The organism is Pseudomonas sp. 22526 (assembly GCF_052044735.1).
In the GTDB taxonomy this organism is placed as follows: domain Bacteria; phylum Pseudomonadota; class Gammaproteobacteria; order Pseudomonadales; family Pseudomonadaceae; genus Aquipseudomonas; species Aquipseudomonas piscium.
Window position 1 is genome coordinate 1 of sequence record NZ_JBQENK010000028.1, and the last position, 57671, is coordinate 57671.

General features: G+C 64.4%; 46 protein-coding genes (1 of these 46 running past the window's edge). 18 read left to right on the top strand and 28 right to left on the bottom strand.

Annotation, left to right across the window (positions count from 1 at the left end; genetic code table 11):
• Window positions 1-251 precede the first annotated feature (251 nt).
• Window positions 252-512 (top strand): hypothetical protein, encoded by a 261-nt coding sequence (locus ACTJKT_RS28930; protein ID WP_016703770.1) that lies wholly within the window; start codon window positions 252-254, stop codon window positions 510-512.
• Between the two features lie 82 nt (window positions 513-594).
• Here ACTJKT_RS28930 and ACTJKT_RS28935 read toward each other — a convergent pair whose 3' ends face one another.
• The 14 genes from ACTJKT_RS28935 to gcbA all read right to left on the bottom strand — a co-directional run bounded on the left by ACTJKT_RS28935 (window position 595) and on the right by gcbA (window position 19286).
• The gene (locus tag ACTJKT_RS28935) at window positions 595-1188 is read right to left on the bottom strand and encodes a MarC family protein (protein ID WP_025807977.1); all 594 of its coding nucleotides are present in this window, start codon (window positions 1186-1188) and stop codon (window positions 595-597) included.
• A 62-nt stretch (window positions 1189-1250) separates the two neighbouring features.
• Window positions 1251-4034 carry a response regulator gene (locus ACTJKT_RS28940; protein ID WP_440789822.1) on the bottom strand — a complete coding sequence of 928 codons (2784 nt, stop codon included), beginning with the start codon at window positions 4032-4034 and terminating at the stop codon, window positions 1251-1253.
• A gap of 99 nt (window positions 4035-4133) precedes the next feature.
• Window positions 4134-5429 (bottom strand): phosphoribosylamine--glycine ligase, encoded by a 1296-nt coding sequence (gene purD / locus ACTJKT_RS28945; RefSeq protein ID WP_440789824.1) that lies wholly within the window; start codon window positions 5427-5429, stop codon window positions 4134-4136.
• Between the two features lie 178 nt (window positions 5430-5607).
• Entirely contained in the window at window positions 5608-7215 is a 1608-nt protein-coding gene (gene purH, locus ACTJKT_RS28950) for a bifunctional phosphoribosylaminoimidazolecarboxamide formyltransferase/IMP cyclohydrolase (RefSeq protein ID WP_440789826.1), read from the bottom strand.
• Between the two features lie 81 nt (window positions 7216-7296).
• Window positions 7297-7617, bottom strand: a complete 321-nt coding sequence (gene fis / locus ACTJKT_RS28955; RefSeq protein WP_007921650.1) for a DNA-binding transcriptional regulator Fis — start codon at window positions 7615-7617, stop codon at window positions 7297-7299.
• Entirely contained in the window at window positions 7614-8627 is a 1014-nt protein-coding gene (gene dusB / locus ACTJKT_RS28960; RefSeq protein WP_097305756.1) for a tRNA dihydrouridine synthase DusB, read from the bottom strand. Before dusB ends, fis begins: the two co-directional genes overlap by 4 nt.
• Before the next feature lie 198 nt (window positions 8628-8825).
• The gene (locus ACTJKT_RS28965; RefSeq protein WP_440789829.1) at window positions 8826-10064 is read right to left on the bottom strand and encodes a DUF3426 domain-containing protein; all 1239 of its coding nucleotides are present in this window, start codon (window positions 10062-10064) and stop codon (window positions 8826-8828) included.
• A 30-nt stretch (window positions 10065-10094) separates the two neighbouring features.
• Window positions 10095-10973 carry a 50S ribosomal protein L11 methyltransferase gene (prmA, locus tag ACTJKT_RS28970; protein ID WP_440789831.1) on the bottom strand — a complete coding sequence of 293 codons (879 nt, stop codon included), beginning with the start codon at window positions 10971-10973 and terminating at the stop codon, window positions 10095-10097.
• 273 nt (window positions 10974-11246) lie between these two features.
• Window positions 11247-12602, bottom strand: a complete 1356-nt coding sequence (gene accC, locus ACTJKT_RS28975; RefSeq protein WP_025807967.1) for an acetyl-CoA carboxylase biotin carboxylase subunit — start codon at window positions 12600-12602, stop codon at window positions 11247-11249.
• 17 nt (window positions 12603-12619) lie between these two features.
• On the bottom strand, window positions 12620-13081 hold the full coding sequence (accB, locus tag ACTJKT_RS28980) for an acetyl-CoA carboxylase biotin carboxyl carrier protein (protein ID WP_440789833.1): 462 nt from the start codon (window positions 13079-13081) through the stop codon (window positions 12620-12622).
• 24 nt (window positions 13082-13105) lie between these two features.
• Entirely contained in the window at window positions 13106-13561 is a 456-nt protein-coding gene (gene aroQ / locus ACTJKT_RS28985) for a type II 3-dehydroquinate dehydratase (protein WP_007921644.1), read from the bottom strand.
• 134 nt (window positions 13562-13695) lie between these two features.
• Window positions 13696-15489, bottom strand: coding sequence for a protein-disulfide reductase DsbD (locus ACTJKT_RS28990; RefSeq protein ID WP_440789836.1), 1794 nt, complete (start codon window positions 15487-15489; stop codon window positions 13696-13698).
• Between the two features lie 115 nt (window positions 15490-15604).
• Window positions 15605-16153 (bottom strand): methyl-accepting chemotaxis protein, encoded by a 549-nt coding sequence (locus ACTJKT_RS28995; RefSeq protein WP_404940395.1) that lies wholly within the window; start codon window positions 16151-16153, stop codon window positions 15605-15607.
• A 1468-nt stretch (window positions 16154-17621) separates the two neighbouring features.
• Window positions 17622-19286, bottom strand: a complete 1665-nt coding sequence (gcbA, locus tag ACTJKT_RS29000; protein WP_440789838.1) for a diguanylate cyclase GcbA — start codon at window positions 19284-19286, stop codon at window positions 17622-17624.
• Window positions 19287-19579: 293 nt separating this feature from the next.
• On the opposite strand from gcbA, the gene ACTJKT_RS29005 reads away from it, so the two are divergent.
• From ACTJKT_RS29005 to speA, 4 genes are all read left to right on the top strand, one after another.
• Window positions 19580-20647: a DUF2333 family protein gene (locus ACTJKT_RS29005; RefSeq protein ID WP_025807961.1), complete on the top strand. Its 1068-nt coding sequence runs from the start codon at window positions 19580-19582 to the stop codon at window positions 20645-20647.
• A 3-nt stretch (window positions 20648-20650) separates the two neighbouring features.
• On the top strand, window positions 20651-21187 hold the full coding sequence (locus ACTJKT_RS29010; protein ID WP_097305750.1) for an NUDIX hydrolase: 537 nt from the start codon (window positions 20651-20653) through the stop codon (window positions 21185-21187).
• 299 nt (window positions 21188-21486) lie between these two features.
• Complete coding sequence (locus tag ACTJKT_RS29015) at window positions 21487-21858, top strand: translation initiation factor Sui1 (RefSeq protein ID WP_007921638.1); 372 nt, start codon at window positions 21487-21489, stop codon at window positions 21856-21858.
• A gap of 221 nt (window positions 21859-22079) precedes the next feature.
• The gene (speA, locus tag ACTJKT_RS29020; protein ID WP_440789841.1) at window positions 22080-23993 is read left to right on the top strand and encodes an arginine decarboxylase; all 1914 of its coding nucleotides are present in this window, start codon (window positions 22080-22082) and stop codon (window positions 23991-23993) included.
• Between the two features lie 61 nt (window positions 23994-24054).
• Here the strand turns inward: speA and ACTJKT_RS29025 are convergent, their stop codons facing one another.
• The gene (locus tag ACTJKT_RS29025; RefSeq protein ID WP_440789843.1) at window positions 24055-25401 is read right to left on the bottom strand and encodes an MATE family efflux transporter; all 1347 of its coding nucleotides are present in this window, start codon (window positions 25399-25401) and stop codon (window positions 24055-24057) included.
• A gap of 303 nt (window positions 25402-25704) precedes the next feature.
• On the opposite strand from ACTJKT_RS29025, the gene ACTJKT_RS29030 reads away from it, so the two are divergent.
• On the top strand, window positions 25705-30609 hold the full coding sequence (locus tag ACTJKT_RS29030; RefSeq protein WP_440789845.1) for an alpha-2-macroglobulin family protein: 4905 nt from the start codon (window positions 25705-25707) through the stop codon (window positions 30607-30609).
• Window positions 30610-30687: 78 nt separating this feature from the next.
• Here the strand turns inward: ACTJKT_RS29030 and ACTJKT_RS29035 are convergent, their stop codons facing one another.
• The gene (locus ACTJKT_RS29035; protein ID WP_053277279.1) at window positions 30688-30981 is read right to left on the bottom strand and encodes a hypothetical protein; all 294 of its coding nucleotides are present in this window, start codon (window positions 30979-30981) and stop codon (window positions 30688-30690) included.
• A 226-nt stretch (window positions 30982-31207) separates the two neighbouring features.
• Between ACTJKT_RS29035 and pbpC the strand changes: the two genes are divergently transcribed.
• The 6 genes from pbpC to ACTJKT_RS29065 all read left to right on the top strand — a co-directional run bounded on the left by pbpC (window position 31208) and on the right by ACTJKT_RS29065 (window position 38032).
• The gene (pbpC, locus tag ACTJKT_RS29040) at window positions 31208-33511 is read left to right on the top strand and encodes a peptidoglycan glycosyltransferase PbpC (protein WP_440789908.1); all 2304 of its coding nucleotides are present in this window, start codon (window positions 31208-31210) and stop codon (window positions 33509-33511) included.
• A 66-nt stretch (window positions 33512-33577) separates the two neighbouring features.
• Complete coding sequence (locus tag ACTJKT_RS29045) at window positions 33578-33880, top strand: MazG-like family protein (protein WP_009041990.1); 303 nt, start codon at window positions 33578-33580, stop codon at window positions 33878-33880.
• Window positions 33880-34629, top strand: a complete 750-nt coding sequence (locus tag ACTJKT_RS29050; protein ID WP_025807954.1) for a methyltransferase — start codon at window positions 33880-33882, stop codon at window positions 34627-34629. The genes ACTJKT_RS29045 and ACTJKT_RS29050 overlap by 1 nt, the downstream gene beginning before the upstream one ends.
• Window positions 34630-34641: 12 nt before the next feature.
• Window positions 34642-35253, top strand: a complete 612-nt coding sequence (locus tag ACTJKT_RS29055; RefSeq protein ID WP_210475553.1) for a DUF4136 domain-containing protein — start codon at window positions 34642-34644, stop codon at window positions 35251-35253.
• Window positions 35254-35377: 124 nt separating this feature from the next.
• Window positions 35378-35935: a DUF4136 domain-containing protein gene (locus ACTJKT_RS29060; RefSeq protein WP_025807952.1), complete on the top strand. Its 558-nt coding sequence runs from the start codon at window positions 35378-35380 to the stop codon at window positions 35933-35935.
• A gap of 168 nt (window positions 35936-36103) precedes the next feature.
• Window positions 36104-38032: a pilus assembly protein TadG-related protein gene (locus ACTJKT_RS29065; protein ID WP_440789849.1), complete on the top strand. Its 1929-nt coding sequence runs from the start codon at window positions 36104-36106 to the stop codon at window positions 38030-38032.
• Here ACTJKT_RS29065 and ACTJKT_RS29070 read toward each other — a convergent pair.
• Window positions 38017-40785, bottom strand: coding sequence for an ATP-binding protein (locus tag ACTJKT_RS29070; protein WP_440789851.1), 2769 nt, complete (start codon window positions 40783-40785; stop codon window positions 38017-38019). The two genes, ACTJKT_RS29065 and ACTJKT_RS29070, sit on opposite strands and share 16 nt — an antisense overlap.
• The gene (locus ACTJKT_RS29075) at window positions 40782-41228 is read right to left on the bottom strand and encodes a TadE/TadG family type IV pilus assembly protein (RefSeq protein ID WP_440789853.1); all 447 of its coding nucleotides are present in this window, start codon (window positions 41226-41228) and stop codon (window positions 40782-40784) included. Before ACTJKT_RS29075 ends, ACTJKT_RS29070 begins: the two co-directional genes overlap by 4 nt.
• A gap of 75 nt (window positions 41229-41303) precedes the next feature.
• Here ACTJKT_RS29075 and ACTJKT_RS29080 point away from each other — a divergent pair, with 75 nt between their 5' ends.
• Window positions 41304-41774 (top strand): prepilin peptidase, encoded by a 471-nt coding sequence (locus tag ACTJKT_RS29080; RefSeq protein WP_025807947.1) that lies wholly within the window; start codon window positions 41304-41306, stop codon window positions 41772-41774.
• 124 nt (window positions 41775-41898) lie between these two features.
• A complete protein-coding gene (locus ACTJKT_RS29085) occupies window positions 41899-42690 on the top strand; it encodes a response regulator transcription factor (protein WP_440789855.1) in 792 nt (263 codons plus the stop codon).
• Window positions 42691-42785: 95 nt separating this feature from the next.
• On the opposite strand, the gene ACTJKT_RS29090 is transcribed toward ACTJKT_RS29085, so the two are convergent.
• From ACTJKT_RS29090 to cpaB, 6 genes are read right to left on the bottom strand one after another with little or no spacing between them, the layout of a single operon-like run.
• Window positions 42786-43673 (bottom strand): type II secretion system F family protein, encoded by an 888-nt coding sequence (locus ACTJKT_RS29090; RefSeq protein ID WP_440789857.1) that lies wholly within the window; start codon window positions 43671-43673, stop codon window positions 42786-42788.
• A 1-nt stretch (window position 43674) separates the two neighbouring features.
• Window positions 43675-44559: a type II secretion system F family protein gene (locus ACTJKT_RS29095; RefSeq protein ID WP_440789859.1), complete on the bottom strand. Its 885-nt coding sequence runs from the start codon at window positions 44557-44559 to the stop codon at window positions 43675-43677.
• Between the two features lie 18 nt (window positions 44560-44577).
• The gene (locus tag ACTJKT_RS29100) at window positions 44578-45852 is read right to left on the bottom strand and encodes a CpaF family protein (RefSeq protein WP_440789861.1); all 1275 of its coding nucleotides are present in this window, start codon (window positions 45850-45852) and stop codon (window positions 44578-44580) included.
• Window positions 45849-47039 carry a pilus assembly protein gene (locus ACTJKT_RS29105; RefSeq protein WP_440789863.1) on the bottom strand — a complete coding sequence of 397 codons (1191 nt, stop codon included), beginning with the start codon at window positions 47037-47039 and terminating at the stop codon, window positions 45849-45851. The genes ACTJKT_RS29100 and ACTJKT_RS29105 overlap by 4 nt, the downstream gene beginning before the upstream one ends.
• Window positions 47036-47194 carry a hypothetical protein gene (locus ACTJKT_RS29110; RefSeq protein WP_440789865.1) on the bottom strand — a complete coding sequence of 53 codons (159 nt, stop codon included), beginning with the start codon at window positions 47192-47194 and terminating at the stop codon, window positions 47036-47038. The genes ACTJKT_RS29105 and ACTJKT_RS29110 overlap by 4 nt, the downstream gene beginning before the upstream one ends.
• 20 nt (window positions 47195-47214) lie before the next feature.
• Window positions 47215-48153, bottom strand: a complete 939-nt coding sequence (gene cpaB, locus ACTJKT_RS29115) for a Flp pilus assembly protein CpaB (protein WP_440789867.1) — start codon at window positions 48151-48153, stop codon at window positions 47215-47217.
• Between the two features lie 323 nt (window positions 48154-48476).
• Here cpaB and ACTJKT_RS29120 point away from each other — a divergent pair, with 323 nt between their 5' ends.
• The 3 genes from ACTJKT_RS29120 to ACTJKT_RS29130 all read left to right on the top strand — a co-directional run bounded on the left by ACTJKT_RS29120 (window position 48477) and on the right by ACTJKT_RS29130 (window position 51753).
• Window positions 48477-48710: a Flp family type IVb pilin gene (locus ACTJKT_RS29120; RefSeq protein ID WP_440789869.1), complete on the top strand. Its 234-nt coding sequence runs from the start codon at window positions 48477-48479 to the stop codon at window positions 48708-48710.
• 69 nt (window positions 48711-48779) lie between these two features.
• A complete protein-coding gene (locus ACTJKT_RS29125) occupies window positions 48780-49193 on the top strand; it encodes a response regulator (protein ID WP_440789871.1) in 414 nt (137 codons plus the stop codon).
• 190 nt (window positions 49194-49383) lie between these two features.
• A complete protein-coding gene (locus ACTJKT_RS29130; RefSeq protein ID WP_440789873.1) occupies window positions 49384-51753 on the top strand; it encodes an autotransporter outer membrane beta-barrel domain-containing protein in 2370 nt (789 codons plus the stop codon).
• Window positions 51754-51816: 63 nt separating this feature from the next.
• Here ACTJKT_RS29130 and ACTJKT_RS29135 read toward each other — a convergent pair whose 3' ends face one another.
• Entirely contained in the window at window positions 51817-53487 is a 1671-nt protein-coding gene (locus tag ACTJKT_RS29135) for a ShlB/FhaC/HecB family hemolysin secretion/activation protein (RefSeq protein ID WP_440789875.1), read from the bottom strand.
• A gap of 198 nt (window positions 53488-53685) precedes the next feature.
• The gene (locus ACTJKT_RS29140) at window positions 53686-55347 is read right to left on the bottom strand and encodes a collagen-like triple helix repeat-containing protein (protein WP_440789877.1); all 1662 of its coding nucleotides are present in this window, start codon (window positions 55345-55347) and stop codon (window positions 53686-53688) included.
• A 373-nt stretch (window positions 55348-55720) separates the two neighbouring features.
• Between ACTJKT_RS29140 and ACTJKT_RS29145 the strand changes: the two genes are divergently transcribed.
• Window positions 55721-56170 (top strand): DMT family transporter, encoded by a 450-nt coding sequence (locus ACTJKT_RS29145; protein WP_440789879.1) that lies wholly within the window; start codon window positions 55721-55723, stop codon window positions 56168-56170.
• 7 nt (window positions 56171-56177) lie between these two features.
• On the opposite strand, the gene ACTJKT_RS29150 is transcribed toward ACTJKT_RS29145, so the two are convergent.
• Together ACTJKT_RS29150 and ACTJKT_RS29155 are read right to left on the bottom strand one after the other, a co-directional pair.
• Window positions 56178-57032, bottom strand: a complete 855-nt coding sequence (locus ACTJKT_RS29150) for a MaoC family dehydratase (protein ID WP_440789881.1) — start codon at window positions 57030-57032, stop codon at window positions 56178-56180.
• Between the two features lie 2 nt (window positions 57033-57034).
• On the bottom strand, window positions 57035-57671 hold the final stretch of the coding sequence (locus tag ACTJKT_RS29155; RefSeq protein ID WP_440789883.1) for a 3-oxoacyl-ACP reductase. It continues 716 nt past the right edge of the window; only the last 637 of its 1353 coding nucleotides appear in the window; the start codon falls outside the window, past its right edge — the gene reads right to left on this strand; its stop codon occupies window positions 57035-57037.

Consider the following 57671-nt stretch of genomic DNA (forward strand, 5'->3'; position numbering starts at 1 on the left):
GGCGCAGGGATCTCGAAACCGCAGAAGGACCTTCGGTCCTATCGCAGCCTCGCGGGCTCGGCAGCGGCTACAGGCGTGGGGGTGTCTGGGAGGCAGGTCTGGTTTTGCAGAAGGTAATAGCAACACATTAAGGGTTGTCGCTGATTTCCTGTATCGCCATAGTTGTCCGGTCGCCGACGCATCGGCGGCCGATCTTAGCCGGTCGGAAAGCGAGCCTATGAGTGCAGAAATGCTAACCATGGAGCTTCCCAATGACCGACTTCATCCCCCTACAAAGCAATCTCACCCCCACCCCGGTGTTCCACCTCGATCGCAACGCGCCCGCAGCCGATCTGCATGGCGGCGCGGTGCAGCGCATCAAGGCCTCGCGGGATCTGATGCACAGCCTCAACTGCCTGAGCCTCAAAGGCGTGAGCGAGCGCGACCTGAGTCACTTCGTCAACGCTGCCCACCTGTTGCTGCAAGACGGCTGCGATGCCCTGGATGCCTTGCAGTGGCGCCTGGACGCTTAAAAACCCCTACCCCAGAAACAGCACAGGCTCACTGTCCCCAGTGAGCCTGCTTGTTCTTGCAGCTTGTAGCTTGCTGCTGCCTCTAACCCAGATACCCCTTGACCCCGGTAAAGATGATCTGCGCCGCCAGGGCGCAGACGAACAGCCCCATCAGTCGGCTGACGATCTGCAAGCCTTGGTCACCCAGGATTCGCTCGATGCGGTTGGACAGGTACAGCACCACGCCGACGGTGAAGCTGGCCAGGGCGATGCTGAGGATCGCGGTGAGTTTGTCGTCCCAGTGCGGCTGGCCGACGCCCATCACCAGCAGGGCGCCGATGGTGCCGGGGCCGACGGTCAGCGGGATGGTCAGCGGTACTATGGTCACGTCCTGCTGCACGTTGTCGGTCTGGATCGCCGACTTGCCCTGGGCCATGCCCAGCGCCGAGATGAACAGCACGCTGCCCGCGCCGATGCGGAAGGCGTCCACGGTGATGCCGAACACGCTGAAGATCACCCGTCCGAACAGATACAGCAGCACGCTGGAGGCCAGGGTCGCCAAGGCGACGTTCCATGCCAGGCGTCGACGCTCCTTGTTGGAGTAGCCGCGAGTCAGGCTGATGAAGCAGGACAGGACGAAGAAGGGGCTGTAGAGCACCAGCATCTTCAGGTACACGCTGAACAGCACATGGAGCATGGCGCAAACTCACAGCGAGGGAGGGCGAGCGGAGTTTAACAGGCGTTTGCCGTGCTGTCGGCTCAGGACGGTTGCGCCGTGGTGCGGTCCTGCAGGTCGCGCTGCGCCACCCAGTGTTCGATCAGCTCGCGCAGTTGCGACAGCTCCACCGGCTTGGCCATGTGCCCGTCCATGCCGGCCTGCCGCGCGCGTTCCTTGTGTTCGGTGAGGATGTGCGCGGTCAGCGCCACCACCGGCGTGCGCACGCGCTGGTTGCCGACTTCCCAGGCCCGCAGCTGCTGGGTGGCGGAGAAACCGTCGAGGATCGGCATCTCGCAGTCCATCAGCACCAGATCGTAGCGCTGGGCCTTCATCGCTTGCAGGGCTTCTTCGCCGTTGCTTGCGGTATCGGGCTGCAGGTTGAGCTTGCCGAGCATGCCGCGGATCACCTTGGTGGAAATGCTGTTGTCCTCGGCCACCAGGATGCGGAAGTCGCTCGGCACCTTGACCGGCACCGGAACCCCGCTCAGCGCATGGGGCTGATGCGGCACGAACTGGCCCTTGTTGCGCTGGGTCAGCTCGTCGGCCAGGGTGGTCTTGAGGGTATAGCCGGCCACCGGTTTGGCGAGGATGCGCTTGACCCCGGCATTGCGCGCGATGACCTTGCTCGGCGCGTTGCTGATGCCGGTGAGCATGATCAGCAGGATGTCGTGGTTCAGGCTCGGGTCTTCCTTGATCTTGGCCGCCAGTTGCATGCCGGTCATGCCGGGCATGTTCTGGTCGAGCAGCACCACGTCGAAGTAGTCGCGCAGGTGCGCCTTGGTGCGCAGCAGGGCCAGGGCTTCCTTGCCTGAAGGCACGGCGCTGACGTTCAGGCCCCAGGCGCTGCATTGCTGCACCAGAACCTTGCGGCAGGTGTCGTTGTCGTCCACTACCAACACCCGCGCCCCTTGCAGCGGGCCATCCAGGTCGGAGGTCGGGTGCTCCAGGCGCTCCGGGTCCAGCGGCAGGGTCAGCCACAGGGTGCTGCCCTGGTTGGCGCTGGTCTTGATCCCGAACTCGCCATGCATCAGCAGGATCAGCTGGCGGGCGATGACCAGGCCGAGATTGCCGCCCAGGCGCGTGCTGGCGAGGAAGTTCTTGCTGTGCAGTTCCGAGTGCAGCAGGGCATCGCGCTCTTCGGCTTCCATCGGCTGGCCGCTGTCCTGCACGGCGATGCGCAGGCGCGGTTTGCTGGTGCGCTCGTCCAGCGCGACTACCACCAGGACCTCGCCTTCGTCGGTCTTCTTCAGGGCGTTTTCCAGCAGGCTGAGCATGGCCTGGCGCAAGCGGGTCGGGTCGCCGCTGATCACGCGCGGCACCTGCGGCTGGATGAAGCTGATCAGCTCGACATTCTGCTGCTCGGCCTTGGCGCGGAAAATACTCAGGCAGTCTTCGATCAATGCATTGAGGTCGAACTGCACGTCGTCCAGCTCGATCTGCCCGGACTCGAGCTTGGAGATGTCGAGGATCTCGTTGATCAGGGTCAGCAGCTCGTTGCCGGCGCTGTGGATGGTCTGCACGTAGTCGCGCTGCTTGACCGACAGCGGCGTGCCCAGCAGCAGTTCGGTCATGCCCAGCACGCCGTTCATCGGTGTGCGGATCTCATGGCTGATCTTCGCCAGGAACTCGGCCTTGGCATTGACCTCGGCGTTGCTGGCGGCGAGGTCGCGGCTGACGCTGAACTCATCCTCGGTGATGCTGCGCTGGCGCTCGCCCAGGGCGATGCTCATCGCCAGCCCGCTCAGGCACATGGTCACCAGCAGGGTGATGATCAGCCCCTGGGGCGCGACCATGGTCAGCCCCAGCAGCGCCGGCAGCACGATCAGCGCGCCGATGTTGAAGATGCCCATGCCGGCCACGAAGTAGCGCGCCGGGCGGTAGCCTTTGTGCCAGTGATAACCGGCGATGAACAGCATGCTCAGGCCGACCAGGGCCACCAGGCCGTAGGTGATGAGATTCAGCGGCAGCGAGTCGACGAACATCAGCAACAGGCTGCACAGGCTGACCATCAGGATGTCCACCAGCAGCAGCTTGTTCAGCGGGTGCGGGCCCAGCGGGGCAAAAAAGCGATAGACGAACATCAGCCCGCACGGGGTGGTCAGCAACAGTGCCAGGTAGGCGCCGGGGGTCTGTATCGCGTGCCAGTCCGGCAGCCAGGGGCCGAACAGGTTGAGCATCAGCGCCAGGCTGAGCATGACCAAGGCTTCGCAGGAAGCCAGCCACAGGCTGCTGCGCGAGCGGGTGTAGGCGTAGCGCACCAGGTTGTGCAGCATCAGCATGCCCATGCAGCCGAACAGCAGGCCGTAGAGCACGCTCTGGCCCTGATTGGCCGCGGTCATGACCGCCGATTGCAGGGTGATATAAGGGCGCAGCTGATGGTCGGAGACCAGGCGCAGATAGACATCGAGGGTCTTCTGGTTCTGCGGCAGCGGCAGCATGAAGTCGCTGCTGGGCAGAGGCCGTTCGGCCTGGGGCTGCTGGGTGCCGGAGGTCAGTTGCTCGACCAGGTTGTCGCCGTCGAGCACATACATGTCCAGACGTGACAGGTCAGGCGCGAAGATCCGCAGCAGTTGTTCGTGTGTGCCCGGTTGCAGTTTGAAACGCAGCCATAACGCGCCTCCGGGTTCGGCGGCGGTGATGCGTTCCAGTTCGATCGGGCTGAATTGATTGGTGTAGCGCGGGGAGCGGATATCGCTCAGTTGCAGGTCGGCCTGTTCATCGAGCAAAACGGCCCAGTTACTGCCTTGTGCGGCCTGGGCCGGGATCAAGCAGAGCAGGGTCAGCAGAGTGACGGTGAAACCTATGGCAGTCCTGAGCCAGCGCACGGCGAAATCCCTTCGTAGGTTGATGCCAGATTATAACTATGCGCGGCGCTGGAGCCGTCCGGCAAGGGCCTGGGGCCCCTGCCGGACAGGAAGACAGGATTACTCCTGATTTTCGCCACGCTCGCGGGCAATGGCCCGGTAACCGATGTCTTTGCGGTAGAAGCAGCCTTGCCAATCGATCTTAGCTGCCAGTTGGTAAGCCTGCTGCTGGGCGGCACCCACGCTGTCGCCCAGGGCGGTGGCGCAGAGCACACGGCCGCCGGAGGTTACGACTTGACCGTCCTTGAGCGCGGTACCGGCGTGGAAGACTTTGCCTTCCAGTGTGGCGGCTGCGTCCAGGCCTTCGATCACCGCGCCTTTGGCGTAGTCACCAGGATAGCCGCCGGCGGCCAGGACGATGCCCAGGCTCGGACGTGGATCCCATTGTGCTTCGACCTTGTCCAGCGCCTGGGCCAGGGCGGCCTCGACCAGCAGCACCAGGCTCGACTGCAGGCGCAGCATCACCGGTTGGGTTTCCGGGTCGCCGAAGCGGCAGTTGAACTCGATGACCTTCGGGTTGCCGGCCTTGTCGATCATCAGACCGGCGTACAGGAAACCGGTGTAGACGTTGCCTTCGTCGGCCATGCCGCGCACGGTCGGCCAGATCACCTGGTCCATCACGCGCTGGTGCACATCGGCGGTGACCACCGGGGCCGGGGAGTAGGCACCCATGCCGCCGGTGTTCGGGCCGCTGTCGCCGTCGCCGACGCGTTTGTGGTCCTGGCTGGTAGCCATGGGCAGCACGTTCTTGCCGTCGACCATGACGATGAAGCTGGCTTCCTCGCCGTCGAGGAACTCTTCGATCACCACACGCGAACCCGCGTCGCCGAAGGCATTGCCGGCCAGCATGTCGCGCACGGCGTCTTCGGCCTCGGCCAGGGTCATGGCGACGATCACGCCCTTACCGGCGGCCAGGCCGTCGGCCTTGATCACGATCGGCGCGCCCTTTTCCCGCAGATAAGCCAGGGCCGGCTCGATCTCGGTGAAGTTCTGGTAGTCGGCGGTCGGGATCTTGTGGCGAGCCAGGAAATCCTTGGTGAAGGCTTTCGAACCTTCCAGCTGGGCGGCGCCAGCGGTCGGACCGAAGCAGTCCAGGCCGCGGGAGCGGAACAGGTCGACCACGCCGGCAACCAGCGGGACTTCCGGACCGACGATGGTCAGGGAAACGTTCTTCTCGGCGAAGTCGGCCAGCTGCTCGAGGGCCAATACGTCGATGGCCACGTTCTCGCACTTGGCTTCGATGGCGGTGCCGGCGTTGCCCGGGGCAACGAAGACTTTCTCGACCCGTGGGTCTTGAGCGACTTTCCAGGCCAGGGCGTGTTCACGACCGCCGCTACCAATGATCAGTACATTCATTTCAAAAACCTCGGATGACGCAAATTCGGGGAAGCGCGCAAGCCTGACCTTGTAGCCGCTGCCGCCAGGCTGCGATCAACCGCGAAGCGGTTGCAGGATTTCAGATCGCTGAAGACCCTTCGGGTCTTATCGCAGCCTTCGGCAGCGGCTACAGGGGAGGGTGGCGCCCCAGTAAGACTTAGTGGCGGAAGTGGCGCATGCCGGTGAACACCATGGCAATGCCGGCCTCGTCGGCGGCGGCGATCACTTCGTTGTCGCGCATCGAGCCGCCTGGCTGGATCACCGCGGTGATGCCGACCTTGGCCGCGTTGTCGATGCCGTCGCGGAACGGGAAGAACGCATCGGACGCCATGACCGCGCCCTGCACTTGCAGGCCGGCGTGTTCAGCCTTGATCGCGGCGATACGGGCGGAGTTCACGCGGCTCATCTGGCCGGCGCCGACGCCGATGGTCTGACGGTTCTTGGCGTAGACGATGGCGTTGGACTTGACGAACTTGGCCACTTTCCAGGCGAAGATCAGGTCGTGGATTTCCTGTTCGGTCGGGGCGCGCTGGGTCACCACTTTCAGGTCGTCGGCGCCGATCATGCCGATGTCGCGGCTCTGCACCAGCAGGCCACCGTTGACGCGCTTGTAGTCCCAGGCCGGAACACGGTCCGCCGACCATTGGCCGCAGGCCAGCAGGCGCACGTTGGCCTTGGCGGCAACGATTGCACGGGCTTCTTCGCTCACGGATGGGGCGATGATCACTTCGACGAACTGACGCTCGACGATGGCCTTGGCGGTCTCGGCGTCCAGTTCGCGGTTGAAGGCGATGATGCCGCCGAAGGCCGATTCGGTGTCGGTGGCGTAGGCCAGCTCGTACGCCTGGCGGATACCGCCTTCAGCGTCGGGGCTTACGGCCACGCCGCACGGGTTGGCGTGCTTGACGATGACGCAGGCCGGCTTGACGAAGCTCTTCACGCATTCCAGCGCTGCATCGGTGTCGGCCACGTTGTTGTACGACAGTTCCTTGCCTTGCAACTGAGTAGCGGTGGCGATGCCGACTTCAGCGGGCTTGGCTTCCACGTAGAACGCCGCGCTCTGGTGCGGGTTCTCGCCGTAGCGCATTTCCTGGGCCTTGATGAACTGGCTGTTGAAGGTGCGCGGGAATTCGCTGCGGCCTTCGGTGGTCAGGGTTTCGGCCGCCTGGTTCACGGTGCCCATGTAGTTGGCGATCATGCCGTCATAGGCCGCGGTGTGTTCGAAGGCCTTGAGCATCAGGTCGAAACGCTGGGCGTAGGTCAGGCCGCCGGCCTTCAGGCTTTCCAGCACCTGGCCGTAGTCGCTGGCGTTGACCACGATGGCCACATCTTTGTGGTTCTTGGCCGCCGAGCGGACCATGGTCGGGCCGCCGATGTCGATGTTCTCGATGGCGGTCGGCAGGTCGCAGCCTGGCTTGGAGATGGTGGCTTCGAACGGGTAGAGGTTGACCGCTACCAGGTCGATCGGCTTGATGCCGTGCTCGTTCATGATGGCGTCGTCGATACCGCGACGACCGAGGATACCGCCGTGGATTTTCGGGTGCAGGGTCTTCACCCGGCCGTCCATCATTTCCGCGAAACCGGTGTAATCCGCGACTTCCACTGCGGCCACGCCGTTGTCCTGCAGCAGTTTGAAGGTCCCGCCGGTGGAGAGGATCTCCACGCCCAGGGCTTCCAGCTCCTTGGCGAATTCGAGGATCCCGGTCTTGTCGGAAACACTGATCAAGGCGCGGCGGATCGGCAGGCGGGTAGTCTGGTCGGTCATCTCAATTTCCATCAAAAGCAAAGGAGTCAGCAAAAAAGGCGACCGGTTTTACGCGGGCGCCTTTCTGGTTTGATTGAATGCTTACAGCAAATCGTACTGCTTGAGTTTCTTGCGCAGGGTGCCGCGGTTCAGACCGAGCAGCTCGCTGGCTTTGGTCTGGTTGCCCTTGACGTAGTTCATCACGCTTTCGAGCAACGGAGCCTCGACTTCGGAGAGCACCAGGTTGTACACGTCCGTGACGGCCGCGCCCTCAAGGTGGGCGAAATAATTGTGCAGCGCCTTCTCGACACTCCCGCGAAGGGTCTGGCCTTCTTCGCTCGGTGTATTGAGGTGCTGTTTCAAATTCACGTTGTCGCTCACGGGTGCTGTTCCACTCACTAAAGTCTCGGTCATCATCGTCATGCGGCCACCCCCTCTCCGTCCCCTGTCACCAGGCTCTTGTAACGCTCGGCAAAGAACTCACGAACGTTGGCGCACTGTGCTTCCGTATCTTCCAAACGATTGAAGTGGGCGCGAAACTCCCTGGCGCCCGGCAGAGTTGCGAGATACCAGCCCACATGCTTGCGAGCAATGCGTACGCCCATGACATCGCCATAGAAGGCATGCAGCGCGGCCAGATGCTCAAGCAGAATACGTTCCACCTCGAACAGCTCAGGTGCCGGCAGGGTTTGACCGGTACGCAGAAAATGTTCGATCTCACGAAAAATCCATGGCCGTCCCTGAGCGGCCCGGCCAATCAACAGCCCGTCGGCACCGGTAGCGTCGAGGACGTGGCGGGCCTTCTCGGGCGAGTCGATATCGCCGTTGGCGAAGACCGGGATCGACACCGCCTGCTTGATCGCAGCGATGGTGTCGTACTCGGCCTCACCGGTGTACAGGTCGGCCCGGGTCCGGCCATGGACCGCCAATGCCGTGATACCTGCCTGTTCGGCGATCTTCGCCACCGTCAGGCCGTTCTTGTTCGCCCGGTCCCAGCCGGTACGGATCTTCAGGGTGACCGGCACATCGACTGCAGCCACCACGGCCTGCAGGATCTCGTTCACCAGATCTTCATCTTTCAGTAACGCGGAGCCGGCGGCCTTGTTGCAGACCTTCTTCGCCGGGCAACCCATGTTGATATCAATAATCTGTGCGCCCAACTCGACGTTGGCGCGGGCGGCATCCGCCAGCATCTGTGCATCGCCACCGGCGATCTGTACCGAGCGCGGCTCGGGATCGCCCTCGTGGATCATGCGCAGACGCGATTTGCGACTGTTCCACAAACTCATGTCGCTGGTGACCATTTCCGAGACTACAAGGCCTGCACCCAACCGCTTGCAAAGCTGACGAAAGGGCTGGTCGGTGACACCCGCCATGGGGGCGAGAATCAAGCCGTTGTGCAATGTATATGGGCCGATGCGTACCGCCGACATAGGACTTCCCTGTTGTGGGGCCGGATCATGAGAGTTCGAAAAAGGGTTGGCATGATACCCGCTCTCGATGACCGGATAAAGGCTGAATTGGATAAAATCTGAACAGTTATTCTGTTATTGCCAACGGTTTGGTCCGTTGGGGCAGCAGTCAGAAAACCGCCGCCAATTTCAGCGCGGCCTTTGGTCGCATGGCCCGTTTTACTCGGGCGAGTGGAAGCTTAGGCTGTAGTTGACGGCCTTGGGGCCTGGATCGAGGATGTCCAGCGCGATATGGATCGGCGTCTGCGGCGGCATTTCCGACACGCCTTCGAGTTCGCCCTTGACGTATTCGCCAGGCTTGAAGCGACGACTGGCGATCAGATGGCCGTTGAGGTCGGCGAAACGCAGTTCCAGCAGCGGGAAGGGCTGGGAGAACGGCGCGCGGTTGTAGATGATCGCATCCACTACCAGGGCGCCGCTGAAGTCCGGGTGGCTGCGCACCACCAGGTTGCTGCTCTTGATGCGGCCGATATCGACCTTCGAGGGCACGGTGCAACCCAGTTCCGGGCACAGTTGCTGGAACCAGGGGCGGTACTGGTCCTGGCGCGCCAGTTCGTCGAAGTGATAGGCGATGTACTGACCCGCCAGGCCGGCGGCGGCCAGCAGGATCAACAGGCCCCAGAGCAGGCGGCGGCCCCAGGGCGAGCGGCGCTTCTGCCAGTCCAGCTGGATCGGGTCGTCTTCCAGGTCCAGCAGCACGGCGTCCGGCGCCTCGGGCTCGGCGCGGCCACGCTTGTTGCGCGGCGCCGGGCTGGCAGGCGGCTCGATCTCGTCGGGCTCGTCGGCCTTCAGGGAGCCATGCGCCGGCATGGGCTCCAGGTCGTCGTCCGGGAGCAGGGAGGGCGCCTTGGGTTCGTCTTCCAGATCGTCCAGGTTGAAGGACAACGAGGGTTCGGTACGCCCGGAGCGGCCGGCATCGACGGCTGGCTGCTCGGGTTTTTCGTCGAGCTCGTCGCTGCTGCCTGGAGGCTGGCTGAACAGGCTGTCGGGCCAGTGTTCCTCTTCGGCATCCGGCTGGTCGCGGCGGGCACTGAGGGTGTCTTCCCTGGCGGCGCGTTCCTGGCCGAAGGCCTTGGTCGGCTGGATTTCCCGCTGTTCGAGCTTGGCCAGCTCCTCGTCCAGGTCGAGGCTGTCCAGGTCGAGCTCGGTGGCGCTCCACTGCTTCTGGCTGATGGCCCGCGGTGGCGGCGGGGTCAGCGGTTCGGCAGGGGGGGCCGGTGTGGAAGGTGCAGCGACAGCGTCCTTGCCAGCGCGTTGCTCAAGCAACTGCCGTGCGGCGTTGAACACCTGCAGGCACGAGCCGCAGCGCACCACGCCCCGGGCCACGCTCAACTGAGCGTGGCTGACGCGGAAGCTGGTCTGGCAATGCGGGCACTGGGTGACGAAACTGTCGGTCATGCGGCGATCCGGTTCATGCAGGCGGCCATTCTAGCGCCGACGGCCGGTGATGCGTACCCAGCCATCGAGGTTGGCGATTGGATCCAGGTCGAAGTCCTGGGCGTAGGCGGCCGCGACTTCTTCACCCTGTTCGGCGAGGATGCCCGACAGCGCCAGGCGTCCGCCGCTCTTGACCAGGCGGGACAGCTGCGGCGCCAGGGAAACCAGCGGGCCGGCGAGAATGTTGGCGACCAGCACGTCCGCCTGGACCTGCGGCAGGTCTTCCGGCAGATAGAGCGGGAACAGCTCTTCGGCGATGTTGTTGCGCCCGGCGTTGTCGCGGGAGGCCTCCAGGGCCTGCACGTCGATGTCGGTGCCCACCGCCTGTTTGGCGCCCAGCAGCAGGGCGGCGATCGCCAGGATCCCGGAGCCGCAACCGAAGTCCAGCACGTTGCAGCCTTTCAGGTCCTGGCCGTCGAGCCATTCCAGGCACAGCGCGGTGGTCGGGTGCGTGCCGGTGCCGAAGGCCAGGCCCGGATCGAGCAGCAGGTTGACCGCGTCCGGCTCGGGAGCGGCGTGCCAGCTCGGGACGATCCACAGGCGCCGGCCGAAACGCATCGGCTGGAAGTTGTCCATCCAACTGCGTTCCCAGTCCTGGTCTTCGATCACTTCGCTGTGGTGTTCGGGCAGCGGGCTGCCGGTCAGCAGCTCGAGGTGGGCCAGCACGCTGGCAGCCTCGGTGCCGCCTTCGAACAGGGCCAGCAGGTGAGTGTGATTCCACAGCGGGGTGGTGTTGAGTTCCGGCTCGAAGATCGGCTGATCCTCGGCGTCCATGAAGGTCACCGAAACGGCGCCGACTTCGAGAAAAGCGTCTTCGTAGGTTTCGGCTTGTTCTGGGCTGATGGCGAGACGGACTTGCAGCCAAGGCATGGCGGGCACCTTTGAAATATGTAATGTGCAGCCTAGCGGGCTGCGAGAAGCGCGCAAGTTTACGCGAGCGAGGCGCAGAAAACGACACGCCAGGCGCCATTTCCATGGGCAAGCCTGCCCATTGTAGGAGCGAGCTTGCTCGCGATAGCGGTTGATCGGGCCGCGCAGGTAATGGCCGTTGCGCGGATCGCGAGCAAGCTCGCTCCTGCAGGGTTCGCGGCAGAAACGACAAGGCCGCTCGAAAGCGGCCTTGTCGGTCTGGTGCGGTGTCGATCAGTGTTGACCGGCCAGCTTGTGCTCCAGGTAGTGAATGTTCACGCCACCTTTGCAGAAGCCTTCGTCACGAACCAGGTCGCGGTGCAGCGGGATGTTGGTCTTGATCCCGTCGACCACGATTTCGTCCAGCGCATTGCGCATGCGCGCCATGGCTTCTTCACGGGTTGCCCCGTAAGTGATCAGCTTGCCGATCAACGAATCGTAGTTCGGTGGAACCGCGTAACCGCTGTACAGGTGCGAGTCGACGCGTACGCCATTGCCGCCCGGAGCATGGAAATGCTTGACCGTGCCTGGGCTTGGCATGAAGGTTTTCGGGTCTTCGGCGTTGATCCGGCATTCCAGGGCATGGCCACGAATGACTACGTCCTTCTGGGAGATCGACAGCTTGTTGCCAGCGGCGATGCTCAGCATCTCCTTGACGATGTCGACGCCAGTGACCATTTCCGATACCGGGTGCTCTACCTGCACACGAGTGTTCATCTCGATGAAGTAGAAACGACCGTTCTCGTACAGGAACTCGAAGGTACCGGCACCGCGGTAGCCGATGTCGATGCACGCCTTGACGCAGCGCGCGAAGACTTCCTGGCGAGCGGTTTCGTCGATGCCCGGAGCCGGCGCTTCTTCAAGCACCTTCTGGTGACGACGCTGCAGGGAGCAGTCACGGTCGCCCAGATGGATCGCGTTGCCCTGGCCGTCGGACAGCACCTGGACTTCCACGTGACGTGGGTTGGTCAGGAACTTCTCCAGGTAGACCATCGGGTTGCCGAACGCCGCGCCCGCTTCGGAGCGGGTCAGCTTGGCCGAGGAGATCAGGTCTTCTTCTTTATGCACCACGCGCATGCCGCGACCACCACCGCCGCCAGCGGCCTTGATGATCACCGGGTAGCCGACTTCACGGCCGATGCGCAGCGCGGTTTCTTCGTCTTCCGGCAGCGGGCCGTCGGAACCGGGAACCGTAGGTACGCCGGCAGCGATCATGGCGTGCTTGGCCGATACCTTGTCGCCCATCAGGCGAATGGTCTCGGCTTTCGGGCCGATGAAGGCGAAACCGGAGTTCTCGACCTGCTCGGCGAAGTCGGCGTTTTCCGCGAGGAAGCCGTAGCCTGGGTGAATGGCGGTGGCGCCAGTCACTTCGGCGGCCGCGATGATCGCCGGAATGTGCAGGTAGGAGTGCGCGGCGGAAGCCGGGCCGATGCAGACGGATTCGTCTGCCAGACCCAGGTGCATCAGTTCCTTGTCGGCCTTGGAGTAAACGGCGACGGTCTTGATGCCCATCTCTTTGCAGGCACGCAGAATCCGCAGGGCGATTTCACCGCGGTTGGCGATCAGAACTTTTTCCAACTTCGCAGACATCGTTGGCTCTCCGCGGTTCAAGCGATGGTGAACAGCGGTTGGTCGTACTCAACCGGCTGGCCGTCTTCGACGAGGATGGATTCGATCACACCGCTGGTTTCAGCTTCGATGTGGTTCATCATCTTCATGGCTTCGACGATGCACAGGGTGTCGCCTTTCTTCACGCTCTGGCCGACTTCAACGAAGGCTGGCGAGGTTGGCGAGGATTTGCGGTAGAAGGTGCCGACCATCGGCGAACGGGCAACGGTGCCGTTCAGCGCCGGGGCTGCTGGAGCTGCTGGTGCAGCGGCGGCGGCCGGAGCGGCAGCGGCAGGTGCGGCGGCCGGAGCAGCCATAGGTGCCGGTGCGTAGTACTGCTGGGCTGGAGTCTTGCTGTGGCGGCTGATGCGTACGGACTCTTCGCCTTCCTTGATCTCAAGCTCGTCGATGCCGGACTCTTCCAGCAGTTCGATCAGTTTCTTAACTTTACGGATATCCATGAATCATCAACTCCCAAGGGTCGGTCAGGGGCGTTTAGCTTGTTGTTCAAGCTGCTCTAAGGCGGCCTCCAGGGCCAGTCGGTAACCGCTGGCGCCAAGGCCGCAGATCACTCCCACCGCAACGTCGGAGAAGTAGGAGTGATGGCGGAAAGGTTCGCGTTTGTGCACGTTGGACAAATGCACTTCGATGAATGGGATGCTCACCGCCAGCAGCGCGTCACGTAATGCGACACTTGTATGCGTAAAAGCTGCTGGATTGATCAGAATGAAGTCCACGCCTTCATCGCGGGCAGCGTGGATGCGGTCGATCAATTCATACTCGGCGTTGCTTTGCAGGTAGAGCAAATGGTGGCCGGCCTCGCGGGCCCGGCGTTCCAGATCCTGGTTGATCTCAGCCAGGGTGACTGCACCGTAGACCCCCGGTTCACGGGTGCCGAGCAGGTTCAGGTTGGGTCCGTGAAGCACCAGTAGGGTCGCCATCTGCCGTTCCTTGTTTTATCTGTGGGCCATTATTCAGAACCCGGCGACTATGCCGCAAAGCCTTTGTGACTGTCCAGTTCTCTGCAATAGGCAGCACGTTGACCGATGTTTACGCGAAATATGTGACCAACTGACTAAATCCGGTCATTCGCTGCGGCAATGCGTTCGGCGAAGTCCGCGGCGCTGATTTCGCCGACCACGCGTACATCGGCACGTTCGACGCCATCTTTGCCGAAGAACATCAGCGCCGGCGGGCCGAACAGTTGGTAGCGGTCCAGCAGGGCGCGCTGTTCGCGGTTGCTGGCGGTGATATCGAAGCGAACCAGGCGATAGCCTTGCAGGCGCTCGACGACTTGGCGGTCGTTGAGCACCTCGCGCTCGATGACTTTGCAACTGATGCACCAGTCGGCGTACCAGTCGAGGAGCAATGGAACGCCCGCGGCTTTGGCTTCGGCCAGGGCCCGGTCCAGCTCTTCCGCAGTGGTGACGGTCTGCCACTGGCCGGCGCTGGTTTTCTCAGGGCTGTTGCTGCTGGTCGCGAGCGGCGGGCGGGCGAGGGGGCTGAACGGGTCGGTCTGGCCGCTGAATGCGCCGTACCAGCAGGCCAGGGCATACACCAGCAGGAACAGCCCGCACAGCTGCGCCAGGCGCGCGCGCGGCGCCTTGTAGACAAATTCCAGGGCGCCGAGAAACAGGCCGACACCCGCCGCCAGCGCGCCAATCAGCAGCAGGCTGATCTGGCCCGGCAAGACCCGGCTCAGCAGGCCGATCGCCAGGCCGAGCAACAGCACGCCGATGGCATTTTTCACATAGACCAGCCATGGCCCGCTTTTCGGCAGCCAGGCCGCGCCGCCGGTGGCCACCAGCAACAGCGGCGCGCCCATGCCCAGGCCCAGGGCGAACAGTTTCAGGGCGCCGCCCAGGGCATCGCCGCTGGCGCTGATATACAGCAGGGCACCCGCCAGGGGCGCCGAAACGCAGGGGGATACCAGCAGGCTGGACACCACGCCGAGAACCGCCGCGCCCCACAGCGAGCCGCCTTCGGTGCGCCCGGCGATGCGCTCCAGACGCTGGCTGATAAAACGCGGCAGCTTGAGTTCAAAGACATCGAACATCGCCAGGGCGAACACGGCGAAGAACAGCGCAAAGGGCACCAGCACCCAGGCCGATTGCAGGCGCGCCTGCAAATTGAGCTGGGCGCCGAACAGCCCCATCAAGGCGCCGAGCAGGGCGAAGCAGGCGGCCATCGGCAGCACATAGGCCAGCGACAGATTGAAACCGCGCCAGCCGCCGACCTGGCCCTTGAGGACCACGCCGGACAGAATCGGCAGCATCGGCAGGACGCAGGGGGTGAACGTCAGGCCGATGCCGGCGAGGAAGAACAGCGCCAGTTCGCGCCAGCTCCAGCCGGTTTTCCCATTCTCGGTAGCGGGGCTGCCGGTACTTGAGGCATTGGCAGAAGAGGCCGCGCCATCGATCTGCAAGCGCTCGGTTTCCGGTGGATAACACAGGCCCTTGTCGGCGCAGCCCTGGTAGGTCACGGCCAGGGTGAAGGCCCGTTGATCCGTGGCGTTGCGCGGCAGTTCGACATCGACAATGCCGTGGTAGACCTCGACGTCGCCGAAAAACTCGTCATGTTTCTGTTCGCCCTTGGGCAGTTGCGCGGCACCCAGGGCGATCTCGGCGGGCTCGGCGCGGAACTGGAAACGGTGGCGATAGAGGTAATAACCCTCGGTGGCGACGAAACGCAGCTTGATCGACTGCGGCGTGCTTTGCAGCAGGCTCAGCTGGAAGGCTTCGCGCACCGGCAGGAAGTCGGCGCTGTTGTTGATCGAGCCCAGGGTCGAACTGGGGCGGCTGTCCAGCAGCCCGGCGGCGGTCGCCGGCAAGGCAAGCACGAACAGCATCAGGCAAAGCAGGCGACGCATGGCAATCTCGCGAATCGAAGGTGTGCGCATGATAGCGGAGAGCGGCGGGGTTCGCAGGCTGGCTGGCGGTTGGCGGTGTCATCGATCGCGGGNCTTGCCCGCGATAGGGCTTGAGTCAGACGCGGAACGCCTGCACCGCCGTGTGCAGCTGGCCGCCCAATGCCAGCAGGTTTTCGCCTTGTTCGCGGCCTTCGCCGATGCGTTGCAGGTTGTCCCCACCCAGTTGATGGATGCGCTCGCTGTGGTCGCGGATTTCGCTGACGGCGCCGCTTTGCTGGGCCGTGACATCGGCGATGCGGATGGCGGTATCGGAAATGGTCTGGATCGCTCCGACGATTTCATCCAGCGCACCGTCGGCGGCCTGGGCCTGGCTAGCGGTGGCTTCGGCATGTTCGACCTGGGCGCGCATGCCTTCCACCGATTGCCGGGCAGCGGCTTGCAGGCCGGCGATCAGGGTCTGGATCTCGGCGGTGGCGCCGGCGGTGCGTTGGGCCAGGGAGCGCACTTCTTCGGCGACCACGGCGAAACCGCGGCCCATTTCCCCGGCCCGCGCGGCTTCGATGGCGGCGTTCAGGGCCAGCAGGTTGGTCTGGTCGGCGATGGAGCGGATCACCGTGAGCACGCCGCCGATGGTCGCCGACTCCTCGGCCAGCTGTTCGATCATCTGCGCGTTGCCCTGCACCTCGCCGACCAGGGCATGCAGCCCGGTCAGGCTCAGGCCTATCACTTTCTGCCCCTGTTCCACCGCCAGCCCGGCGCTGCGGCTGGCATCGGCGGCCTGGCTGGCATCGCCGGCGACTTGCTGGATGGTCGCCTCCAGCTCGCCAAGGGCGTCGCGGATCTGCGCGGTATCGCCGGCCTGGCGCTCGGCGCCGCCGTGCAGGCCAGTGCTCAGGTCCGCCAGGGCGCGGCTGCTGCCAGCGACCTGTTCGGCGTTCTGCCGGATGGTGCCCACCAGGTCCACCAGGTAGGCGCGCAGGCGGTTCAGGGATTCCTCGATGTCGTGCAGTTCGCGGTTGGTCCGGCCCAGCTGGATGTCGCGGCTGAAGTCGCCTTCGGCCCAGGTCGACAGGGCCGGTGCCAGGTTGGTCAGGACCCGCGCCAGGCGGCGCTGCAGAGTGTCGATGAGCAGGGCGATCAGCAGGATCAGGCCGATCATCAAGCCCTGCATCAGCCGCACTTCGCCCTGGATCTGCCCGTGCTGGGCGCGCACCACCGGTTCCAGCTCGGCGATGGCCTGCTGCACGGCGGTGATTTTCAGGTGGGTGGCGGCGCTGAGGTCGGCGCGTTTCTGGATCTGCTCGCGGGTGCGGTTCAGCTCGGCGGGGTAGCGGCCGAGCAGGCTGTTGAGTTCGCGCTTGAGGCCGATGCCGGCGTCTTCGGCGGCGGCCTTCTCGGTGTTCTCCAGGCCCATCATGGCGGCGAAGTCATCGGTGTTCGATTCGTTGCTGGCCGCGACACCCAGCAAGGGCAGGGCTTCCAGCTGCTCGGCCTGGGCGCGCATGTTGCTCACTTCGCGCTCGACATCGGCGGCCAGCTCGCTGCGGCCGCTGCTCACCAGTTTTTCCCGGGCCAGGGACAGCTTGCCCAGGTGCTGGGAGGCGGTCAGCAGCAGTGGCAGGTAAGGCGCGGCACTCGGATTGCTGGCCGCCCCGGTGGCGTACTGGCTCAGTTGTTCGAGGCTGGCCCCCAGCTCGCGCTCGGCCTGCAGCAGCAAGGCTTGTGGATCGCCGGCCAGTTTGCCGGCGGCCAGCAGGTCGGTCTTGCTGAATTCAGCCAGGCCCGACAGGCTCGGGCGCAGGCTTTGCGCCAGCTCCGCGGGCAGTTCGTCGAGCTGGACCTGCAGGGTTTCGATGGCCTGGCTGGCGCTGCTCAGGCGCAGGGCGTCGCCGCTGGCCAGGTAGTCCTCGATGTTGCGCGCCGCCTGGTTCTGGAACTGCTGGGACAAGCCCAGGTAGCGCTCCATCAACAGATAGGGGCGCTCGAGGGCGCGTTGCGACCACCAGAGCGTTGCGCCCAGGGCCAGGCAAACGGCAACTAATAGCAGGGTATTGAGATTGGTCAGCAGCTTCAGGCGCATCGCGTTCTACCAACGACTTGAATGGTAAGCGCCTGAATTTATTGCGTTTGTATTACAGGGTTATGACCGAATCGGTGGAATCCGGTGAAAAAGTGGCGCTTTGATGGCGCGCCGCCTGGACCCGGTTGCGTCCCCCGTCCTTGGCGCGGTAGAGCGCTTCGTCGGCCTGGCTGGCCATCATCAGGCTGTCGGAGTCTTCCCGCAATTCGACCACCCCGGCGCTGAAGGTGCACCACAGGTCCTGCGGCTGGGCCGGGTAGTGGATTTCGGCAAAGCGCTGGCGGATTTCATCCAGTACCTTGCAGGCCGCTTCCAGGTCGGTGTCGGGCATGACGATGGCGAATTCTTCGCCGCCGTAGCGGCCGATGAAGTCGGTCTTGCGCAGGCGCTGCTTGAGGAACAGCGCCAGGCTCTTGATCACCCGATCGCCCATGGGGTGGCCGTGGCTGTCGTTGACCCGCTTGAAGTGGTCGATATCCAGCATGGCGAAGCTCAGCGGCTTGTTCTCGCGGCGCGCGCGGAAGCTGCAGTCTTCGAGCAGTTGCAGGATATGGGTGTGGTTGTACAGCCCGGTCAGGCTGTCGCGCACCATGCGCGCCTTGAGGTTGCGCGCGCGGGCGGCGCGGTTGCGCACGGTGGTGATCAGGTGGCGCGGCTTGATCGGCTTGGTCAGGAAGTCGTCGCCGCCCTCGCTCATGGCGTCCAGTTGCTTGTCCAGGTCGTCTTCGGCCGACAGGTAGATGATCGGCACGCTGACATAACGGTCGTTATGGCGGATCACCTTGGCCAGTTCGGTGCCGGTACAGGCCGGCATGTACATGTCGAGGATGATCAGGTCCGGCTGGAAGTCGGCCAGCTCGGCCATGGCCTGGATCGGCTCGATCAGGGTCCGGGTGATGATCCCGGCGCTGTTGAGCAGGCGTTCGGTGTGCAGGGCCTGGGCGCGGGAGTCGTCGATGATCAGCACTTTATAAGGTTCGTACTGGGCGACGCAGGTGAGGATCTCGATCTTCTCCAGCAGGCTCGAGGCCTCCAGGGTGCCGGTGAGGAACTCCTGGCCGCCGGCGCGCACGGCGGCCAGGCGGGTCGGGGTGTCGGTTTCATGGAGGCTGAAGAACAGCAGGGGCAGCTTCTGCTCCAGGCCTTCCTGGGCTTCGGCCGCCAGTTGCAGGCCCATGCCGTTGCCGCAGAAATCGACGTCGATGACGATCGCCGCGGGCAGGCGCTCGACCATCGAGGAGCGAAACGCGGCGATGCTGTCCAGGGACTGGGCGCTGAGGCCGAAGAATTCCAGCTGCTTGGCCAGGCGCTCGCCGCGATCGTGATCTTGCAGCATCACGTAGATCGGCTTGCGCAGGGGCGGCAGGAAGGTCTGTTCCAGCTGGTCGCCATGGCGCAGGCCGGTGCGCGACAGGCGTTGCATCAGGCGGTTGAGGTCGGTGATCAGGCCGCTGCTCAGGCGCCCGCGGTTGGCGTCCACGGCTTCCAGCGAGTCGCTGATGCTGCGTGCCAGCTGGGTATGTTCGGGTTGCTCGAAGCGTTCGGCGAAACGCAGCAGGCGCAGGTTGGCCTCGCTGAGTTCGGACATGTCGGCGGTCGACCATTCGCTGCGCTGCAGGCGCTGCCATATCTCGAGGATCTGACGAGCCTGGTGAATTACCCGCTGGGCAAAGTGGTGCTTGAGGCGCTCACGGCTGGGGTCTTCTGGCTCGGTCATATCCTGACTACTAGTTAGGGTGCATGCTGAGATCGACTGGTGGCTCTATGCTAGCACCTCTTATGGATTGTACGAGTGTCGTACGTCAACAATCTGCAAAGCGACCTTATTCAGTTCCCGACCGACTGGTCGCATAGGTTCTGAACTGTGCTTCATTTATAGTGGCCGCTCGATGTACACCCGGCATGTGGCGCCTTGTGCGGTGGATGATTTTTTAATCCGCTCGGTTCGAGGCACGATGGAGTAGGGTTGTGGTCGAACCGATGAACCCAAGTGATTGAAAGGATATAGCCATGCTGGACTGGAAGAACCGCGCGGGCAGCGCGCCGGATCGTGCTGCCGAACCCAAGTCGGCGACACGCAGCTACTTTGGTGGCCTGCTGTTCAGCCGCGCCCTGGGCACCCTGCTGGCCCTGTACCTGCTGGTGGCCGGTGCCCTGGGCTGGTACTGGAGCCAGGAGCCGTCGCTGTTCCCGGTCCAGCAAAGCGCGCAGATTGCCGCCGAGAAGGAAGGCAAGCAGATGGTGGTGGGCTACACCACGGTGGAAACCCTCAAGACCGTGGCCGGCACCCTGCTGAACAAGCCGGGTGGCTATATCTCCAACGACCGTTTCCCGCCGGGCCTGTGGATGGACAACATGCCGAGCTGGGAATACGGCGTGCTGGTGCAGGTCCGCGACCTGACCCGCGCCTTGCGCAAGGACTTCGCCCGTTCCCAGTCGCAGTCCGCCGAGGACGCCGACCTGGCCAAGGCCGAGCCGCGCTTCAACTTCGACAACAAGAGCTGGGTGCTGCCGTCCAGCGAGTCCGAGTACCAGGAAGGCATCAATTCCCTGAGCCGCTACCAGGCACGCCTGTCCGACCCGGAGCAGAAGAGCGCGCTGTTCTATGCCCGTGCCGACAACCTGAACAACTGGCTGGGTGACGTCGGGACCCGCCTGGGTTCGTTGTCCCAGCGCCTGTCGGCCAGCGTTGGCCGGGTCAAGCTCAACACCGCGCTGAAAACCGAAACCCCGGCGCCGGGCCAGTCGCCGCAGGTTGACGAAGAGGTGGTGGAAACCCCTTGGATGCAGATCGACAACGTGTTCTACGAGGCTCGCGGCCAGGCCTGGGCCCTGTCGCACCTGCTGCGCGCCATCGAGGTCGACTTCGCCGACGTACTGGCCAAGAAGAACGCTACCGTCAGCGTGCGTCAGATCATCCGTGAACTGGAAGCTTCCCAGGAAACCCTGTGGAGCCCGATGATTCTCAACGGCAGCGGCTTCGGCGTGCTGGCCAACCACTCGCTGGTCATGGCCAACTATATTTCCCGGGCCAACGCGGCTGTCATCGACTTGCGTCAATTGCTCAACCAGGGTTGATTCATGGTGGTTACCTCCAATGAGGCCGCGCATCGCGCGGCCTCCGATGCCGAACAAGTCGCCTGGGTCGATGGCGAAGACCAGTTGCTGGGCGCGCTGGCCCGCTCGGAGTTGCGCGAACGCGGCCTGATCGGGCGCGGCACCTATATCCTGCTGTTCAATTCCGCCGGTGAGCTGTGCGTGCATCGGCGCACCCTGAGCAAGGCCCTCTACCCCGGTTACTGGGACGTGGCCGCGGGCGGCATGGTGCTGGCCACCGAGAGCTACGCCGAGTCGGCGGCCCGGGAGCTGGAGGAAGAACTGGGGGTGAGCGGGGTGGAATTGACCGCCCATGACCACTTCTTTTTCGAAGACACCGGCAATCGCCTCTGGTGTTCGGCCTTTTCGGCGGTCTGGGACGGGCCTCTGCGCCTGCAGCCGGAAGAGGTGCTGGAAGCGCGCTTCATTGCGATCGACGAAGTGATGCGGGAAATCGCCGAAAAGCCCTATTGCCCGGACTCCCTGGCGGCCTTGCAGCGCTATCTGGCGCGGCGTCGTTAAAGTTGTATAAATTGGCGCGCTTAGGCTCTTAGCAAGTCGGCTTTTTGCCGTTACACTGCGCGACCTTTTTCAAGCTGAGCCGGCATTGCTTTTTGTAGGAGCGAGCTTGCTCGCGATAGTCGTCAAGGAACACGCGTGCATTCTGAATGACCGCGGTGCCCTTGTGTTCTTCGCGAGCAAGCTCGCTCCTACAAGGGTATGCCGGTTCAGTAGCGCTGCCCCTGCCTGAGTGGGGCTTCGCGGTCGATGGCACAGGCCATGTGCTTCGACCAGTCTTTGTCCTCCCAAGAGGATTGCCGGTGGCCAAAAAAGCCGCATCCTTCGCCGCCCTTGGTGGCCTGGTATTTTCCACCGACGCAGGTCGACATTGCCCGGACTGTAGCCAGCCGGTGGCAGCCTGCATCTGCAAACAAACCGTTATCCCTGCCGGCGACGGCATCGCTCGCGTGCGTCGCGAAAGCAAGGGCCGTGGCGGCAAGACGGTGACCACCATCACCGGCGTGCCGTTGGCCGAAGACGCGCTCAAGGAGCTGGCGACCACGTTGAAGAAACGTTGTGGCACAGGTGGCGCGCTGAAAGACGGCGTCATCGAGATCCAGGGCGATCATGTCGAGCTACTCTTGGCAGAGCTGATCAAGCACGGTTTCAAGGCGAAGAAGTCCGGCGGCTAGCAGCCTCTGTGAAAACCACCCCGACTTGATGCAGCCCTGATCCGATTCAGGTTGCCGTCGTCTTCATGGTTTTCACAGAGCCTGTTCATGACCGGTTTCTAAACTCAGCGCTGTAAACGAGGTCTATGCCCTCGTTGCAGGCTAATCGTCATTTTCATTCTTTAGACTGCGCCAGCCCCGGACCGGGGTGGCGCTCTATGACTTCTTTATAGGGGACTTCGATGTCCGTACGACGCACACGCAAAGACGATGGCAGCCAATGGACAGTTGCGGACAGCCGCAGTGTTTATGGGATTCGCCATTGGGGGGCCGGGTATTTCGCGATCAATGACGCCGGTCGCGTCGAAGTTCGTCCGAACGGCCCGAACAGTTCGCCTATCGACCTGTTCGAACAAGTCGAGGAGCTGCGCAAGAGCGGCTTGTCCCTGCCGCTGCTGGTGCGCTTCCCGGATATCCTGCAGGACCGCGTGCGCCAGCTGACCGGTGCCTTCGACGCCAATATCGAGCGCCTGGAATACCAGAGCAAGTACACCGCGCTGTACCCGATCAAGGTCAACCAGCAGGAAGCGGTGATCGAGAACATCATCGCCACCCAGAACGTCTCCATCGGCCTGGAAGCCGGTTCCAAGCCCGAGCTGCTGGCGGTGCTGGCGCTGGCGCCGAAAGGCGGCACCATCGTCTGCAACGGTTACAAGGACCGTGAGTTCATCCGTCTGGCGCTGATGGGCCAGAAGCTGGGCCACAACGTGTTCATCGTGATCGAGAAAGAATCCGAAGTCGGCCTGGTGATCGAAGAGGCCGCCTCGCTCAAGGTCAAGCCGCAGGTCGGCCTGCGCGTGCGTCTGTCGTCCCTGGCGTCGAGCAAGTGGGCCGACACCGGCGGCGAGAAATCCAAGTTCGGCCTGTCGGCGGCGCAACTGCTGTCGGTGGTCGAGCGTTTCCGCGCTGCTGGCCTGGACCAGGGCATCCGCCTGCTGCACTTCCACATGGGCTCGCAGATCGCCAACCTGGCGGACTACCAGCACGGCTTCAAGGAAGCCATCCGTTACTACGGCGAACTGCGCAACCTCGGCCTGCCGGTGGATCACATCGACGTCGGCGGCGGCCTGGGCGTGGACTACGACGGTACCCACTCGCGCAACGCCAGTTCGATCAACTACGACATGGATGACTACGCCGGTGTCGTGGTCGGCATGCTCAAGGAATTCTGCGACGCGCAGAGCTTGCCGCATCCGCACATCTTCTCCGAAAGCGGCCGCTCGCTGACCGCGCACCACGCCATGCTGGTGGTGCAGGTGACCGACGTCGAGAAACACAACGACGACGTGCCGCTGATCGAGAACAAGGAAAACCTGCCGGAAACCGTGCAATGGCTGGTGGACCTGCTGGGCCCGACCGACATCGAGATGGTCACCGAAACCTACTGGCGCGCCACCCACTACATGAGCGACGTGGCCGCCCAGTATGCCGACGGCAAGCTGACCCTGGCTGAAAAAGCCCTGGCCGAGCAGTGCTACTTCGCCGTGTGCCGGCGCCTGCACAACTCGCTGAAGGCGCGCCAGCGCTCGCACCGCCAGGTGCTGGACGAACTCAACGACAAGCTGGCCGACAAGTACATCTGCAACTTCTCGGTGTTCCAGAGCCTGCCGGACACCTGGGCCATCGGCCAGGTCCTGCCGATCATCCCGCTGCATCGCCTGGACGAAGAGCCGCTGCGCCGCGCCGTGCTGCAAGACCTGACCTGCGACTCCGACGGCAAGATCAAGCAGTACGTCGACGAGCAGAGCATCGAGACCAGCCTGCCGGTGCACGGCCTGAACGAGGGTGAGGACTACCTGCTGGGCGTGTTCCTGGTGGGTGCCTACCAGGAGATCCTCGGCGACATGCACAACCTGTTCGGCGATACCGACTCGGTGAACATCTACCAGAACCCGAACGGTACCGTGTACCACGCCGGCATCGAGACCCACGACACCATCGAAGACATGCTGCGTTACGTGCACCTGTCGCCGGAAGAGCTGATGACCCACTACCGCGACAAGGTGGCCAGCGCCAAGATCAGCGCCAGCGAGCGTACCCAGTTCCTCGACGCCCTGCGTCTGGGCCTGACCCGCTCGTCGTACCTGTCTTCCTGATAGGTCGACCGTTCGAAAAAAACCACCGCTTGCGGTGGTTTTTTTATGCCCGCAGGAATATTCAGCGGGCCGGAGCGAACCAGCCATCGTGCCGGCGCAGCCCCAGGGCAAAGGCGAGCAGGGTCAGGCTGCGCACCAGCATGAACAACAGGAAGGTCAGCCACAGCCCATGGTTGCCCAGGCCCTGCAAAGCCCAGGCGCAGGGCAGGGTGATGAGCACGCTGAGCAGCATGCCGTTGCGCATTTCCCGGGCGCGGGTGGCGCCGATGAACAGGCCGTCCAGCAGGTAGCTCCAGACCGCGATCAGCGGCAGGGCGGCGAGGTAAGGCAGATAGATGAAGGCGGTCTGGCGCACTGCGGCGATGTCGGTCTGCATTTCGATGAACAGGTGCCCGGCGCACAGGAACAGCAGGGCAAAGCCGAGGCTGGCCAGCAGCGACCAGCCGCCGGCCACCACCAGCGAACGGCGCAGGGCCAGGCGATCGCGGGCGCCGATGGCGTGGCCGCACAGGGCTTCCACCGCATGGGCCAGGCCGTCCAGGGCGTGGGCGGTCAGCAGCAGGCCGTTGAGCAACAGGGCGTTGGCGGCCACGGTGGCGTCCCCCAGGCGTGCGCCTTGCACGGTGATCAGGAAGAACACCGATTGCAGCGCCAGGCTGCGAATGAAGATGTCACGGTTGACCGCCAGCAGCGGTCGCCAGCTGGCCCAGCGCTGCAACGCCGCCCAGGCAATCCGCCCCGGATAGGCGCGCAGGGCCGGGCGGGTCATGGCCAGGCCGATCAGCGCGCCGGTCCATTCGGCGATCACCGAGGCCCTGGCCGAGCCGGCCACGCCCCAGTCCAGGCCCAGCACGAACCACAGGTTGAGGGCGATGTTGATCAGGTTGGTGCTCAACAGGATCGCCAGCGGCGCCCGGGCGTTCTGGGTGCCGAGGAACCAGCCGACCAGGGCCATGCTGGCCAGCGCCGCCGGCAGCCCGAGCAGGCGGGTATGGAAGAAGGTCCGGGTCATCTCGTCCAGCTCGGCCGAAGGCTGCATCAGCTGCAGGGCCGCGCCGCTCAGCGGCACGCCTATGGCGCCCAGCAGCAAGGCCAGCCCCATGGCCAGCAGCAGACCTTGCACCAGGATCTGCCGCAGCGCCGCACCGTCGGCGCGCCCGGCGGCCTGGGCGGCAAAGCCGGTGGCGCCCATGCGCAGAAACCCCATGGCCCAGGCCAGGAAGGTATAGAGGCTGGCGCCGACCGCCACCGCGCCGAGCTGGTGGGCGTGGGGCAAATGGCCGATGACGGTGCTGTCGACCAGCGCCACCAGCGGCACGGAAATATTGGAAAGAATCATCGGCGCGGCCAGCGCCCACACCCGACCATGGGTCGGACGGTGGCGCCAGGCAGAAATCAGGCTGGACATGCAGGCTCCTTGAGAGCCGGCATTGTAGCCGCTTGCCCACCCGGCCATGCCATCCCAATCACGCCGCAAATCCTGTAGGAGCGAAGCTTGCTCGCGATTGGCGTCGGCACCTTCACCGCCCCCCTTATGGATCTGCGCGGGTTTGAGAGCGCCGCTTCGCGGCTGATCGCGAGCAAGCTGCGCTCCTACAGGGACGGTGTCGTTCGATAGGCCCTCTGTCGATCAATGTGCGCTGTGCCACAGCCAGCCGGACGGCGGTGATATATAGTTCAACCCTTCGATACTCCTGCCAATGAGTGCCCCATGCTTAACAAAGGATTGTTCCTGGCCTGTGCGCTGGCCTTGCTCAGCGCTTGCGATTCCTCGACCTCCGACAAGGCGGCGACCGCCTCGGCTCCGACAGCGGCGGCGCCCGCGGCCAAGGCCCGGCCCGTGCAGGATGTCGCAGTCCTCAAGCAACGCTACGCCGGTCGCGAGTTGAGTGTGGTGGACGTGTCCGAGGTGCAGCTCGATGGGGCCAGCACCCTGTCGGTGAGTTTCTCGGTGCCCCTGGACCCGCAGCAGAAGTTCGCCGACAAGCTGCATCTGGTGGACAGCAAGAGCGGCAAGGTCGACGGCGCCTGGGAGCTGTCGGACAACTTCATGGAACTGCGCCTGCGCCACCTGGAGCCGCAGCGCAAACTGGTGCTGACCGTCGACGCCGGGCTGCGCGGGGTGAACGACGCGACCCTGGCCGCCGAGTTCGTCAGCCGCCTGGAAACCCGCGACCTGCAGGCCACGGTCGGTTTCGCCAGCCGCGGCACCCTGTTGCCGACGCGCCTCGCCGAAGGCCTGCCGGTGATCGCGCTGAACGTCGACAAGGTCGATGTCGAGTTTTTCCGCATCAAGCCTGAGTCGCTGCCGGTGTTCCTCGCCCAGTGGGGGCGCAATAACAGCCTGCACAGTTACGAATCCCGCGAGCTGCTGCCGATGGCCGACCTGGTGTATGGCGGCCGCTTCGACCTCAACCCGGCGCGCAATACCCGGGAAACCCTGCTGCTGCCGATCGCCGGGCTCAAGCCGCTGCAACAGCCGGGCGTGTACCTGGCGGTGATGCGCGCCTCGGGCACCTACAACTATTCGCAACCGGCCACCCTGTTCACCCTCAGCGACATTGGCCTGTCGGTGCACCGTTACCAGAACCGCCTGGATGTATTCACCCAGGCCCTGGAAGTCGGCAAGGCGCTGGACGGCGTCAGCCTGGAGCTCTTGGATAGCGATGGCCGGGTGCTTGGCCAGGGCAAGACCGAGAAGGGCGGCCATGCCGAACTGCCGCTGCCGAAGAAAGCCGAAGTGCTGCTGGCCCACCAGGGCGAGCAGACCAGCCTGCTGCGCTTGAACGGCGCCGCCCTGGACCTGGCCGAATTCAATATCGGCGGCCCCCAGCCCCATCCGTTGCAGTTCTTCGTGTTCGGCCCCCGCGACCTGTATCGCCCGGGCGAAACCGTGCTGCTCAACGCGCTGCTGCGGGACAAGGACGGTAATGCGGTCAAGCCACAGCCGGTGAGCGTCGAAGTGCGCCGGCCGGATGAGCAGGTCAGCCGCAAGTTCGTCTGGGACGCCGATGCCTCGGGGCTCTACCAGTACCAGCTGCAACTGGCCGGCGAAGCGCCGACCGGGCGCTGGCAACTGGTGTTCGACCTCGGCGACGGCAAGCCGCAGCTGTACGAATTCCTCGTGGAAGATTTCCTGCCCGAGCGCCTGGCGCTGGAACTCAAGGGCAGCGACACACCGCTCAAGCCGGACGAGACCGTCGAGATCAGCGTCAACGGTCGTTACCTGTATGGCGCCCCGGCCGCCGGCAATCGCCTGAGCGGCCAGCTCTACGTGCGGCCGCTGCGCGAGGCGGTCAAGGCCTTGCCGGGCTACCAGTTCGGCTCGGTCACCGAAGAAGAGCTGAGCCAGGACCTGGAGATCGAGGAGTCGGCGCTGGATGAAAACGGCGAAGAAGTGATCGCCCTGGAAAGCAAATGGGCCGGGGCCCGTTCGCCGCTGCAACTGATTGTCCAGGGCAGCCTGCAGGAATCGGGCGGCCGCCCGATCACCCGGCGGGTGGTGCTGCCGGTGTGGCCGGCGGACCGGTTGCCGGGGCTCCGCGCGCTGTTCGACGGCACGGAAACCGACGGCGATGGTCCGGTCGAATTCGAACTGCTGGTGGCCAACCACGAAGGCCAGAAGCTGGCCGCCGACAACCTCAAGGTGCGCCTGGTGCGCGAGCGCCGCGACTACTACTGGAACTATTCGGAAAACGACGGCTGGAGTTATCACTTCAACGAGAAATTCCTCACCCAGGACGAACAGACCCTGAGCATCAAGGCCGGCGCTACCGCGAAGGTCAGCTTCCCGGTGGAGTGGGGCCCTTATCGCGTCGAGGTCGAGGATCCGCAGACCGGGCTGGTCAGCAGCCTGCGCTTCTGGGCCGGCTACCGTTCCCAGGACAACGCCGAAGGCGGCGCAGTGCGCCCCGACCAGGTCAAGCTGGCGCTGGACAAGCCGCTGTACGGCGACGGCGACACCGCCAATGTCACGGTGACCCCGCCGGCCGCCGGCAAGGGTTACCTGCTGGTGGAGTCCAGTGACGGTCCGTTGTGGTGGCAGGAAATCGACGTGCCGGCCGAAGGCAAGAGCTATGGGATCAAGCTCGATCCGAAATGGGCGCGGCACGACCTGTATGTCAGCGCGCTGGTCATCCGTCCCGGCGAACGCAAGGCCAACATCACTCCGAAACGCGCGGTGGGCGTGTTGCACCTGCCGCTGGATCGCACCCAGCGCAAGCTCGGCCTGACCCTGAGCGCGCCGGAAAAAATGCGTCCCAAGCAGCCGCTCAAGGTGAAGATCCAGGCGAAGAACGCCGATGGCAGCGTGCCGAAACAGGCCCATGTGCTGCTGGCGGCGGTGGACGTGGGCATTCTCAACATCACCGAATACCCGACCCCGGACCCGTATTCCAGCCTGTTCGGGCGCAAGGCCTATGGCGCCGACCAGCTGGATATCTACGGCCAGTTGATCGAAGCCGGCCAGGGCCGCCTGGCCAGCCTGGCCTTCGGTGGTGACGCCGCATTGGCCAAGGGCGGTAAGCGTCCGGACACCAGCGTCACCATAGTCGCCCTGCAAAGCGCACCGGTGACCCTCAACGAGCAGGGTGAAGGCGAAGTCAGCGTCGACATTCCCGACTTCAACGGCGAACTGCGCCTGATGGCCCAGGCCTGGACCGACGAGCGCTACGGCATGGCCGAAGGCAAGACGGTGATCGCCGCGCCGCTGATCGCCGAGCTGTCGGCGCCGCGCTTCCTCGCCGGCGGCGACCAGACCACCTTGGCGCTGGACCTGTCCAACCTTTCGGGCAAGGCGCAGAAACTCGATGTGCAACTGAGCACCGAAGGCCAGCTGGCGCTGGTCAACCAGACCCAGCAGAGCGTGCAGCTGACCCAGGGCCAGCGCACCACGCTGCGTATCCCGGTGCGGGCGCTGGGCGGCTTCGGCCAGGGCAAGGTCAAGGTGCTGGTCAATGGCCTGGATCTTCCCGGCGAGAGCCTGCCGCCGTTCAGCCGCGAATGGACCCTGGGCGTGCGTCCGGCCTATCCGGCGTTGCTCCGGCATTACCGCGCGGTGCTCAAGGACCAGCCGTGGAGCCTGCCGGAAGGCGAGCTGGCGGCGTTCGAACCGGCCGGTCGGGAAGCGTTGCTGAGCCTGTCGAGCCGGCCGCCGCTGAACCTTGGTGAGCAGATCCGCGCACTCAAGGCCTACCCCTACGGCTGCCTGGAGCAGACCACCAGCGGCCTGTACCCGGCGCTGTACGCCGATGCCGTCAGCCTGAAACGCCTGGGCCTGGAAGGCGAGCCGGATGCCGAGCGCAAGCGCAAGATCGAACTGGGCATCGAACGCCTGCTGGGCATGCAGCGCTACAACGGCAGCTTCGGCCTGTGGGGCGCGGACGGCGAAGAGGAATACTGGCTGACCGCCTACGTCACCGACTTCCTGCTGCGCGCCCGCGACCAGGGCTTCGCGGTGCCGGCCGAGGCGCTGAAGAAGGCCAACGAACGCCTGCTGCGTTATCTGCAGGAGCGCAACCTGATCGAGGTCAACTACAGCGAAAACGCCGAGCACACGCGCTTTGCCGTACAGGCCTACGCCGGGCTGGTGCTGGCGCGCAGTCAACAGGCGCCGCTGGGCGCGCTGCGCAGCCTGTTCGAACGGCGTACCGATGCCCGCTCCGGCCTGCCGTTGGTGCAGCTGGCCATCGCCCTGCAGAAAATGGGCGACCAGCCACGGGCCGAGCAGGCCTTGACCGCCGGCCTTGCAGCCTCGCGCAACAGCAAGGACTGGCTGGCCGACTACGGCAGCCCGCTACGGGACCAGGCGCTGATCCTGGCGCTGCTGGAGGAGAATGACCTGGCCCAGGGCAAGCGCGAGGAGCGGCTGTTCGAGCTGTCCGACCAACTGGCGGCCAGCCCGTACCTGTCGACCCAGGAGCGCAACTCGCTGTTCCTCGCCGGCCGTGGCCTGCTGGGCAAGCCGGAAGCCAACTGGACCGCGCAACTGAGTACTGGCACCGAAAGCCGCGAGCTGAACAACGGCCAGCCAGGTCTGAAACTGGAGGGCGCGTTGCTGGCATCGCCCTTGTCGGTGCGCAATCAAGGCAGCGAGCCGGTGTACCAGCAACTGACCATTTCCGGTTATCCACAGCATGCGCCGCTGGCCGGTGGCGAGAACCTGAGCATTCGGCGCGAATACCTGGGGATGAACGGCCAGCCACTGGACCTGCGGGCCTTGGGCAGCGGCGACCTGGTGCTGGTGCACCTGGCGGTCAGCGCCAAGCAACGGGTGCCGGATGCGCTGGTGGTGGATCTGCTGCCGGCCGGCCTGGAACTGGAAAACCAGAACCTGGCACAGAGCGCCGCCAGCCTGGAAAACGCCAGCAGCCAGGTCAAGGAATGGCGCGAGTCGATGCAGAACGCCAGCCTCAAGCACCAGGAATTCCGCGATGACCGCTACGTGGCGGCGCTGAACCTGGACGGCTACGACAGCGTCACGCACCTGCTGTACCTGGCACGCGCGGTCACGCCCGGCACCTATCGTGTGCCGCCGCCGCAAGTTGAGTCGATGTACCGGCCGAACTGGCAGGCCGTGGGTGAAACCCTGCCGGAGATGGTGATCAAGGGACGTTGAAGGGGTATCGCGGCAAGCTCGTTCCTCCTGTAGGAGCGAGCTTGCTCGCGATCCGACCGCGCAGCGGTCGTCTATCGGTCAGTGCACCACCCAGCTCAGCAGCCACAACCCCAGCAGCAGCCAGATGATGCCCATGACGATCGAGGCGCGCATGAAGGCGCGGACCGCCGAGTACAACAGCATCAGCCCGACGATCAGGGTGATGATGCTGATGACCGAAGTGTCCATGCCCAGCGCCCGCGACAGGCCGTCGATAAAGTTGCCGCCGGCGTTCGTCAGGGCGTTGAACAGACCGCTGAGGCCATCGACGATAAACCGTATGACCGAGCCCAGCGCCTGGCCGAGCCATTCAAAAAAGCTTTCTACCTGCATGCGTGCATCCTGATGAAAAAGTTGGCGTGCTTGCCAGACCTGAGCCTTTGGCCATCAATCGCGCTGGCGAGTTCCGTTCCAAGCATAGAGGTTCGCGGGTTTGATTTTTCGATTAGTTGTATCGCGCCTGCGCAGTTTCTGGTGGCGAATATCCGGCCAGGCAAAGTCGCCCGACTTGGCATCAGCGCAACCGGGCGGCCGCCGTGGCTGGCGAGTCCTGCGGATCGTGCTGGGCGGCCTGTTGCTGCTGTGGGCTGTGCTCTGGCTGGCCGACCGCATCTGGCCGCTGCCGCTGCCCAAGGATGACCTGGCGCGGGTGGTGCTGGCCGAGGATGGCACTCCACTGTGGCGCTTTGCCGATGCCAATGGCGTCTGGCGTTATCCGGTGCGTACCGACGAAGTTTCGCCCTACTACCTGGACGCGCTGCTGACCTACGAAGACCGCTGGTTCTACAGCCATCCCGGGGTCAACCCGATGGCGCTGGCGCGTGCCGCCTGGCAGAACCTCACCGGCGGGCGGGTGTTGTCCGGCGGCAGCACCCTGTCGATGCAGGTGGCGCGTCTGCTCGACCCGCATTCGCGAACCTGGCACGGCAAGTTGCGCCAACTGTGGCGCACCGCGCAGCTGGAATGGCACCTGAGCAAGCAGCAGATCCTCACGCTCTACCTCAACCGCGCGCCGTTCGGCGGCACCCTGCAAGGGGTGGCCGCGGCCAGTTGGGCTTACCTGGGCAAGTCGCCGCAACACCTGACCCACGCCGAAGCTGCGCTGCTGGCGGTACTGCCCCAGGCGCCGAGCCGGCTGCGTCCGGACCGGCATGCCGCGCGGGCACAGGCGGCCCGGGACAAGGTGCTGCAACGCCTGGCGCAGTTCCAGGTCTGGCCGCAGTCGGCGGTGGATGAGGCCTTGCAGGAACCCCTGTTGCTGGCGCCGCGCCTGGAGCCGAGCCTGGCGCCCTTGCTGGCGCGGCGGCTGAACCGTCCGGACAGCCCGCCGCTGATCCGCACCACCCTCGACGCCAACCTGCAACGGCGCCTGGAAGACCTGCTGCTGGGCTGGCGCGCGCGCCTGCCGGAGCACACCTCGGCGGCGATCCTGGTGGTCGAGGCGCAGAGCATGGCGGTGCGCGCCTACCTGGGCTCGGTGGATATCAACGACGCGCGGCGCTTCGGCCATGTGGACATGATCAGCGCCACGCGTTCGCCGGGTTCGACCCTCAAGCCCTTCCTCTATGGCATGGCGCTGGATGCCGGGCTGATCCATTCCGAATCGCTGCTGCAAGACGTGCCACGGCGTTATGGCGACTACCGGCCGGGCAACTTCTCCATGGGCTTCAGCGGTGCGGTGTCGGCCAGCACGGCCCTGGCCACCTCGCTGAACCTGCCGGCGGTGCAACTGCTGGAAGCCTACGGGCCGAAACGTTTTGCCGCCGAGATGCGCATCGGCGGTATGCCCTTGACCCTGCCGGCGCTGGCGGAGCCGAACCTGGCGCTGATTCTCGGCGGCGCCGGCAGCCGCCTGGAGGACCTGGTCAGCGGCTACAGCGCCTTCGCTCGTGGCGGCAAGAGCGCCAGCATCCGCCTGCAACCGGACGATGAGTTGCGCGAGCGGCCCTTGCTGTCCCCCGGTTCGGCGTGGATCGTGCGGCGCATTCTCAGCGGTCAGGCGCGCCCGGACCGCGACCCGCGGGCCGAGCTGGTGCAGCGCCCGGTGCTGGCCTGGAAGACCGGCACCAGTTACGGCTTTCGCGACGCCTGGGCGATCGGCGTCGGGCCGCGCTACCTGATCGGCATCTGGATCGGCCGCCCGGACGGCACCCCGGTGCCGGGCCAGTTCGGCCTGGCCTCGGCGGCACCCTTGATGTTGCAAGTGCACGATGTGCTGATCAACCGCGACAGCCAGCGTGGCATCAGCGCGCCGGTGCAGCCGGTGCCGATGAATGTCGGTGTGGCGGCGATCTGCTGGCCGCTGGGCCAGCCCATGAGCCGCAGCGATCCGAACTGCCGCCGCCAGCGTTTCGCCTGGACCCTGGACGGCACCACGCCGCCGACCTTGCAGGCGGCGGATCAACCCTTGGGCGTCGGCCTGCTGGAACAAGTCTGGGTCAATGCCAAGGGCCTGCGGGTCAACGCCAAGTGCCCGGGCGCCCAGGCGCGGGATATCGCGCTGTGGCCGGCGCCGCTGGAGCCCTGGCTGCCGCGCATCGAACGGCGTGAAGCGCGCCTGCCGGCCAACGACCCGGATTGCCCCGGGCCGGCCCTGGCGGCAGCGGCGCCCTTGTCCATTGTCGGCGTGCGCGAGGGCGATCGGTTGCGCCGCCCGGCGGCCAGCCAGGAACTGCTGCGCCTCAAGCTGTCGGCCCTGGGCGGCAGCGGCCGGCGCTGGTGGTTCGTCAACGGCGAGCCGCTGGGCGAGAGTGCCAACCAGGACAGCATCAACGCCAGCTTCGAACGGTTGGGGCCCTATCAACTGAGCGTGCTGGACGAAGGCGGGCAGACGGCGCGGGTCGAGTTCAGCGTTATCGATTGAGGGGAGGGCGCGGGCCTTGCCTTCATTCGCCATCCCCCCGAAGCTATACGCCTTCAGGAGACCCCGATGAACCTAGACGAACTGACCCAACGCCTGCACGCCATTCGCGACCGCAATGACTGGCGGCAATTTCACAGCCCGAAGAACCTCGCCATGGCCGCCAGCGTGGAGATGGCCGAGCTGGTGGAAATCTTCCAGTGGCTGAGCGAAGACCAGTCGCGGCAACTGCCGGCGGACAAGCTGGCCCACGCCGGCCAGGAGGTCGGTGACATCGTGCTGTACCTGTTGCTGCTGTGCAGCGAACTGGGCCTGGACCTGGAGCAGGTAGTGCGCAGCAAGCTGGCCGACAGCGAACGGCGGTTCAGCTGATGAGCGACCGTCATTTCGACCAGCTGGCGACCCGTTTTGCGGAAAAGATCTACGGCGGCGCCAAGGGCGCGATCCGCCTGGCGGTGCTCCAGGCCGACCTGGCCGAAGCCTTGCCGGACCGGCCGCTGCGGGTGCTGGATATCGGCGCCGGGCTCGGGCACATGTCGTTGTGGCTGGCCCAGCGTGGCCACCAGGTGACCCTGGCCGAGCCGGCCGAACCGATGCTCGAAGGCGCCCGCCAGCGCTTCGCCGAGGCCGGCCAGCAGGCGACCTTTATCCAGGCGCCCTGGCAGGACCTGCTGGGCCAGCTCACCGAACCCTACGATCTGGTGCTGTGCCATGCGGTGCTGGAATGGCTGGCCGAGCCTCACGCGATCCTGCCGGTGCTGCATCAACTGACCACTCAGGACGGTTGGCTGTCGCTGGCCTTCTACAACCGCGATGCACTGATTTATCGCAACCTGCTCAAGGGCCACTTTCGCAAGATGCGCAAGAACGACATGGCCGGCGAGAAGCAGAGCCTGACCCCGCAACAGCCCCTCGATCCGCGGGAGCTGGCGGCGCAACTCGACGGCTTGTGGCAGGTCGAAACACAGAGCGGGGTACGGGTTTTCCACGACTACATGCCAGTGGAGTTCCAGGCCCGCGCCGAGTTGCTGGATTTGTTGGAAATGGAATTGGCCTATCGTCGTCACCCAAGCTTTGCCGGGCTTGGGCGTTACCTGCACTGGATTTGCCGTCCGGTCTGAGCGGAGTCCGAAATGAAACGCCACGCTGGTTTGCTTGTGATGTCCCTGGGGCTGGCGGCCTGCCAGAGCCCCAACCCCTATGTCGCCAGTTCCAATCCGTTGCCGCCGGCACCTGCGCAGGCGGCCGGGACCTTCGACCGCAGCGCCTATCCGGCGCCCCAGCGCGACTATGGCCGCTATCGCAACTGGGCCTGGCGCGACGGGCGCCTGCCCAACGGCTCGGCCTGGGCCGATTCGGCGCAGGTCGCCGAGGCGGTCAGCAACGCCCTCGACCAGCGCGGCCTGCGCCCGCTGCACGACAACCGCCCGGCGGACCTGTGGGTCAGCGCCGACCTGCACCTGGAAAAGCGCCTGCGCCAGGTGCAGGACGACTACGGCTACGGTTACGGAGGTTATGGCTACAACCGCTACGGCCCCGGCTACGGCATGTACAACACAGTGCCGGTGGTGCGTACCTACGAGGTGGAAGTCGTGGTGGTACGGGTCAATCTGTTCGACGCTAGCAGTGGCCAGCCGGTGTGGAGCGCCAGCGCGGAAACCTCGAGCCAGGGCAGCCTGAGCGAGCGCGCCGATGCGTTGCGCGAGGCTGTGGAAAAGGCCATGGCGGCGTATCCTCCTAGTTAGGCTCTGTACGAAGCTGCACGCTGGACTGGGTTAAAAACAGGCTTGCCTGACCTTCGCTCGCCGACTTTTCGTACAGACCCTAGCGACATCCCTTCAGGTGCATTTGCTCTTCTGGAGAAACATCATGTTCCGCCCTCTTGCTTCACTGGCCCTGGCCGCGCTGCTCAGCGCCTGCGCCGCCAACCAGGTCAACCATGACTTCGATGCCAGTCGCGACTTCGCTGCCTATCGCAGCTGGAGCTTCAAGGAACCCGCCCTGCAATACCGCCCCGACGATCCGCGGATCAAGAGCGACCTGACCGAACAGCGCATCCGCCAGGCGGTCAGCGACCAACTGGACCAGCGCGGCCTGCGTCCGGCCGCAGCGGGCAAAAAGGCTGATCTCAACGTTCAGACTTACCTGATCGTCGAGAACCGCCAGCAGCAGGTCACCACCAATTACGGCGGCGGCTGGGGTGGCCCGTGGAACGGCTACTGGGGCGCGCCGATGTACAACGAAACCCGCAACATCACCTACAAGGTCGCCACCATCCAGATCGACCTGCTCGATGGCAAGGACGGCAAGCTGGTGTGGCGCGGCAGCGACGAGCAGATACTCAGCAGCACGCCGAAACCCGCTGATCGCAGCTCGGCGATCAGGGAGACGGTCGGCCGGATCCTGGCGAACTATCCGCCCAAATAAGTCGCTGCATTTGCGCAACGGGGCGTGGGCTGCACGGGCCCTCGCTTCACATGGCTCACTTCCCAAACACAGCGCTGGCAAGTCGCCAGCGTTGTGTTGCAGCCTTGACTACACTCCTTTCACCCAGCGGAGGTTGCGCCCGGCAGTGCGCCGGCAAAGGAGTGCTCCATGTCTTCCCGCACGCAGTTTTCCGGACCGGCTCGGCAGCGTGGCGCTATTGGTCTGATAGGGGCGCTGGCGCTGAGCACGGCGGTGTTGTGCTCGCTGGTGGTTGTCGACAGTGGAAGCCTTTATCTAGAGCAGCGAAAGTTGCAGCGGGTGGCCGATAACGCCGCGCTGGAAGCGGTGGCGCGGGGCGGTAATTGTCTGGCGGGGAGTAGCGCAGCGGCGTTCGCGCGCGAAAGCGCGGAGCGCAACGGATTTGTGGTGGCAGCCGACAGACCACTGACAGCCACCTGCGGCTCGCTACAGACCGGTGCCGACAACCTGCGCACCTTCAGCCCCAACGCCAGCTTGGCCAGCGCCATCCAGGTGGTTGTCAGTGATGACTCGGTGCGCACCAGTATCGCCGTTGGTATTGCCAATCTGTTTTCCGACAATCCCGTCAGCGCCACGACCTCATTGAGTGCCTCGGCTGTAGCAGCCCAACCCAAGCCGCCGCTGGCGCAATTGACGATTCGCAGCACGCTGGTCGATCTCAACCTGTTGAACGGGACCCTCGGCGGCCTCGCGGGTAGTGCGATCAATGTCAGCCTGCTCGGTTGGCAAGGCCTGGTCGATACCGACATCAGCCTGTTGAGTTACCTGAATCAGCTGGCCATCGACCTGGATGTGAGCGCCGGAAACTACAGTGAACTGCTCGGCGTCGATACCAACGTGACCCAACTGATCCAGACCAGCATCGCCGTGGCCCAGAAGAACGGCGCCACCGCCGAGGTCCTGACGGCCCTGGGCAGCATCAAGGCCGCTGCCATCAATACCGTTCCGGTGAAACTGGGTGAGCTGTTGAAGTTGCAGACCGGCACCGCGGACTCCGGGCTGGATGCCAACGTCCAGTTGCTGAGCCTGGTCGAGGCATTCCTGCAACTGGCCAGCAGCCAGAGCGCCGCGGCTGTCACGCTGCCGGTGAATGTGTTGGGGCTGGCGGGCGTCACCACCCGGGTCAAGATCGTGTCGCCTCCCGAGTTCGCCATCGGCAACCCTGAGCTGGCCGCCGCCGACCCGCTGGGGCCCAATCGCATCTATGTGCGTACCGCTCAGGTGCGTGCATTGCTGACGGTGGATCTCTCGCTGATCAACAGCGTGTTGCAGGCGGTGAATACCTTGCTGTCGCCGGTGGTGGTCACCCTCAATACGGTACTCAGCGCCAATCTCAGCTGTGTGCTCGGCGGCCCCTGCGTAAAGACCGACCTGATGATCCTGCCGAACGGCGCGAACCTGGATGTCAGCCTCGAAGTGGCGGCCGGCGATAGCCATGTCACCGGCTATACCTGCGTCAGCGACAGCGACAACAGCCTTTCCGTCGACACCACCACCTCCGCGGTCAAACTCAAGGTCGGTCGGGTGGACGCGAGCAACTGGACGTCTTCGACCGCTCAGGTCAGCGTGAGCCCCTTGCCGCTGGTGGATATCGGCGCGAGGACCTGCCAGGGGCTGTTTGGCCCTTGCGGGGCGCGCGTCTCGTTTGCCGGCGGTGGTAGCGAGTTGATGATCGATACCTCGATCGCCGGCACCCACGAGCCGAATTTCACCTTTATCAATCCACCGAAAATGAAGCAGGAACTGGCAGACGACGATTGGCACAGCGTGACCGCGTCCAATGTGGTCAGCAGCCTGCGCGAGTCGCTGACCGGCATCTCTCTGACTCCGCATTCGCCCACCATCGGCAGTCTGCTCGGCGTGGTGCTCAATACCTTGCTGACGGCATTGAACAGCGTGGTCAGCCTGCTGGCCACCGCTATCGGTGCCTTGCTCGGCCCCTTGCTGGACCCGCTGTTGAACAATGTCCTGGCGGTGCTGGGCATCGATCTGGCTAAGGTCGAGGTGGGCGCCAACCTCAGTTGCGGCCAGGCCGGGCGGGCTTATCTGGTGCTCTGATCGCTCTGTACCAGCGGCAGCTCGATGCAGAAACAGGCGCCTTCGTCGGTGTTGCTGACGCTCAGGCGGCCGCCCATATTTTCGACTATGCCGTAGCTCACCGAGAGCCCGAGCCCGGTGCCCACGCCGACCGGCTTGGTGGTAAAGAAGGGCTCGAAGATGCGCCCCAGCAGGCGCAGGTCAATGCCGCCGGCATTGTCTTCGACCAGCAGCCGCACCCGCTGTGGGTCATGTTCGGCGCGTATCTCGATCCAGGGCCGCACGTCCGGATCCTGCTCGCGCCGGCCGAGCAGCGCATCCCGGGCATTGACCAGCAGGTTGATCAAGACTTGCTCAAGCTGATCGACATGGCCCCGGACCTGCACCTTGAAGTCGATTGGCGCGATACGCAATTCAACGCCCTTGCCGCGCATGCCGTCGGCCAGCAGCGACAGGCAGCCTTCCACGGCCTGGGCCGGGTCGAAAGGTTGTTGCTCGATCTCCGAGCTGCGGCCAAACACCCGCATATGGTCCACCACCCGGCCGGCCCGCTGGACCTGGGCATCGATGCGTTTGAGCTTGTCCTGCAGGTAGTCGAGCTGCACGTCGCCGTTGTTCAGGCGCTTGAGCACGTTGACGATGGCCATGCGCATGACATTCAGCGGCTGGTTGATTTCATGGGCCAGCCCGGTGGCCATTTCACCCAGGGTGGCCATCTTCGCGCTTTGCATCAGTTGCAGCTGGGAGCGGCGGACTTCGGTGTTGTCGCGGCCGACGGCCTGGATCTCCCGCAGGCGCCCTTGCGCGTCGAACACCCCGCGATCGGACCAGACCCACCAGGCATGTTCGCGCCCCGGCAGTTGCAGGTTGATTTCCGCGGTGCTGACCGGAAATTCCGGGGTCAGCTGGCGGATGCGTTGCACGAAGGCGGTGTGTTGTTCGGCGGACAGCCAGTCACCGAGGTTGGCCCCGGCCAGTTGTTCGGGCGGGCATTCCAGGTAGGTCGCCAGGGGCCGGTTGCCGAAGGTCAGGGTCAGGTCGGGCAGGTAGCGGCAGATCATCGCCGGGGAGTCTTCCACCAGGATCCGGTAGCGCTCCTCGCTGAGTCGGATCTGCTCGGCGGCCAGGGTGGCGTCGGTGACGTCCAGCCACAGGCCGACGGCCTCGACCGGCATGCCCAGGTCATCGCGCAGCAGCCTGGCTTCGTCGAGTACCCAGTGGTATTCGCCACGGCTGTCGAGCAGGCGATAGCGGCTGCGCACCGCTCCTTCGCGCAGCAGTTGCCGGTTGCGCTCGAAGTAGCGGTCGCGGTCGTCGGCATGCACCCGTTCCGCCAGGGCGCCGTCGTTGCAGTCGCTCAGGCTCCAGCCGAGCAGTGGCTGCAGGCTGTCGCTGAAAAAGGTCGGCTGCAGCGCGCCCTCGACATAGCGCTGGACATAGATCACCGCCGGCGAATGGGCGATCAGGTTGTCCAGCCGGGCGTGGGCCGCGGCCGCCTGTTGTTCCTGGTTCTTGATGTCGCTGATATCCAGCATGAAGCCGACAAAACGCTGGTTCTGGCCAATGCCCAGGGCCTGCCCCTGCAGGCGGTACCAGATGGCTGGCAGCTGCGGGTCGGCCCGCTGCAAGCGTACGCAGAGCAGCAGGGATTTGCCCTGTCGCAACTCCTGCAGGCGACTGCTCAGCTCCTGGCGATCGGCGGGGTGGATCAAGGCCAGCCAGGCTTGCAGCGACAAGCGCCGGGTCTGTGGTTCCAGCAGCAGGTTGAGGGCCAGTTGCGGCGCCAGCTGGATCTCGTTGTCCTGCGGGAACAGCTCCCACCAACCGGTGCCGAGCAAACCTTGCAAGGCCTCCAGGCGCTCCAGTTGGTGATGGTGCTGCTGTTCGCGCAGGCGTCCGAGCAAGGGCCCGGCCAGGGCGGCGCTCAATTGCAGCCAATCCCGTTCGCTCAACTGCGGCGCCAGCTGGCGCACCGGGTAGAAACCGCAGAGCAGCCAGGCCGCGACGCCGTGATCGTCGCGAAAGGGCACGACAAAGCCCTCGCTGTTGCCGAACGCCCGTTGCAGGCGCGGATAGTCGCCGAGGCCTTGAGTGAAGCTCAGCGCTTGCGGGGCATTGCCGTTCAGGCTGTCCAGCCCGGTGCCCAGGACCTGGCCCTTGTGCCACAGCTGCGGTGCGTCGGAGGCCTGATACAAGCCATGGATGTGCCAGCCCTGCTCCTGGTCGTCGAGCAGCGCCAGGGCGAGGCAGGGGATATGCCAGTGCTGGGCCAGGGCATGGAGTTGCTCATGCAGTACCTCGGGCAGGCGGAAGAGGCTGCACAGGCGCAGTTGTTCGCTGATCTGCGCGGCGAACTGCTGGCAGTCCTGGCGTTGCTGCGCCTGTTGGCGTTCCAGCAACAGGTCGCCGATGTCCAGCAGGTGCAGGAGCCAGCCTTGGGTGGAGGGTTGCACCCAGCCGCGCAGGTGCAGGATTTGCCCGCTGGCGCCATGGAAGTCCAGGTCGAGCACCTGTCCTTGCCAGTCGCCAGGGTTGCCTTCGACACTCAGCGCACTGTGGGCCAGCAGGTAATCCAGCAGTGGCGCCGGCCCTTCGGCGGACGGCGGCTGAGCCAGGGCATGGCGCAGCGGGCCGGTCATTTGCAGCACCTGGGCGTTGTGATCCAGGTGCACCAGCAGGCCGACCCCGGGCGTGGCCAGGGGCGGCGCGGGAGGAAGCGCCTGGGGCGTCGTTCGGCCGAGAAAACGCCCGAGCAGTTTGTCGCCCGAGCTCAAAATTGCAGACTCGACTGAGCGCTGAGGTTCGCTGGCAGGGCGGGCACGCTGCCCAGGCCCGGCAGCACCAGGAAGGGGATGACCTGTCTGAGCTTGTCGGTGGAGTAGTGGACCCGCACCGTGAGCAGGCCGCCGGCGTAAGTCACGGTGGCATCGCTGGCGCTGTTGGCGTCGAAGTCGAAGGCCTCCGGAATCCAGGTCAGTTGCTCGCGCAAGGTGTTCTTCGCGCGTGCTATCAGGGCGGCGTCATAACCGGGCATACTGGGGTCCAGGGCGACGCTGCGCCGCACTGCTTCGGCAGTCGCCTTGTTGAAGGACTGCACCATCAATAGCGGCACGCTGTAGCTGACCAGGCCATAAAACACGGCGAAAAAGATGATGAAGACCATGGCGAATTCGATGGCCACGGCACCTTTTTGTTTTCCAGGCAGGTTCACTTTCACGGCGGCGTCTACCCTGACTGCTAGTAGGTCATGTCAGCATAGAGTCATTCAGCCAGAAGGGATGTTTTTTAACCGATGCAGCATTGGATTCTATTGGGCTGGCTGGGGCTGTGCGCGGTGCAGGATATCCGCCAGCGTCATCTCGCCAACGGCTTGACCCTGGGTGTCGCGCTGCTGGCGCTGGGGTACTTGCTGTGGGCGGGCAACACCTGGCTGGGCGCCGACGCGATGCAAGGGGGCAAGGCGCTGTTGCTGGCGTTGCTGCTGACCGTGCCGGGCTATGTGCTGGGCCGGATGGGCGGCGGCGACGTGAAGCTCCTGGCGGCCCTGGGGCTGGCGTCCGACCCTTTGCACCTGCTGGGGACCTTCATCGGTGCCGCGTTGGCCAGCGGCCTGTGGTGGCTGCTCGCACCCAGGCTGTTGCCCGCTGTCGACCAACCGCTGGCAAGGTCCTTGCGCCACCTCGATCCGCGGCAGGGGCAAACCTATGCCTTTGCCCCTTTTGTCCTTATCGGCATGGCCCTGACCCTGCTGTGGACCCGCTAGTCGTCGTGCCATCTATCTCTATGTACATAGTCGGAAAGTAGTCTACGTTTATTCTGTACCTGCCCGAGGTGGACGCGGCAGGGCAGGATCATTCGTCTTGGGCTTGCCAGGCATGGAGTTGCGCGTGAACAAGCTTATATCCCGCATCAAAGTACTGGTGGTCGACGACCAGTCGCTGATAGTCGAAGAGCTTTGCGAGTTTCTTGAAGGCAGCGGTTATCGCTGTGTCCCTTGTGAGTCCAGCCGTCAGGCGATCCAGCAGTTCAATGAAGATGGCGAAATCGGCCTGGTACTGTGCGACCTGCACATGCCCGATCTCGATGGCATCCAACTGGTGCAGGAACTGCAGCGTATCGCCGGCAAGCATCGGGTCTTCGAAGCCATCATGCTCACCGGCCAGGCCGACAAGCAGGATGTGATCAAGGCCCTGCGCGCCGGCATCGCCGACTACTACCAGAAACCGATCGACCTCGATGAGCTGCTTGCTGGCCTGCAACGCCAGGAGGCGGCGTTGCAGGAGCGGCAGAAAAACCTGCAGCTGGGGCATCTGAACCAGAAGCTGCAGTTCCTTTCCGAATCCATCGACGACCTTTACCAGGACCTGGACAAAGTGCGTCGCGCACCACTCGCACCACCGACGACGCAGGAGTCGGAGCAGGGCGGCGGCGAGGTGGAGCAGATCGAAATCCCGGCGATCTTCAGCCAGCTGTCGCCCCGGCAACTGGATGTGGCCCGCCTGGTCGGCAAGGGGCAGACCAACTACCAGATCGCCTGTGAACTGGGGATCACGGAAAACACCGTGAAGCTCTACGTGTCCCAGGTGCTGCGCCTGACCCATATGCACAACCGCACCCAACTGGCATTGGCGCTGGCACCCAGCAACTCGGGGTTGCGCCAGCGCGTGACCGCACACTGACGCCTTCCAACGCGCAGCAAACCCCGGCACCGAGGGTTTGCTGCGTCATGCATGCCGGCTTTTGCCATTCAGTGTGAGCCGCTGCTTCCTTCTCTCTATTGGGCGAACGCCCGGGCAATGGCGCTGACGCCAGGTCCGGCGAGGACGATCAGTAACGCCGGGAAGAGAAACAGCATCATCACGACGGACATTTTCGCCGACATCTTCGAGATGTATTCCTGCAGGCGCGTCAGGCGCCGGTCATCGAGCAGCAGCTTGAGCGACTGCAACGACTTCATCGCCCCACCGCCCTGGTGGATCAGTTGCTGAAGGATCACGCAGGTGTCGGTGAACTCATCGACGGCCAGCAGCCGCGCGGACTTGTTCAGTTCTTCCCCCAGTTCCAGGCCCGAGTCCACCCGGGCCAGCACCATGCGCAGCTCCTGGGTCAGGGCCGGCAGCAGTTTCTGCGCGTCCTTGCTCAACACCCGCAGGGCCTGTTCCACTGCCATGCCCGACTCGAACAGGATGCGCACCAGGGGAATGAAGGTGGAGATATCGACCGCCAGTTGTTTCTGCCGTCTGCTGGCGGCCATGGCCAACAGACGCTTGGGCAACAGGTAGCCGATGCTCAGGGCGAACACCGGGGCGACCCAGTGGTTTTTCGCCGCCGGGAAAAACACCCCCTGGATCACCAGGGTCAGGCCCAGGGCGAGAATCGGTACGCCGATCTGGCAGGCGGCGAACAGCGAGCGTTGCCGCGCGCTGCGCCAGCCCAGTCGGTTGAGCAGCAATTGGGTTTCATTGTCGAGCCTGACCGCATGCTGGCCGATCCTGCTGTCGCCCAGCAGGTGCAGCCAGTTGCCGAGCCTGTTGTCGCGCGCCAGTTGCCCCTGCAGGCGCTCGGTCACCTGACGGGTTCGCCGACGCTGTTCCAGCAAGCTGCTGAGCATCAGCAGCATGGCGGCGAGAAACAACAGGGCACTGATCAGCAAGGCTGCCATGTCAAACACTCCGCAGCATGCGCCAGAGCGCCGCGCAACCGACGACCTGCAAACCGAAGGCGAGCAGCAGCATCATCCGGCCCCCGCTCTGGTTCCACATGCTCATCAGGTAGGTCGGGTTGGCTATCAGGAAATAGCCGGCCAGTGACACCGGCAGGGCCGCGAGGACTATCGCGGTGATACGGGTTTCGCCGGTCATCGCGCGCAGTTGCCGGGCGGCCTGGTCGCGTTCGCGGATCAGTTTGATCAGGTTTTCCAGCAGCTCGCTGGCATTGCCGCCATAGCGGTGGTTGACCTTGAGCCCGAGGGCGAACAGGCGTAGTTCATCGCGCTCGTACAGTTCGGCGAAGTCCGCCACCGCATCCGGCAGGTTGACCCCCAGCTGCACGTTGCGCCGGACCCGGCCCATGGCGTGCTGCAACGGATTGTCGGCGGCTTCGATGCCGCCCAGCACCGCGTCGGCCAGGGTGCGTCCCGACTTGAGGCTGCGCACGGCATGGTCGAGCAATGGCGGCAGCTGTTCGATCATGCGCTTGAGGCGCCGTCGGTACAGCCAGCTGATGTACAGGCGCAGCAGCAGCGGCGGTGCGACGAGCAGGGCGAGCAGCCCCGGCCATTTGCCCAGCCCATACCCGAGCATGCAGCCCAGCGCCCAGACCACCAGCCATAACCCCAGGCGTTCGGTGGGACGACCGAGGCCGGCGCGCAGAAAGGCCCTTTCGAGCCGGTTCCAGGAGGTCTTTTCCAGGCTTGGTTGCGGTTGCCCCTGAGCCAGACGGTCGAGCACCCGGGCGGTGCGGGCCTGGCGCAGGCCGCTGTAGAACATCCAGCCCGACAGCCCCAGCAGGGTCAGGCACAGGAGGGCAAGCAGCACGGGACCTAGCATGCGATGGCGCTCCCAGGCTCAGTTGACAGGCAGGTCGGCGTCGCGTCGCAGCTTGTCGCCAGCGGGGTTGGCCGCTTCGCGCAGAAAGCCGAAACCGCTACGTCGGTTCAGACGGAACAGGGTGTTGGTGACGTAAATGTTCTCGCGCACGCCGACCACTTCCACCACCTCGCTGACGCAGCGCCGGCCATCGGGCAGGCGCGTCAGTTGAATCACCACGTCCAGGGCCGCGCAGATCATCTGCCGCAGGGTGCGTTCGGCCACCTGGCGCCCGGTCAGGCCCACCAGGGTTTCCAGGCGCAGCAGGGCATCCTGGGCATTGTTGGCGTGCACGGTGCTCATGGAACCGTCGTGGCCGGTGTTCATCGCCGTCAGCACATCGAGCACTTCGACGCCACGGATCTCGCCGAGGATGATCCGGTCCGGGCGCATGCGCAGGGCGTTGCGGATCAGGTCGCTGGCCTTGACCTCGCCATGCCCTTCGGCGTTCGGCGGGCGGGTTTCCAGGCGCACCACATGGGGATGGCCCAGTTGCAGTTCGGCCACGTCCTCGATGGTCACCAGGCGTTCGTGAGGGTTGATCAACTGGCTGAGAATATTCAGCAGGGTGGTCTTGCCGGTGCCGGTGCCGCCGCTGATCAGGATGTTGCAACGCTTGCCCACGGCCTCCTGGACGAATTCGAAGATCGCCTGGTCGATGGTCTGCATGGCCATCAGGTCGCTGCTCTTGAGCATGTCCTTGCGGAATTTGCGGATCGACAGGCAGGGACCATCCAGGGCAATCGGCGGGATGATCGCGTTGACCCGGCTGCCGTCGGGCATTCGTGCATCGACCATGGGCGAGGATTCGTCGAGGCGTCGGCCCAGGGGCGCGAGGATGCGTTGCATGACCCGCTCCACATGGTGCGCGTCGATGAAACGCAGGTCGCTCTGGTGCAGCACGCCATCGCGCTCGACGAACACCCGGTGCGGGCCGTTGACCAGGATCTCGGTCACCGCGGGGTCGCGCAACAAGACTTCCAGCGGCCCGAAGCCGGTGAGTTCATCCACCAGTTCCTCGGCCAGGCGCTCCATTTCATAGCGGGAAATGGCCAGGTGCAGGCGGGAGACGTACTCGGCCACCTTGTCGGTGATGAAGCGCGCCAGCGCCTGGCGCGAACCTTCCAGGAGGTTTTTCCCCGACTCTTCGATGGCGTCGATGACATAGCGATGCAGCACCAGTTTCAGGCCCTCGTGATCGGTGTTGCCGACCGGGCTGTGGGACTGGGCGCCGAACAGTTTTTCTCCGCTCATCGACTTCCCCTGAGGCGCTCGAACCAGCCGGGTCTTGCCGTGGGCAGTCCTTCGGAGCGTCTGGCCAGGCGTTCGCCGAGGGTCTTCAGGGCTTGGGTCAGGCCTTCGCGGGGGGCCAGTTCGAACAGCGTGACGCCCTGGTTTTTCGCGTTGAGACGCACCTCGGGGCTGTAGGCCAGGACCGCGATCACTTCCAGGGCAAAGGTCTTGCCCAGGGTTTCCGCATCTGGCGCGACCCCACGCAGGTAGCGGTCGAGCAGCAGGCGCGCGTGTTCCAGCTTCATGCCTTTTTCGCGCCAGAGGTTGAGCACCGCCAGGTTGCGGCGGCAGTCGAGCACGCTCTGGTCGGTGTACCAGAGCAACTTGTCGCAATGGCCGACGAAGGTGCGCAGGGCTTCGCTGTCCGGTTGTCCGGTGAGGTTCACTACTATGTGCTGGAAGTGCTGGCGCAGGGCGCTGAGCAGCATGTACAACTCGGCGGCGCTGGTGCGCTCCAGCGGCTCGTCATGGCCGGCATAGGCCAGGATCCGCAGCCCGGCCTCGGTGCTGGTGAAGGCACTGTCGATCAGGGTCGTATCCAGGCGCCGCAGATGGCGCAGGGCATCGCCGAAGTGGAACGAGCTTTCCAGCCCCAGCAGCGCCAGGCTGTCGCCGCGCGGCAGGCCGAGGTCGAGCAACAGGGTCTGCTGGCCGCTCTTCTGTACCACCAGTGCCAGGTGGCTGGCGAGCAGGGCGCCATCGGCATCGCTCTGGGTGCCGTAGAGCACGGTCAGGCCGCCGAGCTGGGTGCTCGGCGTGACCTGGGGCAGGCGTTTGCCCAGGCGCCGCACCAGGCCGGCCACCTCGCTGGAGCGCGAGCCGTAGGCCACGAAGTCGCGGGCCCCGGCGCGCATGGCGTTGAGTACCAGTTGGTTGTCCATGCCGTCGCCCAGGGCGACGATGGCCAGCATCGGCTTGGCCTCCAGCGCGCCTTCGATCAGCGCCGCCTGGGTGACCACATGCTCGCGATCGAGGCCGACGAAGACCAGGCTGGCGCACGTCACATCCACCAGCGCCAGCAACTCGTCGAGGCTGCCGCTGCCTGCGCTGACCACCTGCCCGAGTGGCGCCAGGGCACCTTGCAACCATTCCAGGTCGGTGCCGTTGCGGGTGATCGCGAGGAAGGTCTGGCTCAGGTTCTGACTCATTGCGATAGCCCACTGCGTTGATTGAAGTTGCGGTTTTCCAGGGCGTACCCGTCCGGGTCGTGGTCGCGCGGCGGTACGTCGCCCTGGACAGGCATACCGCTCGACATCAGGGCCCGGATCAGGCCTTTGCACAGGGGCTGGCAATCATTGGACATGAAGAAGTGTCCTTGCATGATCAGGGAGTTTGTTGGCTCGCTTCGATGCCGCGTATGACTTCTATCTGGGCACGACGCGCTGCGGCGTCGAATGTTCTGGCGCTGGAGGGAGGGGGTGTGGACAGGGCCAGCTGGTTGAACTGGATCAACGACCTGTCGAGGTTTTGCAGCTGCTTCGACGCGCTTTTTTTGCCCGCCCAGTAATGCGCCAGGCGTTTCTCGTCGGCGCTGCGTACCGCCAGGCGCAGAACGCCGGCTTGAGCCGCGAGCATCAAGCGGCTCAACAAGGGTTCCGGGACGGCCAGCAACACACTGCGCGCGTTCAGGCGACGCTGATCCTGCTTGAGTTTTTCCTCGGGACTCGCGGGCGGCGAACCCGGCTTGCCATCGTTGGTCAGGCCCAGTTGCTCGCCGATGCCAAGCACCCGCAGGGCCGGCACCACGACCTGGGCCGAGGGCAGCAGGTTATTGCTGTCCTGGCGCAGGAACAGCAGCACATCGACGTAGTCGCCAGGGCTCAGTTGCCCGCTGGCGCCTATGACTTCGTCTACCGCGACGGCCAGGGCGCGCTCATCGGGACGGATCATGCGGGCCACGCTGCCACCGGCTTCGAAGCTTTCTTCGCTCAGCCAGGTCCCCGCCGACAGCGCCCGCCACGGGATGCGTCCGATGACCTGATCGAGGCTTTTGAGGCTACCGGCGGGGGCGGTGCGCAGCCGCTCCAGAGCGACATCGGCGGCCTTGATGGGAACGAACGGAGGTATGTCGCGTACCAGCACCGCGACGGGCTGGCGGGTCGCATCTTCGGCGGAAGCAGTGACGGTTTGCACGATGGCGGGGGAAGGCTGCGCTACAGGCTCCGCTGCGGGCCGACGACTCAATGCCACACCCCAGTAACCGGCAATCAGGGCCCCTACCAGAAACACCCCAGCCAACCCCATAGTGATACGACTGTTCATGACGGCTCTCCCTTTCCCGCTGCATCACCGGCTCGCAAATTCCAACGAGCCAATTTCGCAATCAGGCAGCTATGAACATGCAACTATTTCGCTATTTGAAGGTAGAACAGCTGCAACAAAACGCCATTACTGCTGAGAAAATAACTTGGTTCATCCTCACCTCTGTCCGATGTCGCGTTTTTTTGACGTCAAAGGGACGAACTAATACTTAATGATTAATTAGTTCTTACAGTTGTTGGCTGGAAGTTTGTTGACAATGCTGTGGTGGCACAGGGGAATCATGTTGCAACGCTGCAACACCCGATGCATTGAGGAGAAATTAGATGTTCTTCATTCTCGCTACCCAATGGATCACCCTTCTGGCCTCCCGGCTCCTGCGTTTCCTCAAGAACAACGAGGGGGCGTCAGGGATCGAATACGCACTTATCGCCGGCATGGTGGCCGTGGCCATCGCGGCATTCGTACCCGACATTTCGAGCGCTATCACCAACACCTTCACGACCCTGCAAGGAGCGTTGGAGGGCGACACTACCGCTGCTGCTCCTAGTAGCCCGTAACACAGGTCCTCAAGGCTTTATCGAGGCGTCGATACCCTCAGTACGCAAGTCACTTTCCAGGTATTGCCCATGAGCTCCTCTTCGTTTCCACGCCAGCAGCTTCTTCTCGTGGACGATGAAGAGGACGCTCTGCTCGAGCTGGCCGAGTTGCTGGAAGGCGAAGGCTTCTGCTGCTTCACCGCGACCTCGGTCAAGCTCGCCCTGGCCCATCTCACTCAACACCCGGACATCGCGCTGGTCATCACCGACCTGCGCATGCCGGAGGAGAGTGGCCTGTCGCTGATCAGGCGCCTGCGCGATCACACGTCCCGCCAACACCTGCCGGTGATCGTCACCTCGGGTCATGCCGACATGGATGACGTCAGCGACCTGCTGCGCCTACAAGTGCTGGACCTGTTCCGCAAACCCATCTACCACGTGCGCCTGCTGGAAACCCTGAACACCCTGTTCCCAGAGCCACGCATCCACCTGGTCAATCCCTGAACCTTCCCGCCCTTCCAAGTGCCCGGTTTTTGGCGCTGTCAGTTTGACTTTTTGATGGTGTCACAATGATGGCTCATGTACATTTGCCGCCGCTTGTCCGGGCGTTTACCGACAAGCCGGTAGGGATGCCTGAAAGACACCGGCGCGCCTGCTGAAACCTGTCGTCCGCGTTTCTGGAAGGGATATCTCCTTGAATACTTCATTCCTGCGCCGCTCGTTGTTGGCGCTCTCTGTGGCTGCCGCCGCGACCCATGCACCATCGTCGATGGCGGCGGACCTGAACTACGACCTCGGTGGCGGTGCCTTGAGCAGCACCCTGCAGACCTTCGACAATGTGCGGCTGAGCGGGACCTCGCAGAACACCGGCGCGGATTTCAGGGGGGTGAGGGTCCAGGGCCGTTTTATCAATGAGGGGGCGGTCAACCTCAGCAGCGGTTCGGCCCAGGCCGGGTTGTTCTTCTCTTCCTTGGCGTCGACCGCTTCGACTTTTACCGGCGATTTCATCAACCGCGGTTCGGTCAGGATCGCGGGCCTGGACGCGTCCGCCACGCCGAGCGGCATCCTGCATTCCCTCGACAGGATCGGTGGCAACCTGATCAACGAAGGCGATATTTCCGTGTCGGCCGCGAGCGCCGCGGGCGTGGACCTCTATCTGTCGAACATCGCCGGCCAGGTCGTCAACAAGGGGACGATCTCGGTCAATGGGGATGACGCCTATGGCCTGCTGGTGTTTTCCAAGCTGTCTGGTATCGACAACAGCGGGACCATTACCGCCCGAGGGAAAAATGCCAAGGGCATCGAGATTGAAGACTCGACCTTCACCGGGGTTTCAGGCAGCCATATCAACAACAGCGGCACTATTTCGGCCGATGCTATCGGCATCCATGTGATCAGCTTCGCCAATAACCCGCTGTTTTCCATCACCCAGACCGCGGGCCTCATCGAGGGCGGTACGGCAGCGATCCAGGCAGATCAGAAGAACACTTATTTCTACTGGCATGGCGGTCAGGTCAAAGGCGATCTGCTCGGGCTTTCCGGTGTGCTGGTCAAAGGCGATGTGACCTTCGACGGCTCGACCATTAGTGCCGGCTACGTGGACATCGATGGCGGCCGCCTGACGCTGCTGCGGCCGCAAACCACTATCGATGGCGGCCTCGACCTGGACTCTTCGAGCGCCATCCTGCGCTTGCTGCTGGACAAGGATACCAACCCGACGACGCCGATCCTCAAGGTCACGGGCGCTACCTATTTCAGCGAAGGCAGCCGTGTCGAGCTGGCGGCGCGCTCCAACGATTTCCGTACCGGCGCCGATGGCACCCGCTACACCCTGATCAACACCGGCAGCTGGGAAGATCCGCAGAACGCCAATGTGGTGTCATCGTCCGCGTTGCTGGAAGTCAAAAGCTTCGGCATCGAAGGCAATGACCTGAAGGCGCTGGTCACCACCAAGAACGCGGCGGTGGTCGAGGAGAACATCATCAAAGCGGACGGCTCGCAGAACGCCGCGAACGCCATCAAGCCGCTGGCGAACAGCCTGATGACCCGGCTCGATGAAAGCGATCCGGTGTTCCGCGCCTTTGCCGCGGCCTCCTCGGATGCCGAACTGGCCAGGCTCTCCGAAACCCTGGGCCCGGATGTCAGCCGTGGGGTGATCCATGCCGCCACCAACGGCCAGAGCCTGGTCAACAACGTGATCACCAACCGCTCCAGCAGCACTCGCAATGGCTTGTCTTCGGGCGACGTGCTGGCCGAGAAGGGCGTGTGGCTCCAGGCGCTGTCCAGTGACGCCGACCAGGACAGCCGCAAGGGCGTCGAGGGCTATGACGCCAACAGCCACGGGATCGCCGTGGGTGCCGATGGCCAGTTCAACGCCGACACCACACTGGGCCTGGCCTACAGCTACCTGGACAGCGATGTGAAATCCTCCAGTGGCAACAAGACCGATGTCACCGGCCATGCGCTGACTTTGTATGGCGACTGGAGCCACGACAACTTCTTCGTCGACGCTTCGTTGATGTACGGCTGGAACGACAACGAGTCCAAACGCTACGTCGCCGGCACCCGCGCCAAGGGCGATTACGACAGTGAAATCTTCGGCGTCAATGCCCTGGCCGGCTACAGCTGGCGTCTCGATCGGCACCTGCTGCTCGAACCGCAGATCGGCGCCCGTTACGCCAAGGTGACGATCGATTCGTACCGGGAAAAAGGCAGCTCGGCGGCCTTGAATGTCGCCAGCCAGCGTTATGAAGTGGGCGAGCTGGGCATCGGCGCGCGCCTGGCCGCCGCGTTCGATCTGGGCCGGGGCAGCCTGGAGCCGGAAGCCAGGGTCATGGCCTGGCACGACTTCATCGCTGACAGGGCCAACACCACCTCGACCTTTGTCCTGGGCGGCACGCCATTCACCACCAGCGGTGCATCGCCGGTACGCGACAGTTATGAAACGAGCCTGGGCGCGACCTATCGCGTCGGTGCCTGGAGTGTGGGCGGCTCGTACAACTACCTGACCAAGACCGACTTCTCTGCCGACACCTTCACCGTCAAGGTGCGCTACGACTTCTGATGCTCGCCTGAACAAGACGACCCGCCTCCGAGCGGGTCGTTTTCGTTTGGCTTGAGGGGCTTCTTACAGCTGGTAGCTGAAACTCAGGGTGTAGCGCGGGCGGCGGTTGTGGGTGTCCAGCGCTTCATCGGACATAGGCTTGGCCGCTTCGAGGGAGATGTTGTAGTACTTGGCGTCGCCAAAGCGCAGGCCGACGGCGGCCGATGACAGGCTGTTGTCCTTGACCGGCAGTTCGTTGAACCATGTGCGCGAGCGATCCAGAACCACGTATGGCTGGAGGATGCGCAACCAGCGGCCGTCGCGATTGAAGCTGTAGTTCACCTCGTAAGCCGCGCCCCAGCCCTTGTCGCCGGACGCCTGGTCGTCGGGGTAACCGCGGCCGAAGTTCTGCCCGCCGAACACCGCGCGTTCGCTGTCGGGCAGGTTGTCGCGGCTCCAGTACAGGGCCGCCGACAGCACCCCTTGCCAGTTGTCGAAGAACTTGTCGCTCTGCACGCCGGACAGGCGCACGCGGAAGAAGTCCAGGTCATACAGGTCGTCGTTGGTTTTCGCGCCCAGGGCGTCCAGCCCCTGGTACACCCCGGCACTGAGAATCCGCAGTTGGCGTTCATTGGCCTTGCGCCAGTCGCCCTCGAAGGCCAGGGCGCGAATATTGGTTTTCAGTTCGACGCTCTGCGGATAACCCACCACTTGATAGCGGGTCTTGTCGTTGACCGCATACAGGCGCGAACCCAGGATCAGCAGCTCGTTGGGCGCGGCGATCACCGGGTGGCTCAAGCCTATGGAGTAGCGATCGTTCTCCCGATGGGGCTTGAGTTCGAGGCCGTTGGTGAGCTGCACATTGGTCCCCGGGTCGGCGCGGTAGCGTGTGCCGTACAGGCTCAGTTGGGTGCCTTCGTCATTGAGAAACTGGTTGTAGTCCAGGCGGTAGTAGTGCTCGTGATCGTCCCCCGGCGGGAACAGGCCGCTGAGGGTGACCTGCTCGCCCATGGCGGTCTGCGAGTTGCTGCTGACCGCCAGCAGGGCCTGCAGGCCATTGCGGTTGTCGTCGGTGGTGCTGAGGCTGCTGGTGAAGGGTTTGCGGCTGGCCTGGGCAATCAGGTAGGCCGCGCCGTCGGTGGTTCCCGGTGGCGGCACCTGGGCTTGCAGGGTGACCCCGGGAATGCGGCTCATCAGGGTGGTGTAGTGCTCGAAGGTCTTGCGGGTCAGCGGCCGTTCGGCCTTGAGTTTTGCCACCAGTTTGTCGAGGTAGGCCGAGACCGGGCCGATATCGCCCTGCAGTTGATAGTCCTTGATGTAACCCTCCACCAGGACCACGCGCACGGTGCCCTGGTCGAAGCTCTGTTGCGGCAGGAACGCGTAGGACAGCAGGTAGCCATCCTGCTGGTAGCGGCGGGTGATTTGCCGGGTGGCTTCGATCAGTTGCCCCAGGGTGCTTGCATGGCCGATCAGCGGCTTGTAGATCTCCGCCAGCTCGTTCAGCGGGTAGAGGGTGCCGCCTTCGATCTGCACCGTACTGACGTTGATGGTGGTGCCCATCATCAGGGGCTGGGCCTGGGGCACCGTGGGTGGCGCCAGCTTGGGCGCCGGGGTCGTGGGGCGATAGGCGTCGGCCGGCAGGTTGGGCACCGGCAGGTTGCGGATGGTTTCGTTGCTATTGAGAAAGCTGGGAAGGTTTTCGGCGTGGACGTATGAGCAAAGCGAGACTAACAACAAGGGAGCCAAAGCGCGCATAGGACACTCCATGGTCAAGTCACAGCAACGCGAGAGGTACTTCAGTCGGCGGCGCTTGTCAGGGTCTTGGCCTTGATCAAGTACTGCAACCGTCATGCTCCAGACAAGAAAAAGACGAGAGACTCAATCGAATCCCTCGTCTCCAACCAAGCGTAGGCGCTGTAGGTAGGGCCGTCGAATCGGCCAGGTGCAAAACGCTTATCGGCTGCCGCCCAGGGCTCCGGTCAAGCCACCGAGCACACCGCCCAGCGCGCCGGTGGTGCCGGTGGCCCCGCTGCCGCTGGTGCCGCCGTCGACCAGGGTCCCGACCGTGGCGACGGTAGCGCCCAGGGTGTTGACGGTCTGGCCGACAGCGGTGACCACAGGGTTGGGAGCGCTGGCGGCGATGGTGGTGCCTGCGCCACTGACGGTATTGCCTACTTGAGTGATCAGGCCGGCGACGGGTGTGCCCACTCCGGCTGTGGCTCCTCCTTGTTGGGTCAGGCCAGTGACGGCACTGGTAACCGGGTTCAGTGCTGCGCCGACCGTGGCGCCGACACCGGCCAGTGGTGCAGTGGTACCGACATTGGCCACACCGGTGCCGCCCAGGGCGCCACCCACCGAGGCCACTACGTTGCCGACCGAGGCTGTGCTTACGCCCGCGGCACTGACCACACTGCTGGTGTTGCCGGCATTCAAGCCGTTACCCAGGTTGACCACCGCGCCGCCGACGGTTTCCAGCAGGCCGGCGCCACCGATAGTTCCGCCACCGGTGCCCGGAGCGGTCGTGGTCAGGCCACCGGTATTGCCAAGGGTGGTGGCGACGTTGTTCAGGGTGCCGCCCAGGGTGTTGCTCAATGGATTGCCGTTACCGACGGCGGTGACCTTGTCGCCCAGGCCGTCGACGGTCGTCGCCACCTTGTCGATCAGGCCGCCGACCGGGGCGCTCAGGCCTGTGGCGCTGGCCACCTTGCCGGTCAGGCCTTCGGTCAGGGTCACTATCGGGACCAGGGCATTGTTGCCCACACTGTTGGTCAGCGAGCCCAACGGACCGCTGCTGGTGACGCCGGTCAGGGTGTTGCCCAGCATGGTGACCTTGTCGCCGACGCCATCGAGCACCGGGGCCACTTTGGTGACCACACCGCCGACCAGGGGAATGCTGCTGGTCGCAGTGCTCAGTTTGCCGCTGAGGTCCGAGACGCCACCGCCGATATCTGTCACCACGTTGCCGACTATGGCCGTGGTCCTGCTCAAGGCCTGTGGATCGCTACCCAGTTGGCCGAGGCCATTGGTCAGGCCATCGCCTACAGTGTCGACCACATTGCCGCTGGTGTTCACCGCGCTTTGCAGTACACCGCCGACTACTGGAAGTGGGGCCAGCGCGCTGCTGAGGGTGCTGACACCATCGCCGACGCCGCTGATGGTGCTGCCGAGGTCGGACACCAGGGTCGAGGTGACCAACGGGGTGGTGGTGGGTGTAGTCGGGTCGGTCGGATCCGTTGGATTGGTCGGATCGGTGCCGCCACCTCCTCCGGTGCCGCCACCCGTGCCTCCGGTCCCGCCAGTGCCACCTGTGCCTGCGGTGCCGCCGCCGGTCCCACCTGTACCACCCGTACCGCCGCCGATTCCACCGGTGCCGCCACCTGTTCCGTCGGTTCCGCCTGTGCCTGCGGTACCGCCACCGGTTCCGCCAGTACCGCCCGAACCGTCGCCGGACCCGCCAGAACCACCGGAACCGCTGTCGGTACCTGCCGCGCTGTCAGGCGAGGAGCTGCCGGAGCTGCTCTTGTGGCCGCCACCGCCGCTGCTGCAGCCGGTCAGGCCGAGGGCCAGGATCAGGGCCAGCGCTGTGCTTGTTTTCAACCAGACTTGAGTTTTCATGAGTAAAATTCCTTGCACCTGTTACAACGTTTTGTTGTTTTCGATAACTCCCCAGTTCTGTCGCTGGAGATGTTGTCGTCCGTTGTCGCTATAAAAGGCCCAAGTACTTTCTTTCACCATTCTCAACTTGGTATTAACAACTTATATATCGGCTGTTTTTGCTCCTGCGGAGGGACTAATACCAAAGGAGTGATGGGTGGAAATGTTTTTAGTAAATCTTTACTAATCAGTGTCTTGTGTTTTTTGTTTGCGAGGTCTAAGAGCGCTTTAACGAAAGTTATATACATACAATTAATTGTCTGGCGGCCCCGCCACGGATTTGGCGTCAACTTGCCTTATAATCCCCGGCCTGGATTTTCTTTGGAGAAACTTTATGCCTGCCCCTGTCTGGTGGCTGCTTTGCCTGCCGGTGATTGCCGGTGCTTTCCTACCCCTGCAAGCGGGAATCAACGGCCAATTGGCCAAGCAGGTTTCCAGCGTGCTGGCGGCGGCGCTGATCTCGTTTTTTGTCGGTACCCTGGCCTTGCTGATCCTGGCCGTGGCCCAGCGCGAAGTGCCTGGCCTGAGTGCCTTGAAAAGCCTGACCTGGTGGCACTGGTGCGGCGGTCTGCTGGGGGCGTTTTTCATTGCCACCGCGGCCTTCGCCGGGCCGCGGATCGGCGCCATGCTATTCATGGCCCTGGTGCTCGCCGGGCAGTTGGGCATGGCCCTGGCGCTGGACCATTTCGGCTGGGCCGGTTTTCGCGAGGCACCCATCAGCCTCGGCAAGATTGCCGGGCTGGTGCTGATCCTGGCGGGGGTGTTCCTGATTCGTCGCGGTTGAGGCCGGCTCAGGCCAGCGGCTGCCAATGCCCGCTCATATGCTCCAGGTCGCCCGCGCCGGTCAGGCGCAGGTCACCGCTCGAACCCGCGGCGCTTGCCAGCAGGCACACCTCGCTGGGCAGGCGCACCGGTTTTCTGAAGTCCACGGCAATCTCGATATTGGCCGCCGGCAAATGTTCGCTCAATGCCGCCAGGGTTCGCGCCTTGTTCCACAGACCGTGGGCGATGGCCCGGGGGAAGCCGAACATTCTGGCGCTCACCGCGCTCAGGTGAATCGGGTTGTAGTCGCCGGACACCCGGGCGTAACGCCGGCCGATATCGGCGGGAGCTTGCCAGCGCGTCAGCTCGCTGAGGCTGGCCTCGCCCTGGGGCTCTTCCTCCGGGGCTTCGCCCGATAGTTTCACGCCCCGACAGAGCATCCGGCTTTGTGCTTCCCACAGAGGCCCGAGGGCATCGTCGACGCTGGTCAACAGATCGAACACCGCGCCTTTGGCATGGGGCTGCAAGTTGTCCACACGCACCCCGACCCTCAGGTCGCCGACCCCGCCCATGGGCCGCAGGATACGAATGCGGTTGGCCAGATGGATCAACCCCAGCAGCGGGAAGGGGAAGTCCTTGGCGGTCAGTAACTGCATCTGCAGGGCGAATGCCAGCACATGGGGATAGGTCGGCGGCAGCAGGCCGTTCTCGGCAAAACCGCAGACCTGGCGATAGGCCGCAAGTTTCGCCGGCTGCACGCTCACCTGGCGGCGCAGGCCATGATCAGGCAGCTCGGTACCGGTGATTTTGCGGCGGGTCGCGGCCTTCCAGTACAGCTCGGGCAGGTTCGGCGGGGTATCCAGCTCATGCCATTGCAGGCTCATGTTCAAGCTCCCAATACGCTTTGCCCACAGATTCGCAGCGCTTGCCCGGTGACCGCGCCGCTGCCCGGTTGGCCGAGCCAGGCCACGGCTTCGGCGACGTCCTGCGGCAGGCCGCCTTGCCCCAGCGAACTCATGCGCCGCCCGGCTTCGCGCAGGGCGAACGGAATGCGCGCGGTCATCTGGGTTTCGATAAAGCCCGGGGCCACGGCGTTGATGCTGATGCCGCGCTCCTGCAACAGCGGTGCCCAGGACTGGGCCAGGCCGATCAGCCCGGCCTTGCTCGCCGCATAGTTGGTCTGCCCGCGATTGCCGGCGATGCCGCTGATGGACGCCAGCAGGATCACCCGGCCGTTGTCGTGCAGGGTGCCGCTGTCCAGCAGCGCCCTGGTCAGCACCTGCGGGGCGTTGAGGTTGACTGCCAGCACCGCGTCCCAGAATTCCGGAGTCATGTTGGCCAGGGTCTTGTCGCGGGTGATCCCGGCGTTGTGCACCAGGATATCGATGCCCTCCGGCAACTGTTCCACCAGTCGCGGCGCGGCGTCTTCGGCGCAGATATCCAGGGTGATCGCGTGGCCGCCCAGGCGTGCGGCCAGGGCTTCGAGGTCGGTCTTGGCGGCGGGCACGTCCAGCAGCACCACC

Excerpts from the sequence above, each read along its gene's own strand:
- purD (WP_440789824.1), bottom strand. The coding sequence starts at position 5,429 with ATGAATGTACTGATCATTGGTAGCGGCGGTCGTGAACACGCCCTGGCC.
- ACTJKT_RS29100 (WP_440789861.1), bottom strand. The coding sequence starts at position 45,852 with ATGAGCGGAGAAAAACTGTTCGGCGCCCAGTCCCACAGCCCGGTCGGC.
- ACTJKT_RS28935 (WP_025807977.1), bottom strand. The coding sequence starts at position 1,188 with ATGCTCCATGTGCTGTTCAGCGTGTACCTGAAGATGCTGGTGCTCTAC.
- ACTJKT_RS28995 (WP_404940395.1), bottom strand. The coding sequence starts at position 16,153 with ATGATCGAACAGCTGGCCGAGGAGTCGGCGACCATCGGCGGCGTGCTC.
- speA (WP_440789841.1), top strand. The coding sequence starts at position 22,080 with ATGTCCGTACGACGCACACGCAAAGACGATGGCAGCCAATGGACAGTT.
- cpaB (WP_440789867.1), bottom strand. The coding sequence starts at position 48,153 with ATGAACAGTCGTATCACTATGGGGTTGGCTGGGGTGTTTCTGGTAGGG.
- ACTJKT_RS28965 (WP_440789829.1), bottom strand. The coding sequence starts at position 10,064 with ATGACCGACAGTTTCGTCACCCAGTGCCCGCATTGCCAGACCAGCTTC.
- ACTJKT_RS29145 (WP_440789879.1), top strand. The coding sequence starts at position 55,721 with ATGCCTGCCCCTGTCTGGTGGCTGCTTTGCCTGCCGGTGATTGCCGGT.
- fis (WP_007921650.1), bottom strand. The coding sequence starts at position 7,617 with ATGACGATGATGACCGAGACTTTAGTGAGTGGAACAGCACCCGTGAGC.
- ACTJKT_RS29055 (WP_210475553.1), top strand. The coding sequence starts at position 34,642 with ATGAAACGCCACGCTGGTTTGCTTGTGATGTCCCTGGGGCTGGCGGCC.
- ACTJKT_RS29105 (WP_440789863.1), bottom strand. The coding sequence starts at position 47,039 with ATGAGTCAGAACCTGAGCCAGACCTTCCTCGCGATCACCCGCAACGGC.
- ACTJKT_RS29080 (WP_025807947.1), top strand. The coding sequence starts at position 41,304 with ATGCAGCATTGGATTCTATTGGGCTGGCTGGGGCTGTGCGCGGTGCAG.
- dusB (WP_097305756.1), bottom strand. The coding sequence starts at position 8,627 with ATGTCGGCGGTACGCATCGGCCCATATACATTGCACAACGGCTTGATT.
- accC (WP_025807967.1), bottom strand. The coding sequence starts at position 12,602 with ATGTCTGCGAAGTTGGAAAAAGTTCTGATCGCCAACCGCGGTGAAATC.
- ACTJKT_RS29135 (WP_440789875.1), bottom strand. The coding sequence starts at position 53,487 with ATGCGCGCTTTGGCTCCCTTGTTGTTAGTCTCGCTTTGCTCATACGTC.
- ACTJKT_RS29125 (WP_440789871.1), top strand. The coding sequence starts at position 48,780 with ATGAGCTCCTCTTCGTTTCCACGCCAGCAGCTTCTTCTCGTGGACGAT.
- ACTJKT_RS29120 (WP_440789869.1), top strand. The coding sequence starts at position 48,477 with ATGTTCTTCATTCTCGCTACCCAATGGATCACCCTTCTGGCCTCCCGG.
- ACTJKT_RS29150 (WP_440789881.1), bottom strand. The coding sequence starts at position 57,032 with ATGAGCCTGCAATGGCATGAGCTGGATACCCCGCCGAACCTGCCCGAG.
- ACTJKT_RS29050 (WP_025807954.1), top strand. The coding sequence starts at position 33,880 with ATGAGCGACCGTCATTTCGACCAGCTGGCGACCCGTTTTGCGGAAAAG.
- ACTJKT_RS29030 (WP_440789845.1), top strand. The coding sequence starts at position 25,705 with ATGCTTAACAAAGGATTGTTCCTGGCCTGTGCGCTGGCCTTGCTCAGC.
- ACTJKT_RS29090 (WP_440789857.1), bottom strand. The coding sequence starts at position 43,673 with ATGGCAGCCTTGCTGATCAGTGCCCTGTTGTTTCTCGCCGCCATGCTG.
- ACTJKT_RS29110 (WP_440789865.1), bottom strand. The coding sequence starts at position 47,194 with ATGTCCAATGATTGCCAGCCCCTGTGCAAAGGCCTGATCCGGGCCCTG.
- ACTJKT_RS29065 (WP_440789849.1), top strand. The coding sequence starts at position 36,104 with ATGTCTTCCCGCACGCAGTTTTCCGGACCGGCTCGGCAGCGTGGCGCT.
- ACTJKT_RS29140 (WP_440789877.1), bottom strand. The coding sequence starts at position 55,347 with ATGAAAACTCAAGTCTGGTTGAAAACAAGCACAGCGCTGGCCCTGATC.
- ACTJKT_RS29095 (WP_440789859.1), bottom strand. The coding sequence starts at position 44,559 with ATGCTAGGTCCCGTGCTGCTTGCCCTCCTGTGCCTGACCCTGCTGGGG.
- ACTJKT_RS29060 (WP_025807952.1), top strand. The coding sequence starts at position 35,378 with ATGTTCCGCCCTCTTGCTTCACTGGCCCTGGCCGCGCTGCTCAGCGCC.
- ACTJKT_RS29005 (WP_025807961.1), top strand. The coding sequence starts at position 19,580 with ATGCTGGACTGGAAGAACCGCGCGGGCAGCGCGCCGGATCGTGCTGCC.
- ACTJKT_RS29010 (WP_097305750.1), top strand. The coding sequence starts at position 20,651 with ATGGTGGTTACCTCCAATGAGGCCGCGCATCGCGCGGCCTCCGATGCC.
- gcbA (WP_440789838.1), bottom strand. The coding sequence starts at position 19,286 with ATGACCGAGCCAGAAGACCCCAGCCGTGAGCGCCTCAAGCACCACTTT.
- ACTJKT_RS29045 (WP_009041990.1), top strand. The coding sequence starts at position 33,578 with ATGAACCTAGACGAACTGACCCAACGCCTGCACGCCATTCGCGACCGC.
- ACTJKT_RS28930 (WP_016703770.1), top strand. The coding sequence starts at position 252 with ATGACCGACTTCATCCCCCTACAAAGCAATCTCACCCCCACCCCGGTG.
- ACTJKT_RS29035 (WP_053277279.1), bottom strand. The coding sequence starts at position 30,981 with ATGCAGGTAGAAAGCTTTTTTGAATGGCTCGGCCAGGCGCTGGGCTCG.
- ACTJKT_RS28990 (WP_440789836.1), bottom strand. The coding sequence starts at position 15,489 with ATGCGTCGCCTGCTTTGCCTGATGCTGTTCGTGCTTGCCTTGCCGGCG.
- aroQ (WP_007921644.1), bottom strand. The coding sequence starts at position 13,561 with ATGGCGACCCTACTGGTGCTTCACGGACCCAACCTGAACCTGCTCGGC.
- accB (WP_440789833.1), bottom strand. The coding sequence starts at position 13,081 with ATGGATATCCGTAAAGTTAAGAAACTGATCGAACTGCTGGAAGAGTCC.
- ACTJKT_RS29025 (WP_440789843.1), bottom strand. The coding sequence starts at position 25,401 with ATGTCCAGCCTGATTTCTGCCTGGCGCCACCGTCCGACCCATGGTCGG.
- prmA (WP_440789831.1), bottom strand. The coding sequence starts at position 10,973 with ATGCCTTGGCTGCAAGTCCGTCTCGCCATCAGCCCAGAACAAGCCGAA.
- purH (WP_440789826.1), bottom strand. The coding sequence starts at position 7,215 with ATGACCGACCAGACTACCCGCCTGCCGATCCGCCGCGCCTTGATCAGT.